This is a genomic window from Bradyrhizobium sp. USDA 4369 (genome assembly GCF_054056435.1).
Genome location: NZ_JBSRYH010000001.1, coordinates 843,396 through 899,076, shown reverse-complemented (window position 1 = coordinate 899,076; position 55,681 = coordinate 843,396). Strand labels below are relative to the sequence as shown.

The 55,681-nt window shown below is 66.1% G+C and carries 51 protein-coding genes and 3 pseudogenes (1 of these 54 running past the window's edge); 26 read left to right on the top strand and 28 right to left on the bottom strand.

Annotated features, from left to right (window positions below):
* The first annotated feature begins 85 nt into the window (after positions 1 to 85).
* The 4 genes from ACVIJ6_RS04260 (at position 86) to ACVIJ6_RS04245 (ending at position 3,854) form a co-directional block, all read left to right on the top strand.
* On the top strand, positions 86 to 451 hold the full coding sequence (locus ACVIJ6_RS04260; protein ID WP_456771624.1) for a hypothetical protein: 366 nt from the start codon (positions 86 to 88) through the stop codon (positions 449 to 451).
* A gap of 320 nt (positions 452 to 771) precedes the next feature.
* A complete protein-coding gene (locus tag ACVIJ6_RS04255) occupies positions 772 to 2,010 on the top strand; it encodes an FAD-binding protein (protein WP_456771623.1) in 1,239 nt (412 codons plus the stop codon).
* Complete coding sequence (gene glcF / locus ACVIJ6_RS04250; protein WP_456771622.1) at positions 2,007 to 3,332, top strand: glycolate oxidase subunit GlcF; 1,326 nt, start codon at positions 2,007 to 2,009, stop codon at positions 3,330 to 3,332. Before ACVIJ6_RS04255 ends, glcF begins: the two co-directional genes overlap by 4 nt.
* Positions 3,333 to 3,407: 75 nt before the next feature.
* Positions 3,408 to 3,854 (top strand): hypothetical protein, encoded by a 447-nt coding sequence (locus ACVIJ6_RS04245; RefSeq protein WP_456771621.1) that lies wholly within the window; start codon positions 3,408 to 3,410, stop codon positions 3,852 to 3,854.
* A 264-nt stretch (positions 3,855 to 4,118) separates the two neighbouring features.
* Here the strand turns inward: ACVIJ6_RS04245 and ACVIJ6_RS04240 are convergent, their stop codons facing one another.
* Positions 4,119 to 4,457 (bottom strand): hypothetical protein, encoded by a 339-nt coding sequence (locus tag ACVIJ6_RS04240; protein WP_456777179.1) that lies wholly within the window; start codon positions 4,455 to 4,457, stop codon positions 4,119 to 4,121.
* Between ACVIJ6_RS04240 and ACVIJ6_RS04235 the strand changes: the two are divergent.
* Positions 4,351 to 5,306: pseudogene (locus ACVIJ6_RS04235) on the top strand (TorF family putative porin). The gene ACVIJ6_RS04240 and the pseudogene ACVIJ6_RS04235 sit on opposite strands and share 107 nt — an antisense overlap.
* A 383-nt stretch (positions 5,307 to 5,689) precedes the next feature.
* Here the strand turns inward: ACVIJ6_RS04235 and ACVIJ6_RS04230 are convergent.
* Positions 5,690 to 7,456, bottom strand: coding sequence for an ABC transporter ATP-binding protein/permease (locus tag ACVIJ6_RS04230; RefSeq protein WP_456771620.1), 1,767 nt, complete (start codon positions 7,454 to 7,456; stop codon positions 5,690 to 5,692).
* Positions 7,457 to 7,775: 319 nt separating this feature from the next.
* Here ACVIJ6_RS04230 and ACVIJ6_RS04225 point away from each other — a divergent pair, with 319 nt between their 5' ends.
* Positions 7,776 to 9,440 carry an L-lactate permease gene (locus ACVIJ6_RS04225; RefSeq protein ID WP_456771619.1) on the top strand — a complete coding sequence of 555 codons (1,665 nt, stop codon included), beginning with the start codon at positions 7,776 to 7,778 and terminating at the stop codon, positions 9,438 to 9,440.
* Between the two features lie 145 nt (positions 9,441 to 9,585).
* A complete protein-coding gene (locus ACVIJ6_RS04220) occupies positions 9,586 to 9,996 on the top strand; it encodes an META domain-containing protein (RefSeq protein WP_456771618.1) in 411 nt (136 codons plus the stop codon).
* Positions 9,997 to 10,105: 109 nt separating this feature from the next.
* Here the strand turns inward: ACVIJ6_RS04220 and ACVIJ6_RS04215 are convergent, their stop codons facing one another.
* The 3 genes from ACVIJ6_RS04215 to groES form a co-directional block, all read right to left on the bottom strand.
* Complete coding sequence (locus ACVIJ6_RS04215; RefSeq protein ID WP_456771617.1) at positions 10,106 to 11,299, bottom strand: hypothetical protein; 1,194 nt, start codon at positions 11,297 to 11,299, stop codon at positions 10,106 to 10,108.
* Positions 11,300 to 11,439: 140 nt separating this feature from the next.
* The gene (gene groL / locus ACVIJ6_RS04210; RefSeq protein ID WP_456771616.1) at positions 11,440 to 13,083 is read right to left on the bottom strand and encodes a chaperonin GroEL; all 1,644 of its coding nucleotides are present in this window, start codon (positions 13,081 to 13,083) and stop codon (positions 11,440 to 11,442) included.
* A gap of 120 nt (positions 13,084 to 13,203) precedes the next feature.
* Positions 13,204 to 13,500 (bottom strand): co-chaperone GroES, encoded by a 297-nt coding sequence (groES, locus tag ACVIJ6_RS04205; RefSeq protein WP_008961387.1) that lies wholly within the window; start codon positions 13,498 to 13,500, stop codon positions 13,204 to 13,206.
* A 330-nt stretch (positions 13,501 to 13,830) separates the two neighbouring features.
* On the opposite strand from groES, the gene ACVIJ6_RS04200 reads away from it, so the two are divergent.
* Complete coding sequence (locus ACVIJ6_RS04200) at positions 13,831 to 14,343, top strand: hypothetical protein (protein WP_041750455.1); 513 nt, start codon at positions 13,831 to 13,833, stop codon at positions 14,341 to 14,343.
* A gap of 106 nt (positions 14,344 to 14,449) precedes the next feature.
* Here ACVIJ6_RS04200 and ACVIJ6_RS04195 read toward each other — a convergent pair whose 3' ends face one another.
* Positions 14,450 to 15,229 carry a protein phosphatase CheZ gene (locus ACVIJ6_RS04195; RefSeq protein ID WP_456771615.1) on the bottom strand — a complete coding sequence of 260 codons (780 nt, stop codon included), beginning with the start codon at positions 15,227 to 15,229 and terminating at the stop codon, positions 14,450 to 14,452.
* Between the two features lie 309 nt (positions 15,230 to 15,538).
* Here ACVIJ6_RS04195 and ACVIJ6_RS04190 point away from each other — a divergent pair, with 309 nt between their 5' ends.
* Positions 15,539 to 16,288 (top strand): L,D-transpeptidase, encoded by a 750-nt coding sequence (locus ACVIJ6_RS04190; protein ID WP_456771614.1) that lies wholly within the window; start codon positions 15,539 to 15,541, stop codon positions 16,286 to 16,288.
* A gap of 93 nt (positions 16,289 to 16,381) precedes the next feature.
* On the opposite strand, the gene ACVIJ6_RS04185 is transcribed toward ACVIJ6_RS04190, so the two are convergent.
* The 6 genes from ACVIJ6_RS04185 to ACVIJ6_RS04160 form a co-directional block, all read right to left on the bottom strand.
* Entirely contained in the window at positions 16,382 to 17,185 is an 804-nt protein-coding gene (locus tag ACVIJ6_RS04185) for a DUF2076 domain-containing protein (protein ID WP_456771613.1), read from the bottom strand.
* A 239-nt stretch (positions 17,186 to 17,424) separates the two neighbouring features.
* Complete coding sequence (locus ACVIJ6_RS04180) at positions 17,425 to 18,267, bottom strand: ChbG/HpnK family deacetylase (protein ID WP_456771612.1); 843 nt, start codon at positions 18,265 to 18,267, stop codon at positions 17,425 to 17,427.
* The gene (locus ACVIJ6_RS04175; protein WP_456771611.1) at positions 18,264 to 19,307 is read right to left on the bottom strand and encodes a glycosyltransferase family 2 protein; all 1,044 of its coding nucleotides are present in this window, start codon (positions 19,305 to 19,307) and stop codon (positions 18,264 to 18,266) included. Before ACVIJ6_RS04175 ends, ACVIJ6_RS04180 begins: the two co-directional genes overlap by 4 nt.
* 77 nt (positions 19,308 to 19,384) lie before the next feature.
* The gene (hisG, locus tag ACVIJ6_RS04170; RefSeq protein ID WP_456771610.1) at positions 19,385 to 20,362 is read right to left on the bottom strand and encodes an ATP phosphoribosyltransferase; all 978 of its coding nucleotides are present in this window, start codon (positions 20,360 to 20,362) and stop codon (positions 19,385 to 19,387) included.
* Positions 20,359 to 21,519 (bottom strand): ATP phosphoribosyltransferase regulatory subunit, encoded by a 1,161-nt coding sequence (locus tag ACVIJ6_RS04165; RefSeq protein WP_456776897.1) that lies wholly within the window; start codon positions 21,517 to 21,519, stop codon positions 20,359 to 20,361. The genes hisG and ACVIJ6_RS04165 overlap by 4 nt, the downstream gene beginning before the upstream one ends.
* Positions 21,520 to 21,637: 118 nt before the next feature.
* Entirely contained in the window at positions 21,638 to 22,390 is a 753-nt protein-coding gene (locus ACVIJ6_RS04160) for a 16S rRNA (uracil(1498)-N(3))-methyltransferase (RefSeq protein ID WP_456771609.1), read from the bottom strand.
* Positions 22,391 to 22,577: 187 nt separating this feature from the next.
* On the opposite strand from ACVIJ6_RS04160, the gene ACVIJ6_RS04155 reads away from it, so the two are divergent.
* From ACVIJ6_RS04155 to ubiA, 3 genes are all read left to right on the top strand, one after another.
* Positions 22,578 to 23,006 (top strand): hypothetical protein, encoded by a 429-nt coding sequence (locus ACVIJ6_RS04155; protein WP_456771608.1) that lies wholly within the window; start codon positions 22,578 to 22,580, stop codon positions 23,004 to 23,006.
* Between the two features lie 268 nt (positions 23,007 to 23,274).
* On the top strand, positions 23,275 to 23,943 hold the full coding sequence (locus ACVIJ6_RS04150) for a hypothetical protein (protein WP_456776896.1): 669 nt from the start codon (positions 23,275 to 23,277) through the stop codon (positions 23,941 to 23,943).
* Complete coding sequence (gene ubiA, locus ACVIJ6_RS04145) at positions 23,940 to 24,872, top strand: 4-hydroxybenzoate octaprenyltransferase (protein ID WP_456771607.1); 933 nt, start codon at positions 23,940 to 23,942, stop codon at positions 24,870 to 24,872. Before ACVIJ6_RS04150 ends, ubiA begins: the two co-directional genes overlap by 4 nt.
* Here the strand turns inward: ubiA and ACVIJ6_RS04140 are convergent, their stop codons facing one another.
* Entirely contained in the window at positions 24,873 to 25,397 is a 525-nt protein-coding gene (locus tag ACVIJ6_RS04140; RefSeq protein ID WP_456771606.1) for a DUF6101 family protein, read from the bottom strand.
* 283 nt (positions 25,398 to 25,680) lie between these two features.
* On the opposite strand from ACVIJ6_RS04140, the gene ACVIJ6_RS04135 reads away from it, so the two are divergent.
* Genes ACVIJ6_RS04135 through lpxK form a run of 6 tightly spaced genes read left to right on the top strand, consistent with a single transcriptional unit; the run spans position 25,681 to position 31,261 of the window.
* Positions 25,681 to 27,075, top strand: a complete 1,395-nt coding sequence (locus ACVIJ6_RS04135; protein WP_456771605.1) for a TldD/PmbA family protein — start codon at positions 25,681 to 25,683, stop codon at positions 27,073 to 27,075.
* Between the two features lie 58 nt (positions 27,076 to 27,133).
* Positions 27,134 to 27,880, top strand: coding sequence for a 3'(2'),5'-bisphosphate nucleotidase CysQ (locus ACVIJ6_RS04130; RefSeq protein ID WP_456776895.1), 747 nt, complete (start codon positions 27,134 to 27,136; stop codon positions 27,878 to 27,880).
* Positions 27,881 to 27,936: 56 nt separating this feature from the next.
* Positions 27,937 to 28,176: a DUF4170 domain-containing protein gene (locus ACVIJ6_RS04125; RefSeq protein WP_009031572.1), complete on the top strand. Its 240-nt coding sequence runs from the start codon at positions 27,937 to 27,939 to the stop codon at positions 28,174 to 28,176.
* Between the two features lie 17 nt (positions 28,177 to 28,193).
* On the top strand, positions 28,194 to 28,931 hold the full coding sequence (locus ACVIJ6_RS04120) for a lysophospholipid acyltransferase family protein (RefSeq protein WP_456771604.1): 738 nt from the start codon (positions 28,194 to 28,196) through the stop codon (positions 28,929 to 28,931).
* Complete coding sequence (locus ACVIJ6_RS04115; RefSeq protein ID WP_456771603.1) at positions 28,924 to 30,231, top strand: 3-deoxy-D-manno-octulosonic acid transferase; 1,308 nt, start codon at positions 28,924 to 28,926, stop codon at positions 30,229 to 30,231. Before ACVIJ6_RS04120 ends, ACVIJ6_RS04115 begins: the two co-directional genes overlap by 8 nt.
* A complete protein-coding gene (gene lpxK, locus ACVIJ6_RS04110) occupies positions 30,224 to 31,261 on the top strand; it encodes a tetraacyldisaccharide 4'-kinase (RefSeq protein ID WP_456771602.1) in 1,038 nt (345 codons plus the stop codon). The genes ACVIJ6_RS04115 and lpxK overlap by 8 nt, the downstream gene beginning before the upstream one ends.
* Here lpxK and ACVIJ6_RS04105 read toward each other — a convergent pair.
* Positions 31,231 to 31,458, bottom strand: coding sequence for a DUF2093 domain-containing protein (locus ACVIJ6_RS04105; RefSeq protein WP_012041933.1), 228 nt, complete (start codon positions 31,456 to 31,458; stop codon positions 31,231 to 31,233). The two genes, lpxK and ACVIJ6_RS04105, sit on opposite strands and share 31 nt — an antisense overlap.
* A gap of 179 nt (positions 31,459 to 31,637) precedes the next feature.
* Between ACVIJ6_RS04105 and ACVIJ6_RS04100 the strand changes: the two genes are divergently transcribed.
* Positions 31,638 to 32,468, top strand: coding sequence for a dienelactone hydrolase family protein (locus tag ACVIJ6_RS04100; protein WP_456771601.1), 831 nt, complete (start codon positions 31,638 to 31,640; stop codon positions 32,466 to 32,468).
* Between the two features lie 86 nt (positions 32,469 to 32,554).
* Here the strand turns inward: ACVIJ6_RS04100 and ACVIJ6_RS04095 are convergent.
* Both ACVIJ6_RS04095 and xseA read right to left on the bottom strand, forming a co-directional pair.
* Positions 32,555 to 33,494 (bottom strand): IS630 family transposase gene (locus ACVIJ6_RS04095; RefSeq protein ID WP_456771600.1). Its coding sequence is split into 2 segments (ribosomal slippage): positions 32,555 to 33,157 and positions 33,159 to 33,494, totalling 939 coding nucleotides; the frame shifts between segments, so codons are not numbered across the junction.
* A 90-nt stretch (positions 33,495 to 33,584) separates the two neighbouring features.
* Positions 33,585 to 35,195 (bottom strand): exodeoxyribonuclease VII large subunit, encoded by a 1,611-nt coding sequence (gene xseA / locus ACVIJ6_RS04090; protein ID WP_456771599.1) that lies wholly within the window; start codon positions 35,193 to 35,195, stop codon positions 33,585 to 33,587.
* A gap of 198 nt (positions 35,196 to 35,393) precedes the next feature.
* On the opposite strand from xseA, the gene ACVIJ6_RS04085 reads away from it, so the two are divergent.
* From ACVIJ6_RS04085 to purD, 4 genes are all read left to right on the top strand, one after another.
* Positions 35,394 to 36,317 (top strand): alpha/beta hydrolase, encoded by a 924-nt coding sequence (locus tag ACVIJ6_RS04085; protein WP_456776894.1) that lies wholly within the window; start codon positions 35,394 to 35,396, stop codon positions 36,315 to 36,317.
* A 13-nt stretch (positions 36,318 to 36,330) separates the two neighbouring features.
* Entirely contained in the window at positions 36,331 to 36,879 is a 549-nt protein-coding gene (locus ACVIJ6_RS04080; RefSeq protein WP_456771598.1) for a hypothetical protein, read from the top strand.
* A gap of 5 nt (positions 36,880 to 36,884) precedes the next feature.
* On the top strand, positions 36,885 to 37,199 hold the full coding sequence (locus ACVIJ6_RS04075; RefSeq protein ID WP_012041938.1) for a winged helix-turn-helix domain-containing protein: 315 nt from the start codon (positions 36,885 to 36,887) through the stop codon (positions 37,197 to 37,199).
* 68 nt (positions 37,200 to 37,267) lie between these two features.
* Positions 37,268 to 38,551: a phosphoribosylamine--glycine ligase gene (gene purD / locus ACVIJ6_RS04070; RefSeq protein WP_456771597.1), complete on the top strand. Its 1,284-nt coding sequence runs from the start codon at positions 37,268 to 37,270 to the stop codon at positions 38,549 to 38,551.
* A 12-nt stretch (positions 38,552 to 38,563) separates the two neighbouring features.
* On the opposite strand, the gene ACVIJ6_RS04065 is transcribed toward purD, so the two are convergent.
* Complete coding sequence (locus ACVIJ6_RS04065; protein WP_456771596.1) at positions 38,564 to 39,010, bottom strand: nucleoside deaminase; 447 nt, start codon at positions 39,008 to 39,010, stop codon at positions 38,564 to 38,566.
* A 131-nt stretch (positions 39,011 to 39,141) separates the two neighbouring features.
* On the opposite strand from ACVIJ6_RS04065, the pseudogene ACVIJ6_RS04060 reads away from it, so the two are divergent.
* Both ACVIJ6_RS04060 and rsmD read left to right on the top strand, forming a co-directional pair.
* A pseudogene (locus ACVIJ6_RS04060) lies at positions 39,142 to 41,266 on the top strand (pseudouridine synthase).
* Positions 41,267 to 41,275: 9 nt separating this feature from the next.
* A complete protein-coding gene (gene rsmD, locus ACVIJ6_RS04055; RefSeq protein ID WP_456771595.1) occupies positions 41,276 to 41,830 on the top strand; it encodes a 16S rRNA (guanine(966)-N(2))-methyltransferase RsmD in 555 nt (184 codons plus the stop codon).
* 221 nt (positions 41,831 to 42,051) lie between these two features.
* Here the strand turns inward: rsmD and mutL are convergent.
* Positions 42,052 to 43,909 (bottom strand): annotated as a pseudogene (gene mutL, locus ACVIJ6_RS04050) (DNA mismatch repair endonuclease MutL).
* A 203-nt stretch (positions 43,910 to 44,112) separates the two neighbouring features.
* On the opposite strand from mutL, the gene ACVIJ6_RS04045 reads away from it, so the two are divergent.
* Positions 44,113 to 44,427 carry a ribbon-helix-helix domain-containing protein gene (locus tag ACVIJ6_RS04045; protein WP_456771594.1) on the top strand — a complete coding sequence of 105 codons (315 nt, stop codon included), beginning with the start codon at positions 44,113 to 44,115 and terminating at the stop codon, positions 44,425 to 44,427.
* Positions 44,428 to 44,624: 197 nt separating this feature from the next.
* Here ACVIJ6_RS04045 and ACVIJ6_RS04040 read toward each other — a convergent pair whose 3' ends face one another.
* The 10 genes from ACVIJ6_RS04040 to ileS form a co-directional block, all read right to left on the bottom strand.
* Positions 44,625 to 46,193: a GMC family oxidoreductase gene (locus ACVIJ6_RS04040; RefSeq protein WP_456771593.1), complete on the bottom strand. Its 1,569-nt coding sequence runs from the start codon at positions 46,191 to 46,193 to the stop codon at positions 44,625 to 44,627.
* A gap of 38 nt (positions 46,194 to 46,231) precedes the next feature.
* On the bottom strand, positions 46,232 to 46,780 hold the full coding sequence (locus tag ACVIJ6_RS04035; protein WP_456771592.1) for a gluconate 2-dehydrogenase subunit 3 family protein: 549 nt from the start codon (positions 46,778 to 46,780) through the stop codon (positions 46,232 to 46,234).
* Between the two features lie 51 nt (positions 46,781 to 46,831).
* The gene (locus ACVIJ6_RS04030; protein WP_041750462.1) at positions 46,832 to 47,227 is read right to left on the bottom strand and encodes a VOC family protein; all 396 of its coding nucleotides are present in this window, start codon (positions 47,225 to 47,227) and stop codon (positions 46,832 to 46,834) included.
* Position 47,228: 1 nt separating this feature from the next.
* On the bottom strand, positions 47,229 to 47,546 hold the full coding sequence (locus tag ACVIJ6_RS04025) for a c-type cytochrome (RefSeq protein WP_456776893.1): 318 nt from the start codon (positions 47,544 to 47,546) through the stop codon (positions 47,229 to 47,231).
* Between the two features lie 219 nt (positions 47,547 to 47,765).
* Entirely contained in the window at positions 47,766 to 48,185 is a 420-nt protein-coding gene (arfB, locus tag ACVIJ6_RS04020) for an alternative ribosome rescue aminoacyl-tRNA hydrolase ArfB (RefSeq protein WP_456771591.1), read from the bottom strand.
* A 1,076-nt stretch (positions 48,186 to 49,261) separates the two neighbouring features.
* The gene (locus ACVIJ6_RS04015; RefSeq protein WP_456771590.1) at positions 49,262 to 50,641 is read right to left on the bottom strand and encodes a M16 family metallopeptidase; all 1,380 of its coding nucleotides are present in this window, start codon (positions 50,639 to 50,641) and stop codon (positions 49,262 to 49,264) included.
* Positions 50,641 to 52,026 carry a M16 family metallopeptidase gene (locus ACVIJ6_RS04010; protein WP_456771589.1) on the bottom strand — a complete coding sequence of 462 codons (1,386 nt, stop codon included), beginning with the start codon at positions 52,024 to 52,026 and terminating at the stop codon, positions 50,641 to 50,643. Before ACVIJ6_RS04010 ends, ACVIJ6_RS04015 begins: the two co-directional genes overlap by 1 nt.
* Before the next feature lie 172 nt (positions 52,027 to 52,198).
* A complete protein-coding gene (locus ACVIJ6_RS04005) occupies positions 52,199 to 52,897 on the bottom strand; it encodes a hypothetical protein (RefSeq protein WP_456771588.1) in 699 nt (232 codons plus the stop codon).
* A gap of 168 nt (positions 52,898 to 53,065) precedes the next feature.
* Positions 53,066 to 53,563, bottom strand: coding sequence for a signal peptidase II (gene lspA, locus ACVIJ6_RS04000; RefSeq protein WP_456771587.1), 498 nt, complete (start codon positions 53,561 to 53,563; stop codon positions 53,066 to 53,068).
* 253 nt (positions 53,564 to 53,816) lie between these two features.
* Positions 53,817 to 55,681, bottom strand: partial view of an isoleucine--tRNA ligase gene (gene ileS, locus ACVIJ6_RS03995; protein ID WP_456771586.1) — the 3' portion only. 1,135 nt of this gene lie beyond the right edge of the window; 1,865 of the gene's 3,000 nt are visible here — the last part of the coding sequence; the start codon falls outside the window, past its right edge — the gene reads right to left on this strand; the stop codon is at positions 53,817 to 53,819.

The following is a 55,681-nucleotide window of genomic DNA, read 5'->3' as shown; positions in this document are numbered from 1 at the left end:
GATGCAGACAGAGTGTAGCGCAGAGCGGTTTGATTTTGGAAGGGTGGAAGGCCGGGCTGTGGAGGCAGCGTTTGACGGAGGCTTGGTGACCTCCGATGCGGGAGCCCTTCTTCTGGGTGCCGCGGATCGAGCGATCAATCTTGTCGACCGCTTTGCAGGCTGCTTTCGGTGCGCGGCGACAATCAAGGTGAGAACCCGTATTGCCTCACCCAAGTTTGCTCCCGAGCGGATTTTCATTTTTTCCTGTCAAGTGACGCGATGCCGCGCATCGCGCAATTGTCCTTTCCGGCATGGCAGCCCGATGGCGGCGCGCGCAGGCACCGTCAAGGTTGGCTGTCGGATCGACCTGCAGGTTGGCTCCGAAGTCGACAGGCCACACCTTGACGGTGACGAGCACGACGCCACGCTCGGTCCATCCGGATGGACCTTAGGTTTGCAAACCTGCGGCTGATGTTGGCTCCGGGCGCTGTACATCTGCGGGGCAGTGCGCAGCCAAATTTCGGTTTCGAACGCATCACTGTCCTGGGCGCGGGAACGAGGCCGCCAGCGCTCAGCCGGAGGGAACCTGCTCTCGGCGGCACGCCGTCCGAACATTCCGTCCCATCGGCCTGCCGTTCTCCCATCTCCTTGTCAGAGCTCGACCTTTTTGCCAGACCGGGCTGCACTTTTCGCACATCATGCTCTAGAAGGAGTCCAGCGCCGGTGGCCGCGCGTCGCGCTGGACCGCCTGTCATCATCAACGAGCAAGATCAACAAGCAAGGCCAGCAGCGGTGGACGCCCTCAAAGTACGCAACGCAGCCGATGTGGAGGAGGTGGTCCGCGCGGCCATCGCCAGCGAGCAGCCGCTCGACATCATCGGCCACGGGTCGAAGCGGCAGATCGGCCAGCTCACGGCGACCAATGCCGTGCTGGACCTGTCCGCCCTCAATGCGGTGATCGCCTATGAGCCGAACGAGCTGATCATCACGGCCCAGGCCGGCGCGCCGCTCGCCGACCTCTTGTCGCTGATCGATTCGAAGAGCCAGCAATTCGCGTTCGAGCCGATGGACACCGGTCCGCTGCTCGGACTGCCGGGCAGGGGCACGCTCGGCGGCATGATCGCGGTCGGGCTGGCCGGACCGCGCCGCATCCGGGCTGGCGGAGTGCGCGACCACTTGCTCGGCGCCCACGCCGTCTCCGGCTTCGGGGAGAGCTTCAAGACCGGCGGCAAGGTCGTCAAGAACGTCACCGGTTATGATCTCTGCAAGCTGCTGGCGGGCTCCTGGGGCACGCTCGCGGTCATGACCGAGGTGACGTTGAAGGTGATGCCGCGCCCGGAATCCGAGCGCAGCCTGGTGCTGCGTGGGCTGGATGACCTCAAGGCCAACCGGGCCATGACGGCCGCGTTGGGCTCGCCCTTCGACGTCTCCGGCGCCGCCCATCTGCCGGCCTCGTCGCTCCGGCCCGATGTCGAGGGGCTCGGCCCCATCGGCTCGCCGCGCGAGGCGGTCACCGTGATCAGGCTGGAGGGCATCACCGCTTCGGCCGCGCATCGCGCCGCGTCGCTGGCCAGGCAGCTGTCGCCTTTCGGGCCGGTCGACATCATCGCGGATGAGGCCTCCGCCAGCTTCTGGAGCGCCGTCCGGGACGTGCTGCCGTTCGCGGCCAACGGTCCGCTCGGGGCCTGGCCGGTGTGGCGGATCGTCTGCCCGCCCGTGTCGGGCGCTGCGATCGGACAGGCGCTGACGCGGCCAACCGGCGGGGAGGTGATCTATGACTGGGGCGGCGGGTTGATCTGGGCGGCGCTTCCGCCGCAGCCCGACGCATCGGCGGGCCTGGTCCGTCAGCAGGTGGAGGCCGCCGGCGGTCACGCCACCTTGCTGCGCGCCTGGGACGAGATGCGCCACGCGGTCGACGTGTTTCATCCGCAGCCGGCCGGCGTTGCTGCGCTGGAAGAGCGGGTGCGCGTGTCCTTCGATCCGAAGTCCATTTTCAACCGCGGCCGGATGCGTCGGAGCGTTGCGTCATGAAAACCGAATTCACTTTGGCGCAGCTCGCCGATCCCGATATTGCGGTCGCCGACAAGATCCTGCGCGCCTGCGTGCATTGCGGCTTCTGCACCGCGACCTGTCCGACCTATGTGCTGCTGGGCGATGAGCTCGACAGTCCGCGCGGCCGCATCTATCTGATCAAGCAGATGCTGGAGAAGGACCAGGCGCCGACCGCCGACGTGGTCAAGCATATCGACCGCTGCCTGTCGTGCCTTTCCTGCATGACGACCTGTCCGTCGGGCGTCCACTACATGCATCTGGTCGATCAGGCGCGTGTGCGAATCGAAAAGACCTACACGCGGCCGCTGACCGACCGGCTGCTGCGCCGCGTGCTCGCTTATGTGCTGCCGCGGCCGCGCGCGTTTCGTCTCGCCATGAGCCTGGCGCGGCTCGGCCGGCCGTTCAAGGCGCTGCTGCCCGCGTCCTCGCAGGCCCGAGGGCCGGCGCCGGGCCTGTTGCGGCGGCTCAGGGCGATGCTCGATCTCGCCCCCGCGGCGGCCCTGCCGCCGCCCGGGCCGTCCGGCGGCACCGTGTTTCCGGCGCAGGGGGCGCGTCGCGGCCGCGTGGCGCTGCTGCAGGGCTGTGCCCAGCAGGCGCTCGCCCCCCGCATCAACCAGGCCGCGATCAACGTGCTGACCCGGCATGGCATCGAGGTGGTGCTGGTGAAGGACGAGCAATGCTGCGGTGCGCTGACCCATCACATGGGCCAGGATGCCGATGCGCTGGCGCGGGCGCGCGGCAATGTCGGTGTGTGGAGCGCCGAGGCGAGCGCACGCGGCCTCGATGCGATCCTGGTCACCACTTCAGGCTGTGGCACGGTGATCAAGGACTACGGCCACATGCTGCGCGAGGACCCGCAATATGCGGCTCCGGCCGCGGCTGTTTCGGCCTTGGCGAAGGACATCAGCGAATATCTCGCGGGCCTCGATCTCAAGACCGGGACGGCGCCGCACGGCGACATCGTCGTTGCCTATCACTCCGCTTGCTCGCTGCAACATGGGCAGAAAATCACGAGCATTCCGAAAGAATTGCTTTCCAACTCGGGATTCGTGGTGAAAGATATACCGGAGAGTCATTTGTGTTGCGGTTCGGCGGGGACCTACAACATTCTCCAGCCTGACATCGCGATGAAGCTGCGCGATCGCAAGGTCGCCAATATCGCGACCGTCAAGCCGAATGTGATCGCGGCGGGCAATATCGGCTGCATGATGCAGATTGCCAGCGGCACGACTGTCCCCGTCGTCCACACCGTTGAACTTCTCGACTGGGCGACGGGCGGTCCGCGACCAGGATTGAATTGAAGGATGGGCGCGTGCGGACAGCCGGCCCGTCTCGCCGGATGATGTGATCGATCGGCGGCAACTGGAGGGTTTCTGATGGCGAAGGACAAGAAGGCCAAGAAGGACAAGAAAGAAAAGAAGGACAAGAAGAAGCTGATGGCGCAGGCCAAGGCAGCCAAGAAGGCGACGAAGAAGTCTGCCAAGAAGGCTGCGAAGAAGACCGTAAAGAAAGCTGCCAAGAAAGCGGTGAAGGCTCCCGCCAAGAAGGCGAAGAAGGCGGTGAAGGGCGCGGCGAAGAAGGCCGCCAAGAGCGCGGCCAAGGCTCCCGCCAAGAAGGCCAAGAAATCGGCGGCGACCAAATCGGCGACCAAGGCGCCGGCTGCGCCGAAGAAGGCCGCCAAGAAGCGCGCGCCGAAGAAGGCTCCGCTGGTCGAAACCCCCGAAGTGAACGAGGCCGAAGCGGCGTCCGAGACCAGCTGGGCGATGCCGAGCCCAGCTTCCGAGGAGCATGAGGCCGGAGAGGGGACCGCGTCGGAGAGCTGATCTCTTCGGCCCGTTCTGACGACCGACCAGACCACATGACGAGGCCGCAGCGGCGACGCTGCGGCCTCGTTGTTTGTTGCTGATCGCGATTGGCTCCTCGTCGCGGCGCTCGTCGAATCGTCGCCCGCAATTCTACGGCCGCGCGAATCCGTGACGGAGCCGTCTGTCTCTCACCCCGATTCAGTTGGGACGACGCTGACAGATGCGCATTCATCCTGTGCTCGGGGCAGGTTCGGGGTACCGCGTGACACGAAGACTTGTTGTTCAAATGCAACAGGCGCGGACAACCTGCCGTAGAATTGTCAAATCGCCCAAAAAGGCGGCAGATGCCGCGCTTTTTTGCTTCACCTGCGGCGGGACCCTGGCACAAATTGCGTCCGATAGACGCAGCCGGCCTTGTTTGCGCCCTGGGGGGCCGAATGTCGGGCTGATGTTCGAAATTTGGGTGATGGGGATCTTCATGAAGAAGTTGGCTTTGTTGGCAACGGCGCTGGCAATGATGTCCGGATCGGCTTCGGCCGCTGATATGGCGGTGAAGGCCCTGAAGGCGCCGCCCGCCCCGGCGTTTGATCCCTGGGATATCGCCTTCGGCGCAGCGATCATGAACGACTACGTGTTCCGCGGTATCACCCAGTCGAACCACAAGCCGTCGGTGGCCGCCTATTTCGAGCCGCGCTTCAACGTCAACAAGGATCTGCAGTTCTACATCGGCGTTGCCGGTGAGAGCATCTCCTTCCCGAACCGCGCTGCTGCCGAGATCGACGTCTACGGCGGTATCCGCCCGACCTTCGGCGCCTTTGCCTTCGACATCGGCGTCTGGGGCTATCTGTATCCGGGCGGCACCTGCCAATTCGGCGGCACCGGATTCGACGCCTCTGGTCGCTTCCAGGGCGCAGAGTGCGCCGCGAACGCGCTCGCCAACGGCAACACGATGAAGAAGGACGTCAGCTTCTTCGAAGTGTATGGCAAGATGAACTACACGGTGAACGACAATTGGACGTTCGGCGTCACCGAGTTCTACACCCCGAGCTTCCTGAACTCCGGCGCCTGGGGCAACTACGCTTCGGTCACCGGCAAGTATACCGCCCCGAGCACTGTGTTCGGTTCGAGCGGCGTCGGCATGTACGTCTCCGGTGAGTTCGGCCGTCAGTGGTTCGGCACCACCGACAGCTTCTACGGCACGGCTGCGTTCCCGAACGGCATCAAATATGCCGATTACAACACCTGGAATATCGGCGTCGGCTTCACCTACAAGGTCTTCACGCTGGATCTGCGCTACTCCGACACCGACCTGTCGAAGGGCAATTGCAACGCCTTCACGGGTGACTTCACCGCAGGCGGCACCACCAGCGTCACGCCGATCAATCCGACTGGCCTGGGCTCGAGTGGTGCGGTGCGACTGGCATTGCCAAGCTCTCGGTCGACCTGACGGCGATGACCAACCTGAAGTAAACATCGCTAGGCGGAACGTTTTTTCAAGCAAGGGCGGCAGAGCAATCTGCCGCCCTTTTGCTTGCCCGGCGGTCCGGCTGTTCCTCGCGAGCGGCATCGCGGGCTTGGTCGGTGCGGGGCCGGTCAGACTTTCATTCGCTCAATTGCAGCCCTGGAGTCCGCTGGTCATCTGAGATGCCCAGGCCGGTGGCGAACCTGCCCGACCACGATGACGCTCAACGCGAGGCCGCTCCCGGCGGCTGATTGAGCGAGGCCGAGTGATGATCCAGGGCGGGGCGCACGCGCCATCGGAGGAGGACTGAGCGGCCGGGCTCGATGAAACAGGCGCGGAACATGCGCGCCTGTCGGGGGGGCCGTCTCGTGGTGCGGGGGCGTCGGCGCGGCTACTCCGCGCCACCTGTCGTGGCGTCCGCCGCTGCTGCCGGCGTGGTTGGCCGCAGCGTGAACCGGTCGCCCTCCCGAATCAGCTCGACCTTGCGGTCATGGAAGTCGTGCAGGGTGGAGCGGTGGCCGATCGAGACGACCGTGGTCTGCGGCAGGCGCTCGGCGATCACGCGATAGAGCCGCGCTTCGCTCGGCTCGTCGAGCGAGGCCGTCGCTTCGTCCAGGAACAGATATTGCGGGCCATGCAGCAGGGCGCGGGCCATCCCGAGGCGCTGCTGCTCGCCGAGCGACAGCATGCGATTCCAATGTGCGTCCTCGTCCAGCCGGTCCGCCAGCTGCGGCAACCCGACCGCAGCCAGCGCATCCTTGACCTGCTCGACGCTGAAGCTGTCCGGCGCAGCCGGGTAGACGATCGCGGCCTTCAGCGTGCCGATCGGGAAATACGGGCGCTGCGGCAGCATCATCAGCTTGGCATGCGCGGGGACGCTGATGGCGCCGCTGCCGAACGGCCAGACGCCGGCGATGGCGCGGAACAAGGTCGACTTGCCGGCGCCGGATGGCCCGGTCAGCAGCGTGCGCTCGCTGCTCTTGATGCTGAACCCGTCGGCCGCGATCAGCGGCAGGCCGTTCGGCAGCTTCAGCAGCAGCTGGGCGAGCTCGATGCTGTCGCCGGCATGGTCCACCACGCCGACTGTCTGCGGCTCGCTGGAGAGCGTGGTAGCGCTCTCGATCGACATCTCGAAGCCATCAAGTCGAGCCACGATCGCGCGCCAGTCCGCCAGGGTGCGATAGGCGCTGACGAAGAACGACAGCGCCTTCTGCACGCTCCCGAAGGCCGACGAGGTCTGCAGCATGCCGCCTAGCTGGATCTTGCCGGCAAAATAGGCGGGGGCGGTCAGGATGAAGGGGAAGATTACGGCGGCTTGCGAGTAGCTGGCCGTGAAGGCGGTCAGCCGCTTGGTCCGGCTCATGATGCTGTACCAGTTGTCGATGACGCTGCCGAAGCGTTCCATCAGGCGCCCGCGCTCGGCATGCTCGCCCCGCAGCAGCGCGATCTGCTCGGAATTCTCGCGAACGCGCACCAGATTGAAGCGGAAGTCGGCTTCGAAACGCTGCTGTTGGAACGACAGGTTCACCAGGGGCGACCCGATCCAATGCGTCAGCGCCGTGCCGAAGATGGCGTAGATCAGCGCCGCCCACACCAAATAGCCCGGAATGGCGAATTCCTGGCCGCCGATGGTCAGCGGAGCTGCCTCGGAGAGCCCCCACAGGATCACGACGAACGAGGCCAGTGTGACGATCGAGCTCAGCAGGCCGATCGTGATGCTCAGCGTCTTTTCGACGAACATCTGCACGTCATCGGCGATGCGCTGATCCGGATTGTCGGCTGCGTCGCCCTTGAGCTGCATGCGGTAATGGTTGGCCCGGTCGAGCCATTGGCTGAGATAGACCCGCGTCATCCACTGGCGCCACCGGATCTGAAGCCATTGATTGAGATAGAGCTGGTAGACGGAGAGTGCGACGCTGACGCTCGCCAGGACGATGAAGACGCCCAGCTCCCAGGTGAAGGTGCTCCAATTGCGGTCCTGAAGCGCATTGTAGAACCGATTGTACCACTGGTTCACGAGCACATCGATGGCGACCAGCGAAAGCTCGATGACGATCACGGCCGCGAGCAGGGAGCGGCCGGCGACCTTGTCCTCGGAGCGGAAGTAGGGGATGGCGATCCGCCAGACGGTCGCGAGGGTCGAGCGCAGATTGTTCACAGAAAGGCTGCTCCTGAGAAAAGGGCTTAACGGACTGGACAAGAACGAGAATTTCGCAGTCTCGGTGGGCTGTCTAGACTAAAGTCGTAAGGCCGCCGCTGCCCGCCGGCTTGTCGGTCGCGTGCGGCAAACCGTAGCATGCTGCATACAAGAGACGTCGCCGCCGCTGTCAGATTTCGCGAGAATTTGAGCAGAGTGGGGCGTTGTCGGCTTTGTGATCTCGTTTTTGCGGCTTTCTTGCCCGGCGCGACGGGCGAGCAGACCTGGTCCGTCCCGCCGGAGCTGGTCCAACAACAAGAATGTGGGGGGAGAAGTCACGATGTGGAATCAAATTTACGACCCGTTGGGGAGCCCGGCGCTGTCGACACTGGCGGCGGCCGTGCCGGTGGTGACGCTGCTGGTGCTGATCGCCAGCGGCAAGGTGAAGGCGCATATCGCGGCGATCATCGCCGTGATCCTGACCAACCTGATCACGATCTTCGTCTTCACGATGCCGGCCAACATGTCGCTGCGTGCGACGTTCCTGGGCGTCGTGACCGGCTTCTTCCCGATCGGCTGGATCGTGCTGAACGTCATCTTCCTCTACCAGGTCACGGTCTCGACCGGCCGCTTCGAGCTCCTGAAGCGGGCGATCGGCGGCGTCACCGAGGACCGCCGTCTGCAACTCCTGCTGGTCGCCTTCTCGTTCGGCGCGTTCTTCGAGGGCGCGTCGGGCTTCGGCACCCCGGTGGCGATCACCGGCGCCGTGCTGATCGGACTCGGCTTCTCGCCGCTTGCGGCCTCCGGCCTGTCGCTGATCGCCAACACCGCGCCGGTGGCCTATGGCGCGCTGGGCACGCCGATCCAGGGCCTCGCCTCGGTGACCGGTCTCGACCCCTACATCCTCGGCGCCATGGTCGGCCGTCAGCTGCCGGTGTTCTCGCTGATCGTGCCGTTCTGGGTGATCTGGGCGTTTGCAGGCTGGAAGGGCATGAAGGACGTCTGGCCAGCCATCCTCGTCACCGCCATCTCCTTCGCTGTGCCGCAGTTCCTGATTTCGAACTACGTCAATCCGTGGATCGTCGACATCGGCGCCTCGCTGATCTCGATGGGCGCGCTGATCCTGTTCCTGAAGGTCTGGCAGCCGCGCCAGCTCTGGCTGTCGCCGGCGCTGCGCGGTCGCGACGAATCGGCAGCCACGATGGCGGCGCAAAAGCCGCTCGACCGCACGCCGCTGACCCAAGCCGAGCTGTGGGGCGCGCTGCTGCCCTGGATCATCGTCTGCGTGATCATGCTGATCTGGGGCAACGGCGCCTTCAAGAGCTGGGCGAACTCGATCTTCACCTGGAGCTATCCCGTCCCCGAGCTCGACAAGCTGATCAACAAGATGCCGCCGGTGGCTGCGAAGCCCACGCCTGAAGGCGCGGTGTTCTCGTTCACCTATCTGACCTTCACCGGCACCGGCATGCTGATCGCCGCGATCATCTCCGGCTTCCTGATGGGGGTCGGGCCTGGCAAACTGATCGCCGAATATGGCCGCACCATCCGGCTCTGCGCGATCTCGCTGATCACGATCTCGGCCATGCTTGCGATCGGCACGCTGACCCGGCTGTCCGGTGTGGACGCGACGCTCGGCCTCGCTTTCGCGGCGACCGGCGTGCTCTACCCGTTCTTCGGCACCTTGCTCGGCTGGCTGGGCGTGGCGCTGACGGGATCGGACACCGCCTCCAACGTGCTGTTCGGCAATCTGCAGAAGATCACCTCCGAGCAGCTCGGCCTGTCGCCGGTGCTGATGGCGGCGGCCAACTCGTCCGGCGGCGTCATGGGCAAGATGATCGATGCGCAATCGATCGTGGTCGCCTCGACTGCTACCAATTGGTACGGCCATGAGAGCTCGATCCTGCGCTACGTCTTCCTGCACTCGATCGTGCTGGCCTGCTTGGTCGGCCTGTTCGTGACCTTGCAAGCCTATGTCTATCCGTTCACCGCGATGGTGCTGAAGTAGCGTCGGCGCGTCGCTAAAAAGATCCCCGCGTCGCCCAGGCGGCGCGGGGATTGCTATGTTTGGGTCACATTTGTGCGGGAGCCGTGCGCGTCAATGCGAATCGTGACCGCTGATGGCCGATCGCGTGTCTGGAGTTCGAGGGGGCATGGTGAGATCTGGACTTTTCGCGGCCGGCTCGGTTGCGGTTCTGTTGCTTGCGTCGGTTGTGGCCAGTCCTGCCGCGGCGGATGAGGGCTTTCCGTTCGGGATGGAAATGACACTCGACGCGCTGCCCCAGCCGGGCTCGAAGCGCGTCCCGGATCTCGACATCGGCGACAATGGCGAGACGGTGCTGGAGCTCTGGTGCAAGGGCGGGAAAGGTCAGTTCTCGGTTGCGGGCAACAGCATCATCTTCATCGCCGGCAAGATCGAGGATCGCAACTGCCCTGCCGCACGGGCCCAGGCCGATGACGAACTGATCGCGGCCCTCGGCGCGGCGACGAATTGGAAGCGTCAGGGCGACCTGATCACCTTCATCGGGCCGAAGACCCTGCGCTTCCGGCTCAACACCAATTGAGCCGAGACGACCGTTTCCAAAGTCATATCAATCGGCGTGCAGGCCTCGCTGTCACCCTCCCCTGGAGTGCGAGACCGACATCGCGGCGCCTGCCGTCATGGATCGCGCGCTACTTCCAGACGGAGTTGTCCGCGTCCCAGCGCTTGGCCTTGAAGGCCTTGGCCAGCTCGTCGATGGCACCGCCATCGTCGCGTGTGTCGCCCTCCTCGTCGCCGGAGGATTCGTCGGATAAGACCAGCTTGCCGCCCGCGGCCTCATCGATGGTGGTCGTGGTCGGGCTGCTGATCCACAGCATCAGCGCGTCCGCGCCACCCGGCTTGTCGGCGGAGACCAGGCCGCTGACCTCGATGACATCGGTGAGTTCGAGCGCCGGCATCAGCTGGCTCGGCCGCTTCAGGGTGAGTTTCAGTTTTCCGGTCACCGGGTTCCAGGCCGCGCTGGTCGGCTTCGCCGCGTAAGTCTTGGCCAGCACGTCCGAGATCGCGCTCGCCAATTTGTCCTTGTTGATCTTGTCGCCTTCACGCCAATCGGCAGCGGCAAAGCGGATGGCCCGGTCCATCTCGACCATGCCGGCAGTCCAGCCGGCGGTCACGACGCCGTTCATGGCGCGCGCCTTGGCGATCAGGGCTCCGGCCCGCTCCGGATCGACGGTCATGCTGATGGTCTGTTCGCCCGCCCGCAAGGCGTCGCAGGTGACGTTCAGGCTCGACAGCGAGACCTCGACATCCTGGCCCTTCAGGCTTTTCAGGAAATCGACCACAGCGTCGAGCTTGAGGCGGACCGAGAGCGCTTCAGGCGAGACATCGGTGAAATCCTTCGGCTGCGCGCTGATGCCGTCGTCGCTCGACTGGCTCTCCTGGAACTCTTTCTCGCTGATGTCCGAATTGTCGGTCGACGCCACCTCGGTGACGGTCTTGCCGATCGTGATCTGCCCCCGGAACTCGAACGTGTCGCCGTTCGGCTTGCGCGTCAGCTTGACGGACACCGGCTCCTTGGCGCCGTTGCTCTGGGTGGTGCCGGTCAGCGATTGGCCATTGACCGCGAGATTGACCACGAAGCGGTCCTTGCGGTCGGAATTCTTCGCGGTGGGATAACAGACGTCGAGGGTCGCCCCGGTGACGGTCTTGCCCTGCCGCGTTTCCTTCAGGATGACGTCCGCGTTCCCATCCATCAGGCCGTCGAGCGCCGTGAAGTAGCGTGTCTCGTTGGCCGGGGCCGCCTTGCTCCCGCTCTTGGCCTGGGCCCAACCGAGTTCCGGCGCAGCCGCTGCAATCACGGCAAGCGCAATCAAAATCGCGCGCATCTGAAAATCCTTGTGGGAGCAGAATCGGCGCTAGCTGTAGCGCCGATTTGCGATCGCTGCACCCCCGTCCGGACACTCCGCGAAAAAGAAGGCCGCCCGGAGGCGGCCTTCTGAACGATCGTGCTGGGTCAGGGCGGGGCTCAGAAGCCCATGCCACCCATGCCACCCATGCCGCCGCCGGCGGGCATGGCCGGAGCCGCTTCCTTCGGCAACTCGGCGACCATCGCCTCGGTGGTGACCAGGAGGCCGGCGACCGAGGAGGCGTCCTGCAGCGCGGTGCGGACGACCTTGGCCGGGTCGATGATGCCCTTGGCGACCATGTCGACATAGTCCTCGGTCTGGGCGTCGAAGCCGAAGGTCTCGGACTTTTCTTCCAGGATCTTGCCGACCACGATCGAGCCCTCGACGCCGGCGTTCTCGGCGATCTGGCGCACCGGAGCCTCGAGCGCCTTCAGCACGATGTTGATGCCGGCCTGGACGTCCGAGTTCGGGTTGGTGATGCGGCCGACCGCCTTCTTGGCGCGCAGCAGCGCCACGCCGCCGCCGGGGACGATGCCTTCCTGCACAGCCGCGCGGGTCGCGTTGAGGGCGTCCTCGACGCGGTCCTTCTTCTCCTTGACCTCGATCTCGGTCGCGCCGCCGACGCGGATCACCGCGACGCCGCCCGCGAGCTTGGCCAAACGCTCCTGCAGCTTCTCACGGTCGTAGTCCGAGGTGGTCTCCTCGATCTGCGCCTTGATCTGGCCGACGCGCGCCTCGATGTCGGCCTTCTTGCCGGCGCCGTTGACGATCGTGGTGTTCTCCTTGTCGATCACGACCTTCTTGGCGCGGCCGAGCATCTTGATCGTGACGTTCTCGAGCTTCATGCCGAGATCGTCGGAGATCAGCTGGCCGCCGGTCAGGATCGCGATGTCCTCGAGCATGGCCTTGCGGCGGTCACCGAAGCCCGGCGCCTTGACGGCTGCGACCTTGAGGCCGCCGCGCAGGCGGTTGACGACCAGGGTGGCCAGCGCCTCGCCCTCGACGTCCTCAGCGATGATCAGCAGCGGACGGCCCGACTGCACGACGGCTTCGAGCACCGGCAGCATGGCCTGCAGGCCCGACAGCTTCTTCTCGTGCAACAGCACGTAGACGTCGTCGAGCTCGGCGGTCATCTTCTCGGCATTGGTGACGAAGTACGGCGAGAGATAGCCGCGGTCGAACTTCATGCCCTCGACGATGTCGACCTCGGTCTCGAGCGACTTGTTCTCCTCGACCGTGATCACGCCCTCATTGCCGACCTTCTGCATCGCCTGGGCGATCATCTTGCCGATGGCGGCGTCGCCATTGGCGGAGATGGTGCCGACCTGGGCGACCTCGGCGGAGGAGGCGACCGGCTTGGCGCGCTTCTCGATGTCCTTGATGACCGCGGCAACCGCGGTGTCGATGCCGCGCTTCAGGTCCATCGGGTTCATGCCGGCGGCAACCGCCTTGGCGCCCTCGCGGACGATCGCCTGGGCGAGCACGGTCGCGGTGGTGGTGCCGTCGCCGGCCAGGTCGTTGGTCTTGGAGGCGACCTCGCGCAGCATCTGCGCGCCCATGTTCTCGAACTTGTCCTCCAGCTCGATCTCCTTGGCGACGGTGACGCCGTCCTTGGTGATGCGCGGAGCGCCGAAGCTCTTCTCGATGACGACGTTGCGGCCCTTCGGGCCGAGCGTCACCTTGACGGCGTTGGCGAGAATGTCGACGCCGCGCAGCATGCGGTCGCGCGCGTCGCCAGCGAATTTGACGTCCTTGGCTGCCATGTAAAATCTCTCCTGGAGTGGACCTCGACGGCCAGCGGCGTGATCGCCCGTCTGTCACCGGATCAAGGCTGCAAAGCATTGTCGCCCCGGGCGGCGCACGGCCGCCCCGGGCGGTCGGGATCAGGCGACGACGCCCATGATGTCGGACTCCTTCATGATCAGGAGTTCCTCGCCGTCCAGCTTGACCTCGGTGCCGGACCACTTGCCGAACAGCACGCGGTCGCCGACCTTGACGTCGATCGGGATCAGCTTGCCGCTTTCGTCACGGCCGCCGGGGCCGACGGCAACGACTTCGCCCTGCGAGGGCTTTTCCTTGGCGCTGTCGGGAATGATGATGCCGCCCTTGGTCTTCTCTTCGGCGTCGATGCGCTTAACCACGACGCGGTCGTGCAGGGGACGAAACTTCGATTTGGCCATGACGGGTCCCTTTTGGGGTGCTTCGATAACGGTTACTGGCGGAGGAAATCTGAATGCGGCCACATTTGGCGCCAACGTGGTGCCAACTGACTCGCGGCTTTAGCAATCGTGCCCTCCGAGTGCTAAAGACCGTTCGGGGAAATATGGCTTGCCGCCGATCCTGTCAAGCAAAGGCGGACGGTTAAGCGCTTCTTGAGGCTGTTAGGGGATGTTGTCCTAGCCAAGACATGTTAGTGGAGCGGCGTCGTCATCCGACGTCGTTGCTCTTGCGTGCGTTTTGCGCTTGGTTGCCAGACGGGGCGGCCATGATCTTGTTCCTAAGGGGATGCCATGACGAGTCCACGGTGCGTGCGGCCGGTTGCCAATCTCGCGATCGCGTCGGCGCTCACGATGTTTCTGGGAGCGTGCGCGGGTGGCTTCAACCTGTCGCCGTCGACCCCCGCGGCGCCGCCGGAGATGGCGGTGGAGCCCGAGCGGCCCGCGACGATCCGTCCTGACGAGATCGTGGGCAAATGGGGCTTGGCCTCGTATCAGAATCCGAACGATCGGGCGCGCACTGAAAAGATGGCGCTGGCTCAGTGCAAGCAGCCCTACACGATCGGTCCCGGCACGGCCGGCGGCGTCGTGATGCATCTGGCCGACCAGGCGACCCCCCAGGAGTTACGGCTGAAGGGCTCTGCCAGCGGCAAGAATTATATCGGTCCCGAAGGTCCCCCCGGCGGCGAGCAGGACCGCGAGGTCATTTCCTTCGATGGCCGGGTCCTGGTCACCCGGTTCGTCGACAAGGATGCCGGAACACGTTACGGCAACATGGTCTATGTGCGCTGCGGACCGCGGGCCTGACGATCCGTTCCCATCGTGACTGATGAACGAAAAACGCCGGCGGGAACGCCGGCGTTTTTTGTGAGGCGCACCTCGCGGAGCCTTCGCTCCAGGCGCGGCCGCGCGTTCAGTTGAACATCGCGTCGATATCGTCCTGCGAGGCGTGGCCGATCTCGCCTTCCGCCTTCGGGCCGTTCAGCAGCCTGGCGTCGCCCTCGCGGGTGTCGACGACCGGCGGCACATGCGCCTTGATGGCGTCGACGCCGCCCCAGATGTCCATCATCACCACGATGTGGTGTTCGATGAACTTCATGGTGGTCATGACCTTGTTGATGCGCTGGCCGGTCAGGTCCTGGAAGTTGCAGGCCTCGAAGATCGAGACCACGCGCTCCTGGATCTCTTCGCTCAGGATCTTCTGCTGATCCGCCGAATCCACCTTGCCGAGCGCGCTGGCGGCCTGGTCGATGGCTTCCGCGGCTTCGAGGATCTGCTGGGTCGCCTGTTCGGTGCCGCCGACCACGGCGCCGAGTTCACCGTTGACCTTGGCCATCTCCTCGCCATTGAAGCTCTTGGCATGGAGGGTCGCGATCTCGCCCTTGGTGCGGTTGATCGCATCGTGGATCAGGTCCAGCTCGATCTTCAGCTTCTCGCATTGCTCGATCTGAGCGCGATAGGTCTCGATCAGCGCGCGCGCTTCGGCGACCTCGCGGGCGGCGGACTCTTCGATGACGGCGTTGGCCCTGTTGCCACCGCCGCTGCGGATCGCATTGGCCATCTGAGCGCGGATTGCGCGCAGTTCGTCCATGATTTCCTTGTGGTTGGGGCCGATCTCGCCACCCACGAAGTCTGGCTCCGGCATATGGCCGACGATTGCTTCTTCGATACGGAAACGCTTGCGAACCGGCATGAGAGTATCCCTGACCTTTTACTGCACTCAGTTCTACTCGGACGCTATTTAACATCGCGTTCACGGCAGGAACCCGACCCCGCAACGCTCGCGTGCGCCATGCATCAACGATTAACCATGCGTCTGCGCCCTTCACCCAAAATAAACGCTAGCGATCGAATCCGCTGTCATCTGCCTCGATGGTGAATCCAGACGGCCCCGTCGTTTACCAAAGCGATCGGGTTTTGCTCTTTATTGACGATGTGCGGCCGATCTCGGTGGTCTTCCGCGCGACGACAGTCTCCAGACGAAACAGTACAGAGTACGTCGATGTTCAAATCATTCTCCACGGCGCTGCTGGCCGGCGCGTGCTTTTTCTATGCGGGTCTGGATCGGGCCGTAGCTCAGGGATTTCAACAGCCGACGGTGATCTATAGCGGCCCTCCGCAGCAGATGGCCCCGGTGCGCACCGCCTATGTCGAACGCTCGCGCATGGGCGGCGGCTTCATCGAATTCCTGTTCGGCGATCCGCAGGGCGGCCGCGGCGCTCAGCCGATGTACCAGCAGCAGCCGTCTTACTACCAGCCGCAGGCAGTACCGGACGAGGAGGCCTATGAGCAGAGCCAGCGGCCGCTCGACCCGAAATACGAGAAGCAGATCGTTGACTATGATGGCAAAGAAAGGCCGGGCACGATCGTCGTCGATACGCCCAACAAGTTCCTCTATCTGGTGCAGGGCGAGGGCAAGGCGCTGCGCTACGGCATCGGCGTCGGCCGCCCGGGCTTCACCTGGTCGGGGGTGAAGACGATCTCGGCGAAGCGGGAGTGGCCGGACTGGACCCCGCCGCCCGAGATGTTGGCGCGGCGGCCCGACCTGCCGCGACACATGGAAGGGGGCCCGGAAAATCCGCTTGGCGCCCGCGCGATGTATCTCGGCTCGTCGCTCTACCGGATCCATGGTTCCAACGAGCCCTGGACCATCGGAACCAACGTGTCCTCCGGCTGTATCAGGATGCGCAACGAGGACGTCATCGATCTCTACGGACGCGTGAATGTCGGAACCCGCGTGATCGTGATCTAAAAGGATCGATCGTCCTGCGTGATGGTCACCAAAGAAAAGGCCGCCCTTGGGGCGGCCTTCGTCGTTCAAGTCCTGGGTCAGGACGATAATGCGTCACGCATAGTCGCTGCCGCCATTATCGTCGTTGCCGTAGCCGTCGTCGGCATCGAAACTCGCGTCATCGCCATTGCCGCTGTCGTCGTAGTTCGCCTGATCGAACAGGCCGGCGCGACCGCCCCCGTCGCCCGAACGGCCGATGTCGTCGAGGCCGGCGTCGCGCGCCAGGGAGCCGCCCGACTGGTCGCTCCACGGGCTGGCGCCACCGCCGCGCTCCTCGATGATGGTCGTGTCACCGAATGCCTGGTGCGAACCGCCACCCATCATCGAGCGGATGCCGCCGAGCAGCAGTGAGCCGCCGACCATGCCGGCCGCCGCGGCCGCGGCGGTCCCGAGGAACGAGCCGCCTCCGCCGCCGAACATGCCGCCCCGCGGCTGGCCGAAACCGCCTTGATCATAGGGGCCGGGCTGACCGGAATAGCCGGGCTGTCCCTGATAGCCGGGAGGCATGGCCTGGCCGCTGTTCCAGACCGGGCGGCTCGGGGCCGGCGGAGGAACGTTGGGAACGGAACCGCGGCTGCTGGCGGAGCCGAAGATGCTGTCGCGCATCGAATCGAGGAAGCCGCCGGACTGAGGCTGCTGCGGCGGCTGGGCGTGCTGCAACTCCTCGATCCGGGCATTGGCGCGCTTCAGAGCCTCGTCCTGGACCAGGACCGTTTGCACCAGCGCATACACGGCGTTTGGAGCCCGCTGCAGCGCCTGGGAGATCGCGGCGGCCGCGTCTGGGTCACGCGGCGCACTCTCCAACCTGGCAAGCCGGTCGAACAATTCGTCGATGAGTTGGCGTTCTTGCGGTGTCATGTGGTTCTCCTGCCGCTTGCCGATTCCAGCGAAGCGCGGCCAAGATTTAGGGGGACTTTGCGGTCCGGCCAGCCGGGCCGCGGATTAAATTTCCGTAGGCGACTTTCCGTATGCGACAAAGCGTCATGGGAGGTGCGAGGACTTGGGAGTTGCGAAGGACTCGCGACGCCGGCGCCGCCTCGCTGCGAAAGGAAATGCGGTCCCGCGCAGCTTTGTTCGTCGCCGGGATGACGATCTGGTCAGGCCAGCGTCACCCCGCGTCGCTCGAGCAGGTCCGGAAAGTGCTCGCCAGCGAGATAAGCGTGCTCGTGCTCCCGTTGGACCGTCAACGGATCGAGCTCGATCAGGACGTCGTCCACGAAGCCAGGATGGCACATGACGAGCCCGTTCTCAGGCAGCGCGGTCAGGAAGCCGTCCATCAAGGCGCCGAAGTCCGACGCTTTGGTGAAGTCGTAGGCGCCCGCAAAAGCGGGGTTGTAGGTGATGTCGGCGCGCTTGGCATACTTGCGGAATTGCGCGCTCAGCGCGTCCAGCAGCAGGGCCTTCGGCGCAGTCAGCCGCGGCATCAGCGGCCCAGGGCGGCCGCCCTGGCGGACCCAGGCCGATGGTGCGGCGTCCTTGACCGCCGCCAGAAAGCCCTCCCGCACCTGCGGATAAAGCTGCGCATGCTGATGACCATCGACGAAATCTGGGGCGCGGCCGAACAGCTCGTTGAAGGCGGCAAGCTGGACCATCACCTCGGCGCGGATCATCTCGGGATCGAGCCGGCGGGTCAGCCCGGCGCGCAGCAGCTTGGGGAAGGGCGGAAACATGCCGCCCTCGGCGGGCCGGAAATGCATCGTCAGCGGTCGGAACGGCGCTGTCAGCGTCACGTGCAGGCCGATGGCGCAGCGCGAGCTGTCGGCCGCGACCTTGGTCAGCTCCGTCACCTCGTCGCGACCGATCGCTGCGCCGACCATCATCACCGAGGTCGCGTTGAGACGCCCACGTCCGATCAAGTCGCGGATGGCGCGGTTGACCCCTGGACTGATGCCGTAATCATCGGCGCACAGCCAGATGCGCCGGTGCCGCGCTCCGCTCATTCGGCGGCAGTCCTTTCGGCGCCGTCGCTCCGCGTGTCGAGCGCAGCACGCTTCTCGCTGTGCTCGGCGACGAAGTAGATCGGGCGCGCCTTCAGCTCCGAGAGGATCTTGCCGATATATTCGCCCATGATGCCGATCATGATCAGCTGGACGCCGCCGATGGTCATCAGGCCGACCATCAGCGAGGGATAGCCGGGCACGGACTTGCCGGTGGTCAAGGTCTCCCAGAGAATCGACAGACCAAACAGGAAGGCCGCCGAGGCGAGCAGGATTCCAAGCAGGCTGGCGAAGCGCAGCGGCGCCACCGAGAACGAGGTCAGGCCCTCGATCGACAGGCCGAGCAGGCTGGTGACGTTGAACCTGGTGACGCCGTGGGCGCGTGCCGCAGGTTCGTAATCGACGCGGATCTGGCGAAAGCCGATCCAGCTCGCCAATCCCTTGAAGAAACGGTTGCGCTCGGGCAGCTGGCGCAGCGCGGCTACGGCGCGCGGCGACAGCAGGCGGAAGTCGCCGGCGTCCTCCGGGATCTTCTGCCGTGCGCCCCAATTGATCAGCGCATAGAAGCCGTGCACGGCGACCCGCCGCAGGAACGGCTCGTTGTCGCGATGCGCCTTGGCCGTGTAGACGACGTCGTAGCCGTCCTTGATCCAGTGCGTGACGAGCTGCTCGACCAGGGCGGGCGGATGCTGGCCGTCGCCATCCATGAACAGCACGGCGCCGCGGCGGGCATGATCGAGGCCGGCCATCAGCGCCGCCTCCTTGCCGAAATTGCGCGACAGCGACACCACCTGAACGTCGAGCGCGTCGGCCTGCAAGGTGCGCGCGATGGCGAGCGTGTTGTCGCGGCTGCCGTCGTCGACATAGACGAGTTCGCAGGCGAGGCCGAAGCGCTGGCGCAGCGAGCGTGCGAGGTTGTTCAGCCGCTCGTGCAGCGCCGTCAGTCCCGCGCCTTCATTGTAGACGGGGATAACGATCGACAGACCCTGCGACGCGGCATCGGCCGCGGTCGTAGTCAGGTCGGACACGTCAGTTCCCAGCATCGCTCAGAGTCCTCGTCCTCGTTCTGCCTACCAACATATGGTAGCTGCCGCCGCCTGTCGCTACGATGAACGGCGATTTATGATCGCAGGAAGGCCTCGAGGCGGGCAAACAGCGGATTCTCGCGGTCGAGCACGTAGTCGAGCGAGGCGACCGATACGGTCTCGGCCCCGTGCGCGCGGAGGAAGCTGCCCAGCGCGTAGATTTGCGCCGGCGGACAATGCAGGGTCAGCATGCCTGACGACGTTGGCCCGCCGAAGGGCGCCACGACGCCGAACCGGTTGTGGGCCTCGGTCAGCATTGCTGCGTCGCACCCTTTGAAGCGCGTGCGCACCTCGCGGTACTTGCTCGCCCGCGCGCGGGCATGGATGTGGTCGAGAATGATCCGGGCGCTCTCGCGCGGGCCGTCGGACCAGTCGGCATCGCGGGAGGCGACGAGGTTGGCCTGGCTGCGCAGGATCACGCCGTCGTCCAGCACCTTCAGCCCGTTGGCGACGAGCGTCGAGCCGGTGCTGGTGATGTCGACGATCAGTTCGGCCGTTCCGACCGCGGGGGCGCCCTCGGTCGCGCCGGCGCTCTCGACGATGCGGTAATCGACGATGCCATGGGCGGCAAAGAAGCTGCGCGTCAGGTTGATGTATTTGGTCGCGACGCGCATGCGGTGATTGTGCCGGGCGCGAAACCCGGTGGTCACGTCGTCGAGATCGGCCATGGTGCGAACGTCGATCCAGGCCTGCGGCACGGCGACGACGACATTGGCGCCGCCGAAGCCCAGCGCATCGATCAGCTGCACGCGTTTGTCGGCGTCCGGAATGCTCTCGCGCACAAGGTCCTCGCCGGTCACGCCGAGATGCACGCTGCCGCGCGCCAGTTGCGAGGCGATCTCACTCGCGGACAGATAGGCGATCTCGACATTGTCGAGGCCTGCTATCGTGCCGCGATAGTCGCGCGCGCCGCCCGGTTTCGACAGGGTCAGACCGGCGCGTCCGAAGAACGCTTCCGCATTTTCCTGCAGGCGCCCCTTGGACGGAACGGCGACGACGAGCGGGCCGCTCATGATGCTCTCCCATGCTGGGGCGTGCTTTGACCGCTGTTCCGGGCGAGACCCTCGACCCAGATCGAGAAGCCGACCGCGGGGATCGGTGCCGCCGCGCCGAGCCGGCTCAGCAGCCCGTCATAACGGCCGCCGGCGACCAGCGGCTCGTCGCCGCCATCCCTGCGGTGCAATTCGAACTCGAAGCCGGTGTAGTAGTCGAGGCCGCGTCCGAACGCCGTGGCGAAGCGCACCTGGCGGATGTCGATGCCACGCTTGGCCATCAGATCGACGCGCGCCTCCAGCGCGTCGATCGCGCTGGCGATGTCGAGCTTGGCGTCCGCGGCGAGCGCGCGGAGCTGTTTGACGGAGTCCTTCGGATTGCCCGCGATGGCCAGGAAGCGCTTGATCGTGTTGAGCGCGTCGCGCGGCAGGGCGCCGCCCTTGAGGGTCGATTGTTCCAGGAAGCGATCGGCGATCTCGGCCACGGTCCGGCCGCCGACGGCGGTGGCGCCGGCGATCGACATCAGGTCGGTGACGAGGGCCAGCGCCGCCTTGCGATCCGAACCGGCGAGCGCGGCAAGGACACCTTCATATTCGTTGCGCGTCGCTGCCGATGCGACTGCCAGGCGCTCAAGATCCTGTTCCAGCGTGACCTTGCGGTTGAAGTCCTTGATCAGCCGCCGCCGCCACACCGGATAGAGGTCGAGGGCGTCGATCAAAGCGGTGAACAGCGCGACATCGCCGGTGCGGATCTCGACCTCGGCGAGGCCCGCCGCCGCCGTCGCTTCGATCGCCAGCGCCAGCATTTCCGCATCCGCGGCGGGATGATCCTTGCGGCCGAACGACTCGATCCCGGCCTGCAGGAACTCGCCGGGTCGGCCGTTACGGTATCTAAATACGGGTCCGAGATAGCTGAAGCCCGCGGACTGGCCGGCGCGGGCGGAGGCCAGATAGTCCCGTGCCACCGGAATGGTCAGATCGGGGCGCAGGCAGAGCTCCTCGCCGCTCGCGTCGGTCGTCAGGTAGAGGCTCTTGCGGATGTCTTCCCCGGACAAATCGAGGAACGGTTCGGCTGGCTGCAGAATCGCCGGCTCGGCGCGGTCATAGCCGGCCTGGGCGAACGACTGCAGCAGCGTGTCGGCCCAGGCGGCGGGGCCGGTTGAAGCGGGTCCGGTCATCTCGATCTGGTTCCACTCGGGGTGTGCGCCGCCCGGCGGGCAGCGGCAGCCCCTTAGCATGGCCATTCCGCGGTTTCGACCATGAATGGACGCGGCGGACGACAATTGGGGACGGGCCTTAACGGCTCTGACTGCGCCAATCTCCCAAAGTGGCCTGGATCAGGGCGAGGGCAGCCACCCCCGCAGTGTCGGCGCGCAGGATGCGTGGCCCGAGCGCGACCCGGAGCAAAAGCGGCTGCCGCAGCAGCAATTCCCGCTCCTCGCTGGCAAAGCCGCCTTCGGGACCGATCAGCAGGTCGATGCCGGCGCGATCGCTGCCGCCGCGCAGCGCCTGCAGCGGATCGGCGACGTCAGCCGCCTCGTCGCAGAACACGAGCAGGCGGTCCGGCGGGCGCTGCGCCAGGAAACGCTCCAGCGACACCGGCTCGCGTACCTCTGCCAGGCTGAGGATGCCGCATTGCTCGGCCGCCTCGATCACATTGGCGCGCATGCGCTCGCCATTGACGCGGGACACCTGGGTGTGGCGGGTGATGACCGGCGCAAGCGACGAGACGCCCATTTCGACCGCCTTCTGGACCATGTAGTCGAGCCGCGCGTGCTTCAGCGGCGCGAAGACATAAGCGAGGTCAGCGAGCCGGTCCTGCGGCCGGGTCTGATGCTCGATCGTCAAGCTGTCGGGCCGCTTGCGGCCGCCGATCAGACCCTGCCATTCGCCGTCGCGGCCGTTGAAGACCAGGACGCGATCTCCGGCGCCAAGGCGGAGCACATTGCCGAGATAGTTGCTCTGGTCGCGGTCCAATTCGACATTGGCGCCGTGCTGCAGGGGCGCATCGACATACAGGCGTGGCGCGTTGAAGTCGTATTCGGGCATGTTGCTTCGACCGTGAAAAGACGTCCTGACCAGCGCCGAAGCAGGCGGATGATCCGCGCCCGGCCGCATTGGCGATGGCGCCTTTTGGCCGCGCTGTCGACAGATTTTGCCGGTTGGATCGGCCGCGATGTGGCCCGCCCGGATTCGGGACGCGGCGTCCGGGACGCCTTGGCGAGGAGAACAGCCGGTGATCGACAAGAACTGGAGCTGGGCGTTCGCCGCCATCACCGTACTCACGCTCACTGGGGCCTGTCGAGCCGACGACAAGGCGGTCGCGGGGCAGGCGGGGGCGGCCACGCCGCCGCGGGCCGCCAGCCCCGGCGGGCCTGCCGCTGCCGGCTTTCGCCCCCCTGAAAGCTGCCTGAAGGAGTTCACGCCGCTGCGGGACGAGACAGCCCGCCGCGCCAAGCTCATCAAGGCGGCGACCGAGCGTCGCTTCGCGCCTGGCGAGGCCTGCCAGCTGGTCCATGAGTATGAGCTGGCTCAGACGAAGATGATCGATTACGCGGTCGCGCACGCCGCGACGTGCGGGATTCCGCCCAAGATCACGGATCAGCTGAAGGCCAATCACGAAAACACCCTGGCCGTGATGCGAAAGCTCTGCACGGCGACGTGATCCGGCGGCGGCTTGTTCCGGCGGTTCCAGGATGTGACGATGACACGTCGGAGCAGGGTCCAGTTGCCTGGAATTCGCAATTCTGCGGATACCTTCGTCCACGACGAGGACTCTGTGGCGATTCTGAGGCGCGGCTGCGTCCCTGCGCCGCAGAGGTGACAAACTCCGCGGTTGTGCCAAGCGGGCGGGAATCGTAAAAGGCACCGGATCGGATCGTGCTTTCGTCCGGAAGTTTTGAGGAACTTTGGTCTTGCCGGAGAACCAGCCCTTGATCGCCCGCCATTCCTTGTTGTCGCTTGCCGTGCTGATCGGCCTCTGTTCGGGGCCGGCGCTGGCACAAAGCGCATTCCCGGCCTTGCCGGGTGAGTCCCGCCCTGCCGCCAATAACAGCTCGGCCTTTCCACCGATCGGTGGCAGGCCCGCCGCACCGGCGGCGGCGCCCGCCGCGTTTCCAAGCACCGGAGCGCCTGCGTTCGGCGGTGGTGGTGGTTTCCAGCCGCCTGCCATGGCCGCGCCCCAGGGCGGCCCGCCGGACAACTGCATGAAGGAATTCATCCCGCTACGCGAAGAGGCGGAGCGGCGCGGCAAGCTGATCAAGGCCGCGAGCGACCGGAAGGCATCTCCGGACGAGGCCTGCAAGCTGATCGGCAATTTCGGCAAGGCCGAAGTGAAGATGATCAAATATGTCGAAGCGCATGCTGCAAGTTGCGGCATTCCGCAGCAGATCGCAGAACAGCTGAAGACGGGTCACAAGGGCACGGAAGCCCTTGAGAAGAAGGTTTGTGCCGTGGCCGCTCAGATGCAGACGCGGGGCAGCCCGGCCGCGCCCAGCCTGAGCGATGTGCTGGGGAGCTCCGCCGCGCTGCCCGAAGCCAACACCGGCAAGAAGGGCGGGTCGGCGTTCGACACCATGACCGGCAACGTTCTCACCCGATGAGCGACACTGCCGTCCGCGTTGCTGACGCGACCGGCAATTGGGTCGACACGCTGGCGCCTGTCTGGAGCCGGCCCTATCTGCGGCTGGCCCGCTACGATCGCCCGATCGGATCCTGGCTGCTGCTGATGCCGTGCTGGTGGTCGGCTGCCCTGGCGGCCGGCATGTCGGGACAGCTCACGATGCTGCCGGCCTGGATCGGGCTGTATTTCGTGGGCGCGTTCGCGATGCGGGGCGCCGGCTGCACCTGGAACGACATCACCGACCGCGATCTCGACGCCAAGGTGGAACGCACGCGCTCGCGGCCGATCCCGGCCGGGCAGGTCGGCGTCAAGCAGGCGCTGGCCTTCCTGGTCGCGCAGGCGCTGATCGGCCTGATGGTGTTGCTGCAGTTCAACCGCTTCGCGATCCTGACCGGGATCGCATCGCTGATCATCGTCGCGATCTATCCGTTCATGAAGCGAATCACCTGGTGGCCGCAGACGGTCCTCGGGCTCGCCTTCTCGTGGGGCGCGCTGATGGGTTTTGCGGTCGCGTTCGGCCGTCTCGATGCCACGGCGCTGCTGCTCTACGCCGGCTCGATCGCATGGGTGATCGCCTACGACACGATCTACGCGCATCAGGATGCGGAGGATGATGCGCTGATCGGCATCAAGTCGACGGCGCGGCTGTTCGCCGACCGCACGCATCTCGCGCTCGTCATCTTCTACGCGCTGGCTGTGGTCTTGATCGGCGCCGCTTTTGTCACCGCCCACGCTGGAGTGGCGGCCTGGATCGGGCTTGCCGGTTTCGCGGTCCATCTCGGCTGGCAGGTCCGCCGGCTCGACACCGCCGATCCGGCGCTGTGCCTGCGCCTGTTCAAGTCGAATCGCGATGCCGGGCTGCTTCTGTTCGCAGCCCTGCTGGTCGACGCGGTCTTGCGCGTCCTGTGATCAGTTGCGCGCGATGATCTCGCGCTCGCCGCGATAGATCGACGCCGGACCCAGCAGGTGGCCGACGCGGCGGCGCATCAGGAAACGCGGACGGCGGTCGCGGATCGCGTTGCGGCGACGGCGGCGCGGCGCGGCTTCTCTGTTCGTATCCTGAAGCTGCGGCAGCGCGAACGTCTCGCACCACATCGCCCAGGCTGCAGCGATCTCGCCCGGGTCGTCGTCGACGCAGAGAGGGATGGTGAGCGACGGGTCGCGGTGGACGAGAACCAGCATCATCCGCGAGTCGTCGAGCTCGCGAAGCGCGATGCCGAGGAAGTCGCTGACGCGGAGGTTCACGGCCATGCGCATGCCGCTGATGGCACGGCGCAGCACCACGCGCTCCCGGTGCAGTTCGACCTGCCGGATTCCGCCATCGGCACGGGTATCGTGCGCGTTGAACGAGACGGGCAGGGAAAGAGGGTCGAGCCGCACGGCGCGGCCCGACCCTGCGGAATTGCTTCCGCCTGTTGCTGTTTGACGCCTCACGGCTTGGTCTCCCCGCCGGGATTATGTTCCCGGTCGATGCGTGAGACCTTGCCACGCACCCCGCCCGTTTCAGCTTAAGAAGCCTGGTTAATCAGCGGTGACGCATGATCCTCTTACCGTCATGATTGACAAGCGCTTGCCCCGCATGATTGACGAGACCTTGCCGATTTGCCGACAATCCGACGTGCCGTCCGCCTGCCTGCTTGAAGTCGGCGTGAACAGGCCACATTTCGTTTGGATTGAGTCGTCCTCGTCGCCACCAGACATCGATCGGAATTTGTTCGTGACCTCTTCCTCCTCAGCTCCTGCTTCGTCGACCTCCGTTCATTCCGATCTTCTCGATCAGTCCGCGCTCACGGCGCTCGCCCAGCGGCTGGTCGAGGCTGCACGGAAGGCCGGCGCGGATGCCGCCGACGCGATCGCGGTGCGCGGCGTTTCGCAGGGCGTCGAGGTCCGCGATGGTCGTGTCGAGGAATCCGAACGCTCCGAAGGCGACGATGTCGGGCTGCGTGTCCTGGTCGGCAAGCGTCAGGCCGTGGTGTCGACCAACGACGTCAGCGGCGATGGTGTGGCACGGCTGGCCGAGCGGGCCGTCGCCATGGCCCGCGTGGCGCCCGATGACAAATATGTCGGCCTCGCCGATCCCGCGCTGCTGGCCCGTAACATTCCCGAGCTCGACCTTCTCGATCCGCAGATCCCTGTGATCGCCGAGTTGGAGCGGCGTGCCCAGGAGGCGGAAGCTGCGGCGATGGTGGTCAAGGGCGTGACCAAATCGGGCGGGGCGTCGGCCTCGGCCGGCATCGGCGGCATGGTGCTGGTCACGAGCGACGGCTTTCACGGCGCGTATCTGCGCTCGAGCCAGAGCATCTCGACGACCGCGATCTCCGGTGAAGGCACCGGCATGGAGCGCGACTATGACTACACGGCGGCGCCGCACGGCGCCGATCTGCTGGCCCCGGCGGCGGTCGGCCGCAGCGCCGGTGAGCGTGCCGTGGCGCGCGCCAATCCGCGCAAGGTCGCGACCTGCCAGGTGCCGGTCGTGTTCGATCCGCGCGTGTCCGGTTCGCTGGTCGGCCATCTCGTCGGCGCCATCAACGGCGCTTCGATCGCGCGCAAGACCAGCTTCCTGAAGGACAAGCTCGGTGCGCAGCTGTTTGCCAAGGACATCCGCATCATCGACGATCCGCTGCGTCCGCGCGGCCTGCGTTCGCAACCGTTCGACGCCGAAGGTGTCCAGGTGAAGAAGACCGCGCTGGTCGACGATGGTATCCTGACGACGTGGCTGCTGGATTCCGCGACGGCACGCGAGCTTGGCCTGGTCACGACCGGGCATGCCCATCGCGGGGTGTCGTCCTCGCCATCACCGGGTCCGTTCAACCTGCATCTCGAAGCAGGCGTGGTGACGGCCAAGGAGCTCATCTCGGACATCAAGCAGGGCTTCTACGTTACCGACCTGATCGGCTCCGGCGTCAACGGCGTGACCGGCGACTACAGCAGGGGCGCGTCCGGCTTCTGGATCGAGAATGGCGAGATCACCTATGCGGTGAGCGAGGTGACGATCGCCGGTCACCTGTTCGAGATCTTCAAATCGATGACGCCCGCCAGCGATCTGGAGTTCCGCTATGGGGTCAATGCGCCGACGGTGCGCATCGAAGGGTTGACGCTTGGCGGACGCTGAGATCGAGAAACCGGCCGGGACGAGCCTTGCGGCGGATGTCGGGCTTCTGAAGCAGGCGGTGCGCGAGGCCGGCGAACTGGCGCACGCGATGTTCGGCACCGAGCTCCGCAAATGGACCAAGGGGGCATCGTCCCCCGTGTCCGAGGCCGACATGGCCGTCAATGAGCTTCTCGAACGCCGGTTGAGGTCGGCCACGCCCGATTACGGCTGGTTGTCGGAAGAAAGCGTGGACGACCCCGACCGGCTCGACCGGTCGCGGGTCTGGATCGTCGACCCGATCGACGGCACCCGATCCTTTCTCGGCAGCCGGCAGGACTGGTGCGTGAGCGTCGCTTTGGTCGAGGACCAGTCGCCGATCCTGGCCGCCGTCTATGCCCCTGTCACCCGCGAGTTCTTCTTCGCAGGCCTGGGACAGGGCACCACGCTCAATGATCAGCCCGTTCATGCCGCCCAGGGGACTGCACTGGACTTTGCGCGCGTGGCGGGCCCCAAACCGCTGGTTGAGAAGCTGGCTCCGCAATTTGCCCGAATTGAACTCCATCCCCGAATCGGATCATTGGCGCTGCGCCTGTGTCGTGTTGCGCACGGTGCGCTCGATGCCGCTTTTGCAGGCGGGCAAAGCCGCGATTGGGATCTTGCGGCGGCTCATCTGATCGTGCAGGAAGCGGGAGGTAAAATGACCGCATTGTCCGGCGAGACGATCCTCTATAATCGTCCGGAAGTGGTGCACGGGGTGCTGGTAGCAGCGGGCCGCGACCGACATGCTGATATCGTCGCGCAATACCGCCGCTTACCGCCAGGCTGAACGGCTCCGATTGCACGCTTCACTCGCCAGCAAGGCGCCGATTAGGAATGGTACCGATGACAGACAGCGCCTCGCAGCAGCTCCTTCACCTCGTGATCGGCGGCGAACTCATCAATCTCGACAAGAACGAATTCAAGGATCTCGACAAGGTCGATATTGTCGGCGTGTATCCGAACTATGCGGCGGCTCACGCGGCATGGCGAGCCAAGGCGCAGATGACGGTCGACAACGCCCATATGCGCTATTTCATCGTCCACCTGCACCGGCTGCTCGATCCCGGTCAGGACGCGAAGTAAGACGCAAAGCTTTCGACTTGAAACATCTCGTCCGTAATATGCTGCGTAGCGGCTGGTTCCAGCGCGCCGTTGGGTTTCTCGCGGCTGAGTACCTGCGCCTGGTTTGGCTCACCAACCGCTTCACCTATGAGCCGGCGGATGTCTACGAGATCGTCGAGCCGCAGATGCCGGCGATCTTCGCCTTCTGGCACGGCCAGCATCTCCTGACGCCGTTCATCCGGAACAAGCCGAGCTACCGCGCCAAGGTGTTGATCTCCCGCCATCGCGACGGCGAGTTCAACGCCATCGCTGCCGAGCGGCTCGGCATCGGAACCATCCGCGGCTCGGGGGACCACGGGTCCTCCTTCCACCGGAAAGGAGGGGTGGGGGCCTTCAAGGAGATGGTGCGCGCGCTGGAAGACAACTATAACGTAGCATCGACCGCGGATGTGCCGAAGCGTGCGCGGATTGCGGGCCTCGGCATCATCATGCTCGCGCGTGAATCAGGACGTCCGATCATGCCCTTTGCGATGGTCACGAGCCGCTTCATCCGCCTGAAGAACTGGGACAGCACCACCATCAATCTGCCCTTTGGCCGCGGCGCATTGGTGGGAATCAAGGAAATCCACGTGCCGCGCGATGCCGACGCCGCGGCGATGGAGCAGGCGCGCCTCGACCTCGAAGCCACGCTGAACGAATGCATGCGTCGCGCCTATCAGATCGTCGGCCGCCCGGATGCATGCCCGCCGCCCGTCACGGGGGCCTCCAGTGGCTAACACGCTTCCGATGGCCCTGCGCGTGTACCGCGGGTTGTCCTCGGCGGCGGCGCCGCTTGCGCCGGCCTTGATCAGGCAGCGGCTCAAGCATGGCAAGGAAGATCCGGAGCGGACCGACGAACGCCGTGGCCTGAGCCACGACACGCGCCCGCTCGGACCGCTGGTCTGGATTCACGGCGCCAGCGTCGGTGAGGTGCTGGCGGCGGCGGCGCTGATCGAGCGGTTGCGCGCGCTCAACATCCGCATCCTGCTCACCTCGGGAACGGTGACCTCGGCCGCGATCGTGGCCAAACGTTTCCCGCCGGATGTGATCCATCAATACGTCCCCTACGACACGCCACGTTTTGTGGAGCGGTTTCTCGATCATTGGCGCCCGTCGCTCGGACTGTTCATCGAATCCGACCTCTGGCCCAATCTGATCCTCGCCGGCGCCTCCCGGCGGGTGCCGATGGTCGTGATCAATGGACGGATGTCGCCGCGCTCGTTCCCGCGCTGGCGCCGCATGTCCGGCACGATCTCCGCGCTGCTCGGACGCTTCGATCTTTGCCTGGCCCAGTCGCAGGCCGACGCCGACCGGTTTTCTGCACTTGGCGCCCGCAATGTGATCACGACGGGCAATCTCAAGCTCGACGTCCCGGCGCCGCCGGCCGATCCGGTCAAGCTCGAACGATTGATGGCGATGACGCGCGGCCGCCCGGTGATCGTCGCCGCCTCCACGCATCCGGGGGAGGAGGAGATCCTCATCGCGACGCACAAGGCGCTCTCCAGTGCCTTGCCGTCCCTTCTCACCGTGATCGTGCCGCGGCACCCTCAACGCGGGTCTGCGATCGCCGATCTCGTTGCCGGCGCCGGCCTGCAGACAGGCCTGCGGTCGCGCGATGGTCAGCCGCTAGCCGGAACCGAGATCTACATTGCCGACACGATCGGCGAACTCGGGCTGTTCTATCGGCTGGCCTCCATCGTGTTCATGGGCGGCTCGCTGGTCGAGCATGGCGGTCAGAACCCGATCGAGGCCGTCAAGCTCGGCGGCGCCATCGTCCACGGGCCCCACGTCTTCAACTTTGCCGAAGTCTATGAGGCGCTCGATTCGGCAGCTGGTGCCCGTCTCGCCCAGGACCAGTTGGCGCTGGTCCGGCAGTTCAGACATCTGCTGGCTGATCCCGAGGCGGGCAACAGCCTGGTCGCTGCCGGCTCGCGCGTCGTCAATCAGCTCGGCGGCGCGTTGGAGCGAACGATGGCTGCCCTGGAGCCGTATCTCCTGCAGGTCAGGCTGGAGATGGGAACCGCGCGAGATGCGTGAGCCGGCCTTCTGGCTCCGGCCGCACGCCTGGCAATCGCTGCTGCTGTCTCCGCTCTCGGCGCTGTATGGCGCCATCGCCGCACACCGGATGGCGCAGAGCGGCCTTGATGCCGGAGTTCCCGTCATCTGCGTCGGCAATTTTCACGTCGGCGGCGCCGGCAAGACGCCGACGGTGCTGGCGCTGTCGGCTCTGCTCCGCGAGATCGGCGAGCACCCGGTCGTGCTGAGCCGCGGCTATGGTGGCCGGCTGGCTGGGCCGGTGGCGGTCGATCCCGCCACCCACGCGGCCGCTGACATCGGCGACGAGCCGCTGATGATGGCCGCCCACGTGCCTGTCGTGGTGTCGCGCAATCGCGCCGCGGGCGTCGGGCTGGCGAAGGCGCAAGGCGCCAGCGTGATCCTTATGGATGATGGCTTTCAGAACCCGTCAATCACCAAGGATCTCGCATTGATCGTGATCGATGGCGCGCGCGGGCTCGGCAATGGCAGGGTGTTTCCAGCCGGACCGCTGCGGGCGCCCTTGCCGCCGCAGCTCGCGCGCACCGACGCGCTGATCGTGGTCGGCAGCGGCGCCGCTGGCGAGGCGGTCGCAGCCCGCGTCGCCGCAGCGGGAAAGCCGGTTTTCAGAGCGCATCTGCAGCCGGACACCGAGGTGGTCAAAGCGCTGGCCGGACGGCCGCTGCTCGCCTTCGCGGGCATTGGCGACCCCCAGCGCTTCTTCCGGACGCTTCGGACCAGCGGGCTCGAGGTCATCGGCGAGCGCGCGTTTCCTGATCATCATCCGTTTTCGACCGATGAGATCGCCGCGCTGGCCGAGCAGGCCAAGCATCAAGGCTCGACGCTGGTCACAACCCAGAAGGATCTGGCCCGGCTTCGCGGCCATCGCATCTTGGGCCGATCGGACCCGGTGATCATGGCGTTCCCCGTGACGCTGCAATTCAGCGATCCGGCGGCGTTGCGCGGCTTGGTCGCGCACCGGCTCGCGTCGGTGCGGCAGCGTCAGCCATTCGCCTTGAGCGCGCCTGGATAATGCCGCTGGAGCACCGCGCTCGGCAGCGCATAGGCCTCCTGCAGATCGACGCTCCAATATTTCAGCTCATCGAGCGGGATCCGCGCATCGGTCACGGCGCATCGCACGTAGCTCCCTGGCGAGATCACGCGGAAATCGCCATCCAGATACTGCACCTGCGCTTCCCCCTGGCCCGAGGGACCGAACTTGTTGAGCACGTCCGTGATCTCCATCCATGTACGCCGACGAGCGCACGAAGGTCATAGTCCATTGATTTTTAACACAGATGGGGGCCGCTGTCGCTTCCGCAAACCCACTGATTTGTGATGCTTCGGCCCGAAACTCCGTGCTAGCTAGAATTTTGGATCTCTGCCGCTCGTCGTGCCCGGCTGGTTTGATGCGCTCCCTCATCGCCGTCGTCCTCTCTCTGCTCTGCGCAGTGAGCTCCTCAGAAGCTGCGGAGCCATTGCCTGCGCCTGTGGCCATCGAGATCCCTTCCGCCGGCTATGTGCTGCATGCGCAGCTTTACAGGCCGAGCAGTGCGGGACCGTTTCCCGTCGTCATCGCGCTGCACGGCTGTGGCGGGCTTGCCGGCCGCGCCGATCCCGTGCTGCCGCGTTACCGCGATTGGGCCGAGGAACTCGTCAAGGACGGCAAGGCCGTGCTGCTACCGGACAGCTACGGCTCGCGGGGGCTGGGACCGCAATGCCGGGTCAAGGAGCGTCGCATCAGCGGCCGCCGCGAACGCGTCGCCGATATCGTCGCCGCGCAGAAATGGCTGACCCAGCAATCCTGGGTGATGCCGGATCGCGTCAGCCTGCTGGGCTGGGCGAGCGGCGCGAGCGCGCTGCTGTGGGCCGTGCGGCCGCAATTGCCGGACCATGTCTCGCCAGACTTCCGCTCGGCGGTCGCCTTCTACCCGGATTGCCGTGCGTCGTCGGGACTCGGTTGGAGCGCACGGGTTCCCACGCTGATCCTGATCGGCGGCATGGACGACGTCTATTCGCCACCGGCCTGCCGGCAGATGATCGATGGTGCGCGGGGCCGCAGCGCGCTGACGCGGATCGTGGTCTATCCCGGCGCCTATCACGATTTCGACCGCGTCAATCTGCCGGTGCATATGGTGGCCGGCAGTGATGCGGCCGCGCCCGAGCGCGGCCATGTGGGCTCCGATCCCGAAGCCCGCGCCGACGCCCAGAAGCTCGTCGCCGACTGGCTGGCGCGTTGATGCTCCAAGCTGTCTGCTGGGGCACGAACTTTCGAAAAAAACGATTCCGGCTCTTCCAGTCGTACTTGCGCTAAAGCGAGATGAGATTAAGTTCGATATCCTGAGTTTTTGAGGTAGTTGGCACACTCTTCTGCGGAGAAGGCGTCGAGGGCAACAGCAATTGCGGCGCAAACCGTGTCGACGGTTCGCGCCGCGGCTTTGCGTAGAAGGTGCTTGAGCTTGGCAAAGACCTGTTCGATTGGGTTCAGGTCGGGCGAGTATTTGGGCAAGAAGAAGATCCTGGCTCCTACCGAGCGGATCAATTGGCGGACGGCTTTGCTTTTGTGGCTGCCGAGGTTGTCCAAGATCACGATATCGCCCGGATGAAGGGTCGGCAAAAGAACGTGCTCTACATAGGTGCGAAAGCTTTCGCCGTTGATCGGCCCTTCAATGAACCATGGTGCATCAATGCGGTCGTGGCGCAGTGCCGCCAGAAAGGTCATTGTTTTCCACCGTCCGTGAGGGACTTTGGCGGTCAGCCTGCTGCCACGCGGGCTCCATCCTCGCAACGGCGCCATGTCTGTCCTGGTCCAGGTTTCGTCGATAAAGACAAGGCGCGTGGCGTCGATGCGATCTTGATATTTCCTCCATTGCTCTCGTCGCCGCGCCACGTCAGGACGATCGCGTTCGCCAGCCTCCACGCTTTTTTTTGAAGCTGAGCTTCTCGGCATGAACGAATTCCCAGACCGAACGGTAGTCGACTTTCAACCCGCGTTCGGCGAGCTCGGCCACCAGCCCTCTTAAGGTGAAGTCGCTCGCTCTGATTCGCTGTTGCAGCCACGTGGCATGCTCACCCGAGATCGCCTTGGGCTTATGGCCGCCCATCTGGCCAGGTTCGATGCTGCCTGTCTCCTTCTCAAGCCTGGCCCAATTGATCGCTGTGCTGATCGCGACCCCAAACTGCTTGGCCGCCTTATTGCGAGACATCCCGCCCTTGATCGCGGCGACAACCCGCTTTCGAAGGTCCAGAGAATATGGTGCGCCCATCCGTGCTGGCCTCCTTCCCAGCCAACACGGTGAATCAGAAACACGCTGATTTGGGAATCCCAAATCGATTCAGACTATTCTCATCCCGCTTTAGAACAGGCTGCCTTGATCGGCCCGATCGGGTGAGCGCTTCGCTGCCGCCGGCTTGGTCTCGCGTGCGGTCTTGGGCGGCGCTGCCGCCGGAGCCGCGCGGCTGGCAGCGGCCGTCGCCGCGACCACGCCATCGGCGAACTCGATCGAGAGCGCGGCATTGGGGCCGATGCTTGCGGCCTGATGCAGCGGGTGACCGGAATCATCGCGCACCAGGGCGAAGCCGCGCGCCAGCACGCTGCGATAGGACAGCGCCGCCAGCAACTGGCCGGCATGGTCGACGCGCGCCGACAACCGCGAGATTGACGTCGCCAGCGCGCGGGACGCGCGATCCGCCAGCCGCTCGGTGCGGTCGCGCTCGCGTGCGATCGCTTGTCGCTTGGTCTGGGCATAAGCGAGGCGAGACGCCTTGAAGCGGGCATCGAGCACTTCGAAACGCTCGCGTCGCCGATGCAGCAACGCCCGCGCCGACAGCGACAGCCGCTCGGAGGACACGATGAGGCGATGATCGGCCTGCGCGATCTGCCCATGCAGCACGCGCAAGGTCAGCTTGGCACTGGCCGCGGCGAACTGGCGGAAATGCACGTGGGTGTTGGTCTTGAGCGCGCGGGGAAGGCTGGCCGCTGCGGAATCCAGTCGCTGCCGCGGAATGGCCAGCAGCTCGCTCGCGACTGGCAGCGCTCGCGCCGCGGCGCGCAGCTCGTTGCGGCGGTTCTCCTGGCCGCGCTGCCAGCACACGCTGACGCGGCGCGCAAGGCTCGCGACCTCCTGCATCAGTTCGCTGCGCACCGGCACCGCCATTTCCGCCGCGGCCGTGGGCGTCGGCGCCCGCTTGTCCGCGGCGAAGTCGATCAAGGTGACGTCGGTCTCGTGGCCCACCGCCGAGATCAGCGGGATCATGCTCTCGGCTGCGGCGCGAACCACGATCTCCTCGTTGAACGACCAGAGGTCCTCCAGCGAGCCGCCGCCGCGCGCGACGATCAGCACGTCGGGACGTGGAATCGGGCCGTCCTCCGGCAGATCGTTGAAGCCGCGGATCGCGGCCGCGACCTGCTCGGCCGAGCCATCGCCCTGCACCTTGACCGGCCACACCAGCACATGGCGGGGAAAGCGGTCTTCCAACCGGTGCAGGATGTCGCGGATGACAGCGCCTGTCGGTGAGGTGACGACGCCGATCACCTCGGGCAGCCAAGGCAGCAGCTGCTTGCGGGCGGGATCGAACAGGCCTTCGGCGCCGAGCTTGCGCTTGCGCTCCTCCATCAGCGCCATCAACGCGCCGATGCCGGCCGGCTCCAGCGCCTCGATGACGATCTGATATTTCGAGGAGTTCGGATAGGTGGTGAGCTTGCCGGTAGCGATGACCTCGAGCCCTTCCTGGGGCTTGAAGCGCATGCGGCCGTGCACGCCCTTCCAGATCACCGCCTCGATCTTGGCGCTCTCGTCCTTGAGCGCGAAATAGCAATGGCCCGAGGAATGCGGTCCGCGGAAGCCGGTGATCTCGCCGCGCACCCGGACATGGCCGAACTGGTCCTCGACCGTCCGCTTCAGCGCTGAGGACAGTTCGGAGACGGTAAATTCGGGCGCGTTGGGCAGGGCTTCTGCGGGCGGCATCGATCGCTGATTCGGATTGGGGGAGCAGCTGCCAAGGTACGAGCTTTCGGTCCCGACCGCCAATCAAGCGGTTGGCTTTTCGATAACTCTGTAATACAGAGTACTCTAAGTCAGGCAGGGAAGGGGAGAGAGACCGTGCGGAAGAGCATCACGATCGTGGGTCGGCTCGTTGGCTGGGGCCTCAGCCTCGCTGGGGCTCTGGCGCTGGTTCTGGTGGGCATGATCGCAACGCCCCTGGTGTACCCGCCCGAGCTGAAGTCGATCTCGGAGACCGTCGGACGTGTCGATCGCAGCACCATGCCGCCTCTGCAGCGCTTCAGCGCCCGTGACGGCACTGAGCTCGCCTATCGCCACTATCCGGCGCGGACGACGCCGGTCGGAAAGATCGCCATCCTGGTCCACGGCTCATCGGGCTCCAGCGTGGCCGTGCATGCCCTCGCCGACGGGCTCGCCGCCCGCGGCATCGACACGTTCGCGCCCGACATCCGCGGCCATGGCGGCTCCGGCACCCGCGGCGACATCGGTTATCTCGGCCAGCTCGAGGATGATCTCGCCGACCTCGTCACGGAGGTCAGGAAATCGCTGCCGGCCCAGCCGATCGTGCTGCTCGGGCATTCCGCAGGTGGAGGTTTCGCGCTGCGCGCCGCCAGTGCGCCGATCCAGGATCTGTTCGCGCGCACCATCCTGCTCTCGCCCTATCTCGGCTATGATGCGCCGACCAACCGCGACAATTCCGGCGGCTGGGCCAGCCCCGACATTCCCCGCATTCTCGCGCTCGGGCTGCTGAGCCGGATCGGCGTGTCGTGCTGCGAGGCGCTGCCGGCGCTAGCCTTCGCCGTCAGGCCGAACTCGGAGAAATATGTCGCCTCGACCTACAGCTACCGCCTGCTGCGCAATTTCGCGACGCGCGGCTACAAGCCCGATCTCACCGCGGCGAAGCACCCGGTGACCCTGATCGCCGGCGCCGATGATGAGCTGATGCAGGCCGACAAATATGCCGACGCTGTGCATGCGGTGGCGCCCGCCGTTGACGTCAGGCTGATCCCCGGCGTCAATCACATGGAGATCGTCTCGGCGCCGCAGGCCGTCAGCGCGATCGCAGAGGACGTGGCTAGGCGCTAGAGGGGCAATGCGCATGATCGACAGCCTGGAAGCCGCACGCGCGCTTGATGACATCGCGGACATGGCCAGGCGCGTGCGTCAGTCGCAGATCTACAGGCTGTCCAGCCTGCTGATGATGCTGTGGGGCGCGCTGGTGTTTGCCGGCAATCTCGTGACCTATCTGACGCCTCACTACGCCGACAAAGCGTGGCTTTCGGTCTACGTGCTGGCGATCGGCGGATCGGTCGTGGTGGGCGCCGCGGAGAAGGCCCGGTTGGGGATGAGCAGTTTCGATGTCAGGTCGCTGCTCGCCTTCGTGATGTTGTTTGCCTTCGGCTTTTTCGTCGAGACGATCGGCCATTTCGGCCCGCGCGAGATGGGCGCGTTCTGGCCGGTCTATTTCATGCTGTTCTACTGTCTCGCCGGATTATGGTTCGGCATCGCCTTCACGATCTTCGGGCTCGGCGTCACCGCCTTGACCCTGATCGGCTACATCTTCATCGGCGCCGCATTTCCGCTCTGGATGGCGTTCGTCAATGGCGGCGGCCTGATCATCGGCGGTCTCTGGATGCGGCGGAGCTGACGGCGTTGGCGGAGCTCGACGAGATCATCCATCAGCCGCTGCGGCTCAGGATCATGGCGGCCCTGAATGCGCTGCCGGCAGGGACAGGGCTGGAATTCGTCCGGCTGAAGAAGCTGACGGGGGCGACCGACGGTAATCTCGGCGCCCATATCGAGACGCTGGCGCGCGCCGGCTACGTCACCGTCGACAAGGCCTTCGTCGGCAAGAAACCGCAGACGACGGTCACGCTGGCCGGCCCGGGCCGGGCCGCCTTCGCCCGCCATGTGGCGGGCCTGCAGGAAATCATCGCCGGTGCCGCGGCGAAACCGCCCGAGCCATGATTTGACTCTGTTGCGAGGGCCGGGCAATTGGGGCCTCCAAATTGACCCACCCTGCGACGGCATCGACGATGAACATTCTCCTGATTGGTTCCGGCGGTCGCGAGCATGCGCTCGCCTGGAAGATTGCCGGCTCTCCGCTGCTCACCAAACTGTGGTGCGCTCCGGGAAATGCCGGCATTGCCAAGGAGGCGGAATGCGTTGCGCTCGACGTGACCGATCATGCGGCGGTGATCGCGTTCTGCCAGGCCAACAAGGTCGATCTTGTCGTGGTCGGGCCGGAGACACCGCTCGCCGCCGGAATCGTCGACGATGTCGAGGCCGCAGGGATCAAGATTTTCGGGCCTCGCAAGCTCGCCGCGCAACTCGAGGGCTCCAAGGGGTTCACCAAGGATCTGTGCGCTGAATACGGCATTCCGACCGGGGCCTATTGCCGGTTCGACAATGCGCCCGAGGCTCTGGCCTATGTCCGCGAGCACGGTGCGCCGATCGTCGTCAAGGCCGATGGCCTGGCGGCCGGCAAGGGCGTGGTCGTGGCCAAGACGCTGGCCGAGGCCGAGGACGCCGTCAGCATGATGTTTGAGGGCGGCTTCGGCGTCGCCGGCACCGAGGTCGTGATCGAGGAGTTTCTCGAAGGCCGCGAGGTGTCGTTCTTCGCGCTGTGCGACGGTCAGACCGCGATTCCGCTGGCATCGGCGCAGGACCACAAGCGGGTGTTCGATCACGATCAGGGGCCGAACACCGGCGGCATGGGGGCCTATTCGCCGACGCCGTTCGTGACGCCGGAGATCCACGATCAGATCATGTCGCGGATCATCCTGCCGACCATCGACGGCATGAATGCGCGCGGCACGCCGTTCAAGGGCATCCTCTATGCGGGCCTGATGCTGACGGCGCAGGGCCCCAAACTGTTCGAATACAACGTCCGCTTCGGCGATCCGGAATGCCAGGTGCTGATGCTGCGCATGATGTCGGATCTCGTGCCGGCGCTGCTGGCCGCTTGCGACGGGCAGCTGAAAAACTTCGATCTGCGCTGGTTTCCCGATGCCGCCGTCACCGTCGTGATGGCCGCGAAGGGCTATCCGGGCGACTACGCCAAGGGCAGCGTGATCGAGGGGCTCGATGCAGCCGCCAAGGTCGAGGGCGTCGAGATCTTCCATGCCGGCACGGCCGCCAAGGACGGCGCCATCCTCGCCAATGGGGGGCGCGTGCTCAACATCTGCGCCAGCGGCAAGACGGTCACCGAAGCCCAGGCGCGCGCCTACCAAGCCGTCGACCTCATCAAATGGCCGGACGGCTTCTGCCGGCGCGACATCGCCTGGCAGGCGCTGGCGCAGGAGAAGGCCGGCGGCTGACGTCGCACAATCTCAGCGTCGCGCCTTGAAGAACGTCTTCAGCATCTCGGCGGCCTGCTGCTCGCCGACGGCCGAATAGATCTCCGGCACGTGATGGCAGGTCGGCGCGGCGAAGAAGCGGACGCCGGACTCGACGGCGCCGCCCTTGGGATCGGCCGCCCCGTAATACAGCCGGCGGATGCGGGCGAAGGAGATCGCGCCGGCGCACATCGTGCACGGCTCGAGCGTGACGTAGAGATCGCAATCGACCAGCCGTTCGCTGCCGATCACCTGCGCGGCCTGGCGGAGCGCCAGGATTTCGGCATGGGCGGTCGGATCGCGATCGGTCAAAGTGCGGTTGGCGGCGGTGGCGATGACAGCATTGTCCCTGACGACGACGCAGCCGATCGGCACCTCGCCGGAAATTGCGGCCGATTCGGCCGCTTTCAGCGCCAAATCCATGAAAGAAGGGCTCTTCATGGCTCGTATTGCCCGCCCAAGTCTGCTACTGCATCGCCCTTCAGCAAAACCGGACCTCGATTTTCCGCGTGACAGGCGCTGCTCAGAGCGCGCGTACCACGCGATGTCCCGCACCTCAAAGTGAGACCTTCATGCCCCGCGACACCGACAAAGACAACGATTCCCGCGGCCGCCGCGGCGGCGCCCCGCGGGGGCGGTCCGAAGGTGGCAAGGGACGCTCGGGCGCCGCGCGCGGGCCGGAGAAGAAGTTCGCCAAACGCGGTTTCGGTGACAAGGACGCGGGAGCCAAGGGCAAGCGCTCGTTCGACGACGGCCGCGCCCCGCGCCGCCGTGACGACGGCGATGCGCCGCGCAAATCCTATGGCGACAAGCCGCGTTTCAACCGCGATGAGCGTCCGCGCGGCGATCGGCCGTTTGCCGCCCGTCCGGCGCGGGCCGCCGATGGCGAGAAGCGCGCCTTCAAGCCGCGCGGCGACCGGCCGAAATTCGACCGTGACGAGCGCGGTGGCGAGAAGCGCCCCTATACGCCGCGCGCCAATCGCGACGAGGCCCGTCCGGCGGGCCCGCTCGTCCGAGCGCAAATTCGGTGAGCGCAAGCCCTACGCCGCGCGGGAGCGTGACGGCGATAAGCGGCCCTATACGCCGCGTGGAGAGGGCGCGCGTGATCGCGGCGACCGGCCGCGCGCAGACCGCAGCTTTGGCGACCGGCCGCCGCGGACCGGCGATCGCCCCGAGCGCAAGTTTGGCGGAGAACGCAAATTCTCGCGTGGCGCCGAAGGGGATCGCGGCGAGCGCAAATTCGCAGCGGGGCCGCGCGGGCCGCGCAAGGAGTTCGGTGATCGGCCGCAGCGCGGCGAGACCAAGCCCTGGCAGAAGCGCGGCGCGGATGGCGATCGTCCGGAGCGCAGCCCGCGTCCGCCGCGCGAAGGCGGCCGGAGCTTCGACCGGCCACGGTCCGATCGCCCGCGTGAGGATCGTCCGAAGTTTGACAGACCCAAATTCGACAAGCCCAAATTCGACAAACCCAAGTTCGACCGTCCGCGCGATCGCGGCGAGGAGCGCAGCTTCGACCGTCCGCGCCGTCCGGAAGGGCGCACCGACTGGCAGGAGCATCCGCGCAGCGAGCGCCGCGGCGAGGGCTTCTCCGAGCGGCCGCGCCGCGACAATGAGGACGACAGCAGGGTCTTCGCCAAGCGTCCAGCCTTTGGCGGCCGCGGCGCCTATCGTGAGCGCAAGCCGGAGACCGACAAGCGCAGCAAGCGCGTCGTGCCCGACGAGGCGCCGAAGCCCGGCAAGGCTGGCGATCGGATCGCCAAGGTGCTGGCGCGCGCTGGCTTGGCCTCGCGCCGCGATGCCGAGGAGATGGTGACGCAGGGCCGCGTCACCGTGAACGGCCGCGTCATCAACTCGCCGGCGCTCGACGTCACCGAGAACGACGTCATCCAGGTCGACGGCGCCCCGCTGCCCGAGCGCGAGCGCACGCGCTTGTTTCTGTACCACAAGCCGCGCGGCCTGATGACGACGCACAGCGACCCCGAGGGTCGCCCGACCGTGTTCGACAATCTGCCCGAAGGCCTGCCGCGGCTGATCTCGATCGGCCGGCTCGACTTCAACACCGAAGGCCTTTTGCTGCTCACCAATGATGGCGGCCTCGCCCGTGTGCTGGAGCTGCCGGACACCGGCTGGACGCGACGCTATCGCGTCCGCGCCCATGGCGAGATCACCCAGGCGCAGCTCGACCAGCTCGCCGCGGGTGTCGAGGTCGACGGCGTGAAGTATGGCCCGATCGAAGCCACGCTCGAGCGCGACCAGGGTGCCAATGTCTGGCTCATCGTCGCGATCCGCGAAGGCAAGAACCGCGAGGTGCGCAACGTGCTGGCGCATCTGGGGCTCGAGGTGAACCGCCTGATCCGCGTCTCCTATGGTCCGTTCCAGCTGCTGGAGCTGCCCGAGGGCGAGGTGCAGGAGGTCAAGACCCGGGTGCTGCGCGAACAGCTCGGCGAGAAGGTCATCGCACAGTCGGGCGCGGATCTCGGCCCGGCGGGTACGGGCAATCGCGAGCCGCTGCCGGATCCCAAGCCCAAGCCGAAGCGTGAGGTCGTCGCCGACCGCAAGGGCCGCCGTGTGCTGGTTCAGCGCACCGGCAGCGAGGAGGCGCGCGCGCGCCACGAGGCCGAAGCGCGCTTTCCCGGTCCGCCGCGGCGGCCGAAGCGCGGCTATCACGGCAAGCGCGATATCACGCCGCAGGACGAGTAGGGTGGTGCGATGCGTGTCGTCGGTGGACGGCTGAAGGGCCGCAACATCGCCCCGCCCGCCTCGCGCGACATCCGGCCGACCCAGGACCGGCTGCGCGAGGCGCTGTTCAACATCCTCGTCCATGCCTACGACGATCCGATCGACGGCGCGCGCGTCCTCGACCTGTTTGCCGGCACCGGCGCGCTCGGCATCGAGGCGGTCTCGCGCGGCGCCGTGTTCACGCTGTTCGTCGACAATGGCGCCGAGGCGCGGGCGCTGTTGCGCAACAATGTCGAGGTGCTCGGCCTCGGCGGCGTCACCAAGGTCTATCGCCGCGATGCCACCAACCTCGGCCCGGCCTATCCGGTCGAGCCATTCTCGCTGGTGTTTCTCGATCCGCCCTATGGCAAGGGCCTGGCCGAGACGGCGCTGGCTTCGCTGCGCGACGGCGGCTGGCTCGTGCCGTCGGCACTGCTGGTGGTCGAGGAGTCCAAGGCTGCCGCGTTCAAGGCGCCCGAGGGCTTCGAAGAGCTCGAGCGCCGCGCCTATGACGACACCGAGTTCGTGTTTTTGCGCGGCCCTTGATCCTTGCTCGGTGTCGCCCCTGCGAACGCAGGGGCCCATAACCACAGGATCGCGTTGGGATGCGTGCTGCTCGCCACGTCGATCTTTCCCTCACGTCTGCCGCGGCGTATGGGTCCCGGGTCTGCGCCTCCGCGGCGCTTTGCGCCGCTGCGGCTTGCCCGGGACGACAGCTCGTTTGTATCTGCCGTCGTGCCACTCCTCGTCGATCGTCAGGTCGTCTCTTATCTCCTCCCGAACAGCTTCTCGACGTCGGCGAGCTTGAGCTCGACATAGGTCGGGCGGCCGTGATTGCACTGGCCGGAGTTCGGCGTCTCTTCCATCTCGCGCAACAGCGCGTTCATCTCTTCCGGCTTGAGGCGCCGGCCGGCGCGGACGGAGCCGTGGCAGGCCATGGTGGCGGCGACATGCATCAGGCGGCGCTCCAGCGGCAGCGCCTCGCCCCATTCCTCCATGTGTTCGGCGAGATCGCGCAACAGCCCGGCCGCATTGATCTTGCCGAGCAGCGACGGCGTCTCGCGCACCGCCACCGCGCCGGGACCGAAGGATTCGATGGCGAGACCGAACGAGGCGAGCTCATCGGTTCGCGCCAGCAGCGCCTCGACGATGGCCTCATCGAGCTCGACGATATCAGGGATCAACAGGATCTGCCGCTGCACGCCATGCGCGGACAGCGAAGCCTTGAGCCGCTCATAGACGATGCGCTCATGGGCGGCGTGCTGATCGACGATGACGAGGCCATCGCGCGTCTGCGCCACGATGTAGGTGTCGTGGAGCTGTGTGCGCGCGGCACCCAGCGGACGGTCGAGCAGGTCGGGCGCGGCCGGTTGCTCGTGCAGGCGCAGATCGGCGCGCGGGCCGCCGACGTCGAATGCGGCCTGGGCCGGCTCGGCAAAGGCCGCCGGCGAGAACGCCGCAGCGGCAGGCATCGCATCCGCGCCGTGATCGCGCGGCACCGGCGCGGGCGGCGCCGATGGCGAACGCTGCCAATCCCAGTTCATGGGACCCGGGTTGGGGCGCGGCGGCGCGAACGCCGGGCGGAACGCGGCAATGGTCGCGCCGCCGTCATTGGCGGCGGTGCGGCGTCCCTCACGCGCCAGGCCTTCCTTCAGCGCGTGGATGATCAGCGCACGGACCAGGCCGGCATTGCGGAAGCGCACCTCGGTCTTGGCCGGATGCACGTTGGCGTCGACCTCGCGTGGATCCAGCGTCACGAACAGCGCCACGACGGGATGGCGGTCGCGCGGCCAGATAGTCGGCATAGGCGGCGCGCACCGCACCCAGGATGAGCTTGTCGCGCACGGGACGGCCATTGACGAATAGATATTGGCCGAGCGCATTGGCCCGCGTCAGCGCCGGCGCAGCCGCGAAGCCTTCGATCGCCACGCTCTCCCGCGTGCTGCGCACCGCGATGGCATGGCTGCGGAAGTCGGCACCCAGGATGTCGCCGAGCCGCGTCAGCTGGCCGGGCGCCCCCGGCAGGGCCGCGGCCCAGGTCACCGGCGCGCGCTCCTCTCCGGCCAAGGTGAAGGCGATGTCGGGCCGCGCCATGGCGAGCCGCCGCACCACTTCGCGGATCGCCTCGGCCTCGGTGCGGTCGGTCTTGAGGAACTTCAGCCGCGCCGGCGTGGCGTGGAACAGGTCGGCGACCTCGACGCGCGTGCCCTGATTGAGCGCCGCCGGAACGACCGGAGACTTCTCTCCGCAATCGACCTGCAGCGCCCAGGCATGCGGCTCGCTCTTGTGCCGCGTCGTGATCGACAACCGCGCCACCGAGCCGATCGAGGGCAGCGCCTCGCCGCGGAACCCGAGGGTGCGGATCTGCAGCAGGTCCTCGTCGTCGAGCTTCGACGTCGCATGGCGCTCGACCGCAAGCGCGAGATCGGCGGCGGTCATGCCGCCGCCATCGTCTGTGATCGCGATCTTCCGCCGCCCGCCGCCATCGGTGAAGATGTCGATGCGGCTGGCGCCGGCGTCGATCGCGTTCTCGACCAGCTCCTTGACCACGCTCGCGGGGCGTTCGACCACCTCGCCGGCGGCGATGCGGTTGATGATCTGTTCGGGAAGCTGGCGGACGGGCATGGCGCGGACTGTCGGAGGATTCGGATACGCTGTTGTAACCACCGCAGCGGCGCGGAGCCACGCTGCCGCTCGCCACATTGTGACGGTAGAATAGCCTTTTTCGCGCAGTGCGGCAGGCGAAAGCAACGTTCTCCAACGGGATTGTGAGGCGGGCGGGGCCAGTATATCGTTTCACGAAAATCACAATCAGCCGGAGGAAGCCCATGTGCCGTCTGTTCGCACACCAGCCTCAGCACGATTATGAGTCGCAGACCCGCTCGTTGCGGATCGGCGGCCATAGCACATCGATCCGGCTCGAAATGGCGTTCTGGGACACGCTCGAGGAGATCGCCGCCAAGGAAGGCACGAGCCTCGCCAAATTCGTGACCACGCTCTACGCCGAGGTGCTCGATCATCACGGCGAGGTGAAGAATTTTGCCTCGCTGCTGCGCTGCTCCTGTCTGATCTACCGGGCCAAGGCGACCGCCGCGCTGCCGGATTTTCGCGCCGCCGCGGCGATCATGGACGCGGCCGAGTAGTCACGGGCTCGCTGTGTCGTCTCCCTCCCCCGCTTGCGGGGGAGGGCGGGGTGGGGGGCGCTACGCGGGCAGTCCCGCTGGAGCGTTCCCCCACCCGCATCGCATCTTCGATGCGATGCGACCTCCCCCGCGAGCGGGGGAGGCGTTGACCGCAATTTGTCGCAAGCCGTGTGCCCAACACGGCGACGACTTGTCAATCAGATCTCCTTCTTCTGCATCGCGCCCGCGATGTAGTCGGCCTGGCGGATCGCCAGGGCCACGATGGTCAGCGTGGGATTGCACGCCGCGCCCGTGGTGAACTGGCTGCCGTCGGAGACGAACAGGTTCTTGATGTCGTGGGTCTGGCCGAACTTGTTGACGACGCCGTCCTTGGCCTTCTCGCTCATCCGGTTGGTGCCGAGATTGTGCGTCGAGGGGTAGGGCGTGGTCGGATAGGTCACGGTGGCGCCGACCGCCTCGTAGATCGCCGAGCCCTGCTTGTAGGCATGGGCGCGCATCGCGACGTCGTTGGGATGATCGTCGAAATGCACTGAGGCCACCGGCATGCCGAACTTGTCCTTGGCGACCGGGTCGAGCGTGATGCGGTTGGTCTCCTGCGGCATGTCCTCGCCGACCAGCCACATGCCGGCCATGCGCGGATAGGTCTCCATCGCCGCGGTGAAGCTGCGGCCCCAGGCGCCAGGATTGAGGAACGCCGCCATGAAGGGCAGGCCGAGCGACAGCGTCTCCATCTCGTAGCCGCCGACGAAGCCGCGCTTCGGATTGAACGCCGCCTCGTCGCGGACGATGCCGGCCATCGTGGTGCCGCGATACATGTGCACCGGATTTTCGAACGTCGCATAGACGCTGCCGGTCATGTGCCGCATGTAGTTGCGGCCGACCTGGCCGGAGGAGTTCGCGAGGCCATCCGGGAACAGGTTCGAGGCGCTGTTGAGCAGCAGCCGCGGGCTCTCGATCGAGTTGCCGGCGACCGCGACGATGCGGGCCTTCTGCAGCTGCATCTTGCCCTGGCTGTCGGCATAGACCACGCCGGTCACCTTGCCGGAGGCGTCATGCTCGATCTTGATCGCCATGCTGCCGGGCCGCACTTCGAGATTGCCGGTGGCCTCGCCCTTGGGGATCTCGGTGTACAGGGTCGACCATTTCGCCCCGGACTTGCAGCCCTGGAAACAGAAGCCGATCTGCTGGCAGGCACCGCGGCCGTCGCGCGGCTGCGAGTTGATCGCCATATTGCCGGTGTGCACGGTCTTGTAGCCGAGCTTGCGGGCGCCGGCCTCGAGCACCTTGAAATTGTTGTTGCCGGGCAGGCCGGGAATGTCGTTGGTGCGGGTCACGCCCATCTTGAACTCGGCTTTGGCGTACCACGGCTCCATCTCGGCGAGCGTCACCGGCCAGTCCATCAGGCTCGCGCCGGGCACGCCGCCATAGGTGGTGCGCGCCTTGAACTCGTGCTCGTCGAAGCGCAGCGAGGCGCCGGCCCAGTGCACGGTGGAGCCGCCGACCGCCTTCACGATCCAGGCCGGCAGATTGGCGAAGTCCTTCGCCACCCGCCAGGTGCCGGACGTGGTGCGCATGTCGGTCCAGGCGAGCTGGGTGAAGCTCTCCCATTCATCGTTGATAAAGTCGGGGATCTCGTAGCGATTGCCAGCTTCGAGAATGACGACCTTGATGCCCTTCTGCGCGAGCTCGTTGCCCAGCGTGCCGCCGCCGGCGCCCGAGCCGATGATGACGACGACGCTCGAATCGTTCTGATCGAATTTTGCCATTGTGGTTTCCTCCGTGTGCTCTTTGTTGTTCGCCGGCGTCAGGCTTTCGGCAGCCAGTCGATGTCGGAGAAGCCACGGTTGATGTAGCCGCCATGCTCGGCGGAGGAGCCCTCGTAGCCGAATTTCGGCCAGAGCTCTTTTTGATTGTAGAGCGAGACCACGAGGTCGCCGCGGATGGTCTTGAAGAAGGTGGTCTGCTCGATGCCCTGCAACAGCGCGACGCGGTCGGCCTCCCACGGCACCTGCGCATACGGCACCTTGTGGCGGTCGCGCGCATCCTGGTCGAGCCGGGCGATGCCGTCATTGATCATCGCCTTGACGGCTGCATCTTCGGCGGCCTTGCCGTCCCACGGCTTGACCGCAACGATGTAATAGCGGTCGGCGAGGAAGTCGTGCGGATAGATGTCGCGCGCGACCTTCACCAGCGTCTTCAGGGTAGCCGGGGTCAGCGCTTTCGCATCCTCGGCCCAGGCATCGGTGATGCCGAGGCCGGTCGCGGAGGCGACGGCTGCGGCCGGCACGGTCGAGGCCGCGCCCTTGAGAAAGACGCGGCGGTCGTATTTGTTGCGGCGATCGACTTCTCTCATGGCTAGTTCCTCCGTGTGTTTGTTGCTTATGTTTTTGGTTGGTCTTGCGGCTCAGCCGAAGCGGCCGCCGCGCTGGATCACCTCGATCTTGTAGCCGTCGGGATCGGTGACGAAGAAGAAGCGCGCCAACGTCGCGCCATTGTGCTTGAAGTCGCGCAACGGGCCCGGCGACAGGTTCTCGCGCTCGAAGCGGGCATGTTCGGCGTCGAGATCGTCGACCACGACGGCGAGATGACCATAGCCGTCGCCCAGCGTATACGGCTCCTTGCGGTCGTAATTGACGGTCAACTCGACCTCGAATGGCGACGACGGATGGCGCAGATAGATCAGGGCGAAGCCGTCGAAGCGCAGATTATCGGCGATCTCCAGGCCGAAGGCGCGCTTGTAGAAGTCGAGTGCCTTGGCTTCGTCGAGCACGCGGATCATCGAATGAACGGGTTTGGCCATCTCAATTGTCCTTCAGATAGGTGATGAGCGCGGCGCGCATTTCGGGCTTGGCCTGGCGGTAGGCCATTACGGCGCCGGGGATCAGCTCTTGCGGGTTGGTGAGCCAGGCATCGAGCTTGGCCTCGTCCCAGGTGAAATCGGCCTTGGCGAAGCCGGCCGAATAGCGGAAGCCTTCGACCGAGCCCGCGCGGCGGCCGACGACCTTCGCCAGCGGCGGTCCCTGCCGCATCGGCTCGGCGCTGCTCAGCGTATGGCAGACGCCGCATTGCTGCTTGAACAAGGTCGCGCCGTCGACGGGCTTGGGGGCGGGCAGCGCCATCTGCGCAGACGCAATCGTGGTGCTCAGCACCGCGCCAATGAATGACCCACACAGAAGAAGCGCGTATTGCGCCGCACGCCGTCCCGACATCGATCCTCGCTCATCATTTTTCTTGAGCCTAGGTCGCAGCCGGCGCGGCGTGGTAGTAGCGGGCTGTTTCAGCGAGAACAAAGCGTGCGCAGGAATCGTGCGCGACGCAGCATATGTCAGCGTTGCGGACTAATCGTCGAAACGGCGCGCCCCGCGCCCCGCCTTGACGTCGCTGCGCAGCTTCTTGCCTTCGAGCCGGCGCTGCTTGGAGCCGAAGGTCGGCTTGGTCGGGCGCCGCACCTTCGGCCGCACCATCGCTTCGCGCAGCAGCGTCACGAGACGTTCGATGGCGTCGGCCTTGTTGCGCTCCTGGGTGCGGAAGCGCTCGGCCTGGATCACGATGACGCCGTTCTTGGTCATGCGCTGGCCCGCGAGCCGCGCCAGCCGTGCCGCCGCATCCTCCGGCAGGGTGATCCGGCTGGTGTCAAAGCGCAACTGCGCCGAGGTCGACAGCTTGTTGACGTTCTGGCCGCCGGGCCCGGAGGCACGGACGAACGAGATCTCGATGTCGTCTTCGTCGATGGCGAGGTCGCGGGAAATCCGCAGCATGGGGCACCAGGGAATCGAGGCTTTCGCGTGCACAATAGCCGGTTTAGGGGCAGCGTGCGCGGTCTGCGCCTGTTCGATCGTGTGGCTGGCCTGGGACCGATGCCAAACTCTCCGCTGTCATCCCGGCGAACGCCGGGATCCATAACCCCAGGGAGCGGTGTGGGGCAGGGTGGTCGTCGGCACCTTCCGCCTCAAGTCTGCTGCGGCGTATGGGTCCCGGATCTGCGCCGCGCTGTCGCGCGTCGTGGCTTGTCCGGGACGACAGCGGGGGGGGATGGGCATTCACGGTTCAAACAGCGATTGACATGGCTGCGCGCTCTCGCGGCATCTCATGCCCGAGGCTTGCGATCGTCGTGGCCCTCGCAAGGAACGCAGAGGGCGCGGGGAATGCCGGGTGCCGGCCGCACCCATGGTCCGCCTGCGGAAAGATGCAGGCGGCAGGTACCACAGGTTCAGCCGAGACATCCCGGCATTCCCCGCGCGATGGTCTTCACGCTTATACGCAGTCTCCCTGGTGCGCCGGGCGTTCTGGCCACCATTGCGCGTGACGCTTGCGCATCAGCGCGTGATACCAGCATCGGGGTATCAGGACGCTGCGACTTCACGTGCGCGACAGATCGTTCGTCCGCGCCCTCGTGAGAACACGCTGCGACCTCTCGCGGCCACCGCCTCCCCGCCTCGCGTGTCGTGACGATCGCGCGCAACGCCCCTTGCAATGAGGCGGGATGGACGGATCATGAATTCTGAAAAATAGCAAGGTGATTATTTTTATCAGAAGTTGACGCCGCATCCCGCGCTGTCGTCCCCGGCAAGCCGCCGGCAACGCGACGCGTTGTCCGGGGGCGGCGACCCGCGATCCATACGTCACGGCTGACGTGATACACGAGGTATCAACGACCAGCCTGCCTCGAACATCTCCCTGGGGTATGGGTCCCGGCTCAAGGCCGGGACGACACCATTTTTGTGGCGCCAGCGGTCGTCAGCCGCAATCGCTCGTCATGGCCGGGACAAGCCCGGGCACGACGCACAATTCATAGTTTTCATACTTCGCCGAAGCGAGCGCCCGCCGCGCCCGCTCAGTTCGTCTTGGTCACCGGCGCGGTGGCCGGCGCCTGGGCCGGCTCGGCGGCGGCTTGCGGGGTGCGGCCGACGACGGCGGTCAGCAGGCCCTGGCTCCAGAGCTGCCTGGCCGCCTTCTTGGCGTCGTCGAGCGTCACGGCGTTGACGATCTCGCTGCGCTTCTCGATGTAGTCGATAGGCATCTTGTCGAGCTGATATTGCAGCATCGCCTGCGCCAGCTTGGAGGAGGTGTCGAGCGCCAGCATCTGCGAGCCGTTGATGTAGGACTTGGCCTCGTCGAGCTCCTGCTGGGTCGGGCCGTCCTCGGCGATGCGGCGGATCTCCTGCTCCACGGCGGCGATGGTCTCGCCGGCGCGGTCGAAGCGGGTGGCGGTGTTGCCGATGAACAGTGCGGAATGATCCATCCACAACAGCGCGTCATAGACGGAGTAGGCGAGGCCGCGCTTCTCGCGGACTTCCTTGTAGAGCCGCGACGACAGGCCGCCGCCGCCGAGAATGTGGTTCACCACATAGGCGGCCATGAAGTTCGGGTCGTGCCGGCGGATGCCGGGGCCGCCGAAGGTGATGACGGTCTGCGGCACGTCGAGCGACACGAGCACGCGCTGCGGCGGCTTGGTGGCGACGATGTCGGGCACCGGCGTCAGCTGAGCCTTGGCGGGCAGCGCGCCGAAGGTCTGGTCGAGCAGCTTGCCGAGCGTGGCCGGATCGACGTCGCCGACGACCGCGACCTTCAGCGTGTCCTTGGCGAGCACGCGCCGGGTGTAGTCCTTGAGATCGTCGATGGTGATGGTCGGCACGCTGTCCAGCGTGCCGTTGGAGGGACGGCCATAGGGGTGGTTCGGGAAGGCGAGTTCGAGGAATTTGCGGCCCGCCAGCGCGCTCGGATTGGTCGTCTCGCGGCGCAGGCCGGAGAGCACCTGCGAGCGGATGCGCTCGATGTCGGTGCTGTCGAAATGCGGCGAGGTCAGCGCCGTGCGCAACAGCTCGAATGCCTCGTCCTTGTTGTCGCGCAGCATGCGCAGCGAGCCGCGGAAATTATCGCGCGCGACCTGGAACGAGAGCTCGATGGCGCGGCGGTCGAGCCGCTCGTGGAAGGTCTTGGAATCGAGATCGCCGGAGCCCTCGTCGAGCAGGTCGGCGACGAGATTGCCGACGCCGGGCTTGCCGGCAGGGTCCTGCGCGGCGCCGCCCTGGAACGCATATTCCATCGCGATCAAGGGCACGGTCGCGTCCTGCACGAACCAGGCCTCGATGCCGCCGGGCGACACCAGGCGCTGGATCTTGGTCGCGGCCTCTGCGGCCGGCGCGATCGTGAGTGCTGCGGCCGCGACGGTGAGGACGCAGGCGAAACGGCGGGCGAAGGTCATTGTGCTCATCACGACCGCTTCTCCTCGCGCTTGGCCGCATTGTCCTTGATCAGATAGCCCGTCACGGATCGCGTCTTCTGCAGCCAGGTCTGCGCGGCGGCGCGCACCTGCTCGGCGGTCACAGCACGGATGCGGTCCGGCCAGCTTCTGATGTCCTCGATGCTGAGGCCTGTAGTGAGGCCGCCGCCATACCAGCGCGCCATCGTGGCCTGGTTGTCCTGGGCGTAGATCGCCTCCGCGATCAGCTGCGTCTTGACGCGTTCGAGGTCGGCGGCCGGAACCGGGTTCTGCGCGATCTCGGCGATCACGCTGTCGACCACCGCCTCGACCTGGGCGAAATCGACGCCGGGCCGCGGTGCCACCGCGATCGAGAACTGGGTCGGATCGAGCGACGTGCCCTGATACGACGCGCTGGCATTGATCGCGAGCGGCTTGTCGACGACCAGCGCGCGGTAGAGATAGGAATTGCTGCCGCTGCCCATCAGCTGCGCCAGCACATCGAGTGCGGCCGACTGGCCGGGGGCGGCTGTCGTGGCCGACGGCACCAGATAGAAGCGGCGCATCGAGGGCTGCTCGACATGCGGATCAGCCAAGGTGACGGTGCGCGGTGCGACCGGCTCCGGCTCCTGCGGCCGCAACCTGCGTGCGGGAATGTCGGCCTGCGACGGGATCTTGGCGAAGGTCTGCTCGACCAGCGGCCGCACTTCCTTGGCGTCGGTGTCGCCGGCGATCACCAGGATCGCGTTGTTGGGCGCATAGAAGCGGCGATAGAACGCCAGAGCATCCTCGCGGCTGAGCTTCTCGATCTCCGGCTTCCAGCCGATCACCGGCCGGCCGTAGGGATGGTTGACGTAGAGCGCCGCCATGATCTGCTCGTTGAGGCGGGCTTCCGGCGAATTGGCGACGCGCATGTTGTATTCCTCGAGCACGACGTCGCGCTCGGGCAGCACGTTCTCATCCTTCAGCACCAGGCCGGTCATGCGATCGGCCTCGAACTCCATCATCTTCGGCAGCTGATCGCGCGGCACGCGCTGGAAGTAGCCGGTGTAGTCGACCGAGGTGAAGGCGTTCTCATTGCCGCCGATCTTCAGCACGGTCTTGGAGAACTCGCCGGCCGGATGCTTATCGGTGCCCTTGAACATGAGGTGTTCGAGGAAGTGCGCCAGTCCCGATTTGCCGGGCGTCTCGTCGGCGGAGCCGACCTTGTACCAGATCATCTGCGTCACCACCGGAGTGCGGTGATCCTGGATCACGACGACCTGCAGGCCGTTGGGGAGGGTGAAGCTGGCAGGGGGCTCGGAGGCGAACGTCGTTTGCGCCGCAGCGCCGGCCGTGAACGCGAGGAGAGAGACGAGCGCGGCAGCGACGGGGATGAACCGGTGCGAGGACATCATGATCCTTCTGAAGGCCCGAGAGGGGCGATCGGGTTTGAGCGCAGCATGCTACACCGCGCGGGACGGAGCCCGGCGTCACAAAGCGGCGATGGATGGTGCCGCCGCAAGACATTAAATTTCGCTAACGCCGGCGTGGCCGGCGGCTCCGGAGACGTTGGGCCAGCGGACGGGATTACCGTTCCTTGCCGGTCATGATGTCCATCTGCTTGGCGCCCAGCGGCTCCTGCGGACCCGTGCCGTAGGCATAGCTCGGCGATGGCGTCTGGTAGCCGGGCGGCGGCTGGGTCAGGCTTTCGCGCTGCGGCTCGCTGGTGAACGGCTTCGCCTCGCTGTCATTGCCCTTGAACATGCCGAACAGGCCGCCCTTGAAGCCGAGCTGAGACGGGCTCAGCATCGGATTGTTGGTGACGCCCGGCTGCACCGGCTCGGTCTGCTTGGCGGACGCGGTGCGTCCGGCGCGCATCTCGGCGGGCGTCAGCGGACGGGCCGAGGCGACAGGATCCTTGTTTTCCTTCTTGCGCGCCGCAGCGGCGGCACGGCGGCGTTGCTCGTCCGGGTCCTTCGGCCAGTTCGGTGCCGTGGCCTCTGCCGCGGCGGCTGCCGGAGGCGGCAGATCGAGCTTGGGCGGAACCACCAGCGGTGAGCGCTCGCGGTAGTCGATCGTCGGCGTCTCCATGTTGGTGCCGCCGATCCCGCGCATCAGGTTGTCGATGATCTTCTCTTCGAAGGTCTTGTCGTCTTCGTCGTCGTTCTGGGCGCGCGCGGTGCCGGCGGCCATCATGAGGCCGATTCCGAGCGCCACGGCGGACAGCCGCAGAGCGCGAATGGCCGTGCTGGTCACGATCCGGCCGCTGACTTCGGTCTTGCGCATGGCTTTCCCTGTCCTCGCTTGTCCAGTGCTCGTGATCAGACGAACCAACCGTGATCCCGACACTCGCGGACCCTCCGCAAGCGGGTCGTCCGGTCATCCGCCGATCCAGAAAACGTGAAGAACCTCAGGCTCTTGAGCCCAGATCGGCAGGACCGGTATCGACCCCGATCAGGGCGCTTTTGCGGCGGTGCCGCCGAAGAAGGAGTCATACAGCAGGCCCGCCACCCCGGCAACGATCGCCACGTCGGCCAGATTGAAGATGTACCAGTTGTACACGGTGCCGCCGATCTCAACATGGAACAGCGCAAAATCCACCACCGCGCCATAGGCCAGCCGGTCGATGCCATTGCCGATGGCGCCGCCGATGATCATGCCGAGCGCCGCCGTGGCGAGCTTCGTTTCCGACCGGGCCATCCAGATCGCCAGCGCCACCACGGCGACGGCCTTCACCGCCATCAGCCCATACTGCGCGAGCGCGCTCTCGTTCTGCAGCCAGCCGAAGGAGATGCCGATGTTCCAGGCAAGATAGAGGTCGAAGAACGGCGTGACCTTCACCGTGCCGCGGTTCGGCAAGTCGAACACATAGAGCAGCCACAGCTTGGAGGCCTGGTCGATGACCAGCGTGGCGAGGCCGGCGAGCAGGCCGAGGCGGAGGCGGGGGGTCATTGGGGCCCGACGTTGGTACCGCGCAGGTTACTGCACGCACAGCTGTCGTCCCGGCGAACGCCGAGACCCCCGCGCGAGCGCGTCAGCGCTCGTCGCGTACCGCGGAAGGCCAATTGTTGGAAAAGGCTCGGAGTCATCTGTCTTTGTCTACCAGGACGGCCGGTGGTTATGGGTCCCCGCGTTCGCGGGGACGACAATTGTTGGTGTCGCAGGCGGCCGGGCAGCACGACGACTCACCCTGAGTGGGATGAGATCACACGCTCACCCCGAGCGCCTTCCATTCGCGCAGCGCCTGCGCGTCGCGCGGGGAGACGTCGGGATACTCCGCGTCGTCGCCGACGCTTTCCAGGATCTTCCAGGAGCGGGCGCATTTGCGGCCGACGGCCTTCTCGACAACAACGGCAACGCCCGGCACCGCATCGAGCCGGAACGCCTCGGCCGGTGCCTCGCCCTCGCGCACCTCATAGTTCGAGGTGATGCAGATCTCGGCGAGATCCGTGTCGAACAAGGTGCCGAGCAGGGCGCGATCGGCGACATAGATGATCGGCGAGGCCTCGAGCGAGGAGCCGATGGTCTTGGCAGCGCGGGCGAGCTCCAGCGCGCCGGTGACGACGCGCCTGACGTTGCGGATCGTCTCCCATTTCGCGGCGAGCGCGTCGTCGTGATACGTCTCCATCGTCTCCGGGAACAGCGTCAGATGCACCGACGGCGCGGCGTCGGGCCGGTACATCCGCCACGCCTCGTCGGTGGTGAAGGACAGCACCGGCGCCAGCCATTTCAGGATCGCGTCGCAGGTCAGGTCGATCGCGGTCAGCGCCGCCTTGCGCGCCACCGAGGACGGCGGGTCGCAATACAGCGTGTCCTTGCGGATGTCGAAATAGAACGCCGACAGCTCGGTGTTCATGAACGCCGCGAGCGAGGCGATCACGGTCTTGTAGTCGAACGCGGCATAGGCGCGGCGGATGACCTCGGCCTGCTCGGACAACTGATGCAGCATCAGCCGCTCCAGCTCCGGCATATCGGCGAACGCCACCGCCTCGTTGCGCTTGTAGTGGTGCAGGGTGCCGAGCATCCAGCGGATCGAGTTGCGCAGCTTGCGGTAGGTCTCGATGGTGTTCTTCAGGATCTCCGGGCCGATGCGCTGGTCGTCGGCATAGTCGGTCGCGCAGACCCACAGGCGCAGGATGTCGGCGCCGGACTCCTTGATGACCTTCTGCGGCTCGACGGTGTTGCCGAGCGACTTCGACATCTTGCGGCCGTTCTCGTCGAGCGTGAAGCCGTGCGTCAGCACGACGTCATAGGGCGCGCGGCCGCGGGTGCCGCAGCTCTCGAGCAGCGACGAGTGGAACCAGCCGCGATGCTGGTCCGAGCCTTCCAGATACATCACCGTGTCCTGGCCGCCATCGACCTTGCGCCTGATGCCGGCGAGGCCGGGGAAGTGCACGGGGTCTTCGAGCACGAAGGCGTGGGTCGAGCCGGAATCGAACCAGACGTCGCAGATGTCGTCGACCTTCTTCCAGTCCTCATTGGCCCGCGAGCCGAGGAAGCGCTCGCGCGCGCCGTCGGCATACCAGGCATCGGCGCCTTCCTTGGCGAAGGCGTCGGTGATGCGGGTGTTGACGGTCTCGTCCTGCAGGATCTCGGCGGAGCCGTCGCCCTTTTCGCGCACGAACACGGCGATCGGCACGCCCCAGGCGCGCTGGCGCGAGATCACCCAGTCCGGCCGGTTGGCGATCATGCCGTTGATGCGGTTCTGGCCGGCGGCCGGCACCCATTGCGTGACCGAGATCGCGCGCAACGCGCGGGCACGCAGGGTGTCGCCGGACTTCGTCTGACCGTGGTCCGCAATATCCTTGTCCATCGCGATGAACCATTGCGGCGTGTTGCGGAAGATCACCGGCTTCTTGGAGCGCCAGGAATGCGGGTACTGATGCTTGAGTCGGCCACGCGCGAGCAGCTGGCCGGCCTCCGTCAGCGCCTTGATGACGGCCTCGTTGGCGTCACCCTTCTCGCCTTTGTCGTTGATGACGCGCTTGCCGGTGAAGCCCGGGGCGTGATCGGTCAGCGCGCCGTTCTCGTCGACAGTGTAGGGGATGGTGGTCGCGATGCCCCGGCCTT

What these genes read in the sequence shown, in the direction of transcription:
- arfB (WP_456771591.1), bottom strand. Translation starts at nt 48,185, where the DNA reads ATGCTGCGGATTTCCCGCGACCTCGCCATCGACGAAGACGACATCGAG.
- ACVIJ6_RS04040 (WP_456771593.1), bottom strand. Translation starts at nt 46,193, where the DNA reads ATGGCAAAATTCGATCAGAACGATTCGAGCGTCGTCGTCATCATCGGC.
- ACVIJ6_RS04175 (WP_456771611.1), bottom strand. Translation starts at nt 19,307, where the DNA reads ATGCTGGGAACTGACGTGTCCGACCTGACTACGACCGCGGCCGATGCC.
- hisG (WP_456771610.1), bottom strand. Translation starts at nt 20,362, where the DNA reads ATGAGCGGCCCGCTCGTCGTCGCCGTTCCGTCCAAGGGGCGCCTGCAG.
- groES (WP_008961387.1), bottom strand. Translation starts at nt 13,500, where the DNA reads ATGGCCAAATCGAAGTTTCGTCCCCTGCACGACCGCGTCGTGGTTAAG.
- ACVIJ6_RS04080 (WP_456771598.1), top strand. Translation starts at nt 36,331, where the DNA reads ATGATCGACAGCCTGGAAGCCGCACGCGCGCTTGATGACATCGCGGAC.
- ACVIJ6_RS04035 (WP_456771592.1), bottom strand. Translation starts at nt 46,780, where the DNA reads ATGAGAGAAGTCGATCGCCGCAACAAATACGACCGCCGCGTCTTTCTC.
- ACVIJ6_RS04125 (WP_009031572.1), top strand. Translation starts at nt 27,937, where the DNA reads ATGACAGACAGCGCCTCGCAGCAGCTCCTTCACCTCGTGATCGGCGGC.
- ACVIJ6_RS04025 (WP_456776893.1), bottom strand. Translation starts at nt 47,546, where the DNA reads ATGGCGCTGCCCGCCCCCAAGCCCGTCGACGGCGCGACCTTGTTCAAG.
- ACVIJ6_RS04185 (WP_456771613.1), bottom strand. Translation starts at nt 17,185, where the DNA reads ATGACACCGCAAGAACGCCAACTCATCGACGAATTGTTCGACCGGCTT.
- xseA (WP_456771599.1), bottom strand. Translation starts at nt 35,195, where the DNA reads ATGCCGCCCGCAGAAGCCCTGCCCAACGCGCCCGAATTTACCGTCTCC.
- ACVIJ6_RS04240 (WP_456777179.1), bottom strand. Translation starts at nt 4,457, where the DNA reads ATGATCGCTGCGCCGAAGGCGATATCCCAGGGATCAAACGCCGGGGCG.
- ubiA (WP_456771607.1), top strand. Translation starts at nt 23,940, where the DNA reads ATGAGCGACACTGCCGTCCGCGTTGCTGACGCGACCGGCAATTGGGTC.
- ACVIJ6_RS04165 (WP_456776897.1), bottom strand. Translation starts at nt 21,519, where the DNA reads ATGACCGGACCCGCTTCAACCGGCCCCGCCGCCTGGGCCGACACGCTG.
- ACVIJ6_RS04045 (WP_456771594.1), top strand. Translation starts at nt 44,113, where the DNA reads ATGTGCCGTCTGTTCGCACACCAGCCTCAGCACGATTATGAGTCGCAG.
- purD (WP_456771597.1), top strand. Translation starts at nt 37,268, where the DNA reads ATGAACATTCTCCTGATTGGTTCCGGCGGTCGCGAGCATGCGCTCGCC.
- groL (WP_456771616.1), bottom strand. Translation starts at nt 13,083, where the DNA reads ATGGCAGCCAAGGACGTCAAATTCGCTGGCGACGCGCGCGACCGCATG.
- ACVIJ6_RS04010 (WP_456771589.1), bottom strand. Translation starts at nt 52,026, where the DNA reads ATGATGTCCTCGCACCGGTTCATCCCCGTCGCTGCCGCGCTCGTCTCT.
- ACVIJ6_RS04225 (WP_456771619.1), top strand. Translation starts at nt 7,776, where the DNA reads ATGTGGAATCAAATTTACGACCCGTTGGGGAGCCCGGCGCTGTCGACA.
- lpxK (WP_456771602.1), top strand. Translation starts at nt 30,224, where the DNA reads ATGCGTGAGCCGGCCTTCTGGCTCCGGCCGCACGCCTGGCAATCGCTG.
- ACVIJ6_RS04190 (WP_456771614.1), top strand. Translation starts at nt 15,539, where the DNA reads ATGTTCAAATCATTCTCCACGGCGCTGCTGGCCGGCGCGTGCTTTTTC.
- ACVIJ6_RS04245 (WP_456771621.1), top strand. Translation starts at nt 3,408, where the DNA reads ATGGCGAAGGACAAGAAGGCCAAGAAGGACAAGAAAGAAAAGAAGGAC.
- ACVIJ6_RS04065 (WP_456771596.1), bottom strand. Translation starts at nt 39,010, where the DNA reads ATGAAGAGCCCTTCTTTCATGGATTTGGCGCTGAAAGCGGCCGAATCG.
- ACVIJ6_RS04180 (WP_456771612.1), bottom strand. Translation starts at nt 18,267, where the DNA reads ATGAGCGGAGCGCGGCACCGGCGCATCTGGCTGTGCGCCGATGATTAC.
- lspA (WP_456771587.1), bottom strand. Translation starts at nt 53,563, where the DNA reads ATGACCCCCCGCCTCCGCCTCGGCCTGCTCGCCGGCCTCGCCACGCTG.
- ACVIJ6_RS04015 (WP_456771590.1), bottom strand. Translation starts at nt 50,641, where the DNA reads ATGAGCACAATGACCTTCGCCCGCCGTTTCGCCTGCGTCCTCACCGTC.
- ACVIJ6_RS04100 (WP_456771601.1), top strand. Translation starts at nt 31,638, where the DNA reads ATGCGCTCCCTCATCGCCGTCGTCCTCTCTCTGCTCTGCGCAGTGAGC.
- ACVIJ6_RS04220 (WP_456771618.1), top strand. Translation starts at nt 9,586, where the DNA reads ATGGTGAGATCTGGACTTTTCGCGGCCGGCTCGGTTGCGGTTCTGTTG.
- ACVIJ6_RS04030 (WP_041750462.1), bottom strand. Translation starts at nt 47,227, where the DNA reads ATGGCCAAACCCGTTCATTCGATGATCCGCGTGCTCGACGAAGCCAAG.
- ACVIJ6_RS04160 (WP_456771609.1), bottom strand. Translation starts at nt 22,390, where the DNA reads ATGCCCGAATACGACTTCAACGCGCCACGCCTGTATGTCGATGCGCCC.
- rsmD (WP_456771595.1), top strand. Translation starts at nt 41,276, where the DNA reads ATGCGTGTCGTCGGTGGACGGCTGAAGGGCCGCAACATCGCCCCGCCC.
- ACVIJ6_RS04005 (WP_456771588.1), bottom strand. Translation starts at nt 52,897, where the DNA reads ATGCGCAAGACCGAAGTCAGCGGCCGGATCGTGACCAGCACGGCCATT.
- ACVIJ6_RS04215 (WP_456771617.1), bottom strand. Translation starts at nt 11,299, where the DNA reads ATGCGCGCGATTTTGATTGCGCTTGCCGTGATTGCAGCGGCTGCGCCG.
- glcF (WP_456771622.1), top strand. Translation starts at nt 2,007, where the DNA reads ATGAAAACCGAATTCACTTTGGCGCAGCTCGCCGATCCCGATATTGCG.
- ACVIJ6_RS04195 (WP_456771615.1), bottom strand. Translation starts at nt 15,229, where the DNA reads ATGCCGGTTCGCAAGCGTTTCCGTATCGAAGAAGCAATCGTCGGCCAT.
- ACVIJ6_RS04200 (WP_041750455.1), top strand. Translation starts at nt 13,831, where the DNA reads ATGACGAGTCCACGGTGCGTGCGGCCGGTTGCCAATCTCGCGATCGCG.